The sequence below is a fragment of the Streptomyces sp. NPDC028907 genome, from assembly GCF_055564995.1.
On sequence record NZ_JBVHVE010000006.1, the window covers coordinates 252,312 to 309,544 of the forward strand.

Consider the following 57,233-nt stretch of genomic DNA (forward strand, 5'->3'; position numbering starts at 1 on the left):
AATGATCGACTGATGGTGAAGAAGGAAACCCTCCCCCCCCCCCTCCCCCCCCCTCCCCCCCCCCCCCCCCTCCCTCCCCCCCCCCCCCCCCCCCCCCCCCCCCCCCCCGCCGCGCCATGCCAGCCCAAAGGTTCGCTCCCGCAATCGGGTCTCCCTTATCCTTTCCCGTGTTGAACGTTGAACTGGGGATCTTGAGGGGGACAGGTCCATGTACAGCGTCATCGTCGTGCCGCCTGACTGCGGCAGGCTGGACGACCAGGTGCGGATCGCCGCCGGTGAGCGGCTCTCGTTCGGCAGGGCCACGCAGGACGGCGGGCTGACCATCGCGCACGACGGGGTGCCCCGGGTCGCCGGGGAGATCACGGCTCACCGGTCCTTCTGGCTGTTGAGCAACCTCAGCGAGCACCAGACCTATGTGGTGGAGAATCCGGAGGGTGCCGGAGAGCACCTGAAGATCGCGCCGGGGCGTCTTGAGGCGCCCGTGCCGTTCGAGTTCGCGCGCGTGGTCCTGCCGGCCGCGGGTGACCTGCTCACCTTCGACGTCTGGGCCCCGCGCCACGCCTTCCGCAGCGCCGACCGCCAGGGCCTGCCCGGTCCCGTCACGGCACCGGCGTTCGCCCTGGACCGCACCAGCAGGTACTTCGCGGTGCTGGCCGCCCTGTGCGAGCCCCGGCTGCGCGGCGAGCCGCACGCGCCGCTGCCCGCGGTGGAGGAGCTGGTGGAGCGGCTGCGGGGCGTCTGGCCGACGGTCAGCCGGTCCGCCGTGTACTGGAACATCGACTACCTCGCCCTCAAACTCCGGCTGCGCCCGGGCCCCGACACCGCCGAGCCCGGCCGACGCGTCAACGGCAAGAAGGAGTCCCTGGTCTCCCTCGCGCTCCGCTTCGACCTGGTCCGCGAGGACGATCTGACGGTACTGGCGGCCTCCATAGCCGAGTCGCTGCGATGACCGGCCGGTCCTGCGCCGTGGCCGTCCCGAAGCGCTACCGGGTCGGCCCGTGGGAGGTACGCGAGCCCCTCGCCTCCGGCGCCTTCGCCACCGTGTACGCGGCACGGCTCGCCGAGGAAGGGGACCCGCAGCTGCCCGCCCGGGCGGCCCTGAAGTTCCTGCCCACCGGCACCCGCACCCCGCGCCAGCTGCGCCACCTCCGCGAACTGGCCGAGCGCGAGGTGGAGTTGCTGGGCCGGCTGCGCGCGCCCCGCCTGATCCGCATGTACGACACCCTGACGGTCGACGACCCGGACCACCCGGAGCTGGACGGCGCCACCGTCATCGTCCTGGAGCAGGCCGAGGGCTCCCTGAGCGACGTACTGGAACGCGACCCGACACCGGCATCGGCCCCGGCGCTGCTGGCCCAGATCTGTGAGGGCCTGCATCAGCTGCATCACGCGGGCTGGGTGCACGGGGATCTGAAACCGGCCAACGTGCTGCTGCTGGAGGGCGGTTCGGTACGGCTGGCCGACTTCAACATGGCCGCCGAAATGGAGGGCACGCACGCCTACGCCCCCGCCTTCGCCACCCCCGACTACACCCCGCCCGAGCTGCTGTGGCCCGAGGTCGACGAGCGCGGCACGCGCATCCGCCCGACCGCCGACGTCTGGGCCTTCGGCGTCCTCGCCCATGTCGCCCTGACCGGCTCCTTCCCGCTGCCGGGCGGCAGCACGGAGGCCCGCACGGACGCGGTGACGCGGTACGCGCGCGGCACCGAGGAGCTGCGCCTGTCGCCCGGACTCCCGGAGGCCTGGCGGGAGATCGTCCGGGACTGTCTGGCCCCCACGCACGCGGCGCGCGTCGCCCGGGTCCCCGACACCGAAGCTCTTCTGCGCCGCGTGGAAGAGGCCGCGGGCTCCTCCCCCTCCGCCCGGCTGCCGAGGCTACGGCCCCGTCGGTGGCGCCGCCCGGTACTGGTCGCGGCCCTCGCGATGACGGCGGTGCTGGGGGCGACAGCGCTGACGTACACCCTCCGCGACGATCCGCCGGCCGCCTCGGCGGCACCGCCCAGCTGTGAGAAGCCGGCGGTCTACGAAGACGAGAAGTACGGCCGCGGCTACACCGCCAACTGGAGCAGCAGCTGGGACTTCACCACCAAACAGGGCGACGGCGGCAGTCAGGTCCGTGAGGTGCAGTGCCTGCTCAGGTACTTGCACGGGATCACCGAAGTGGGCGAGGTGGACGGCGTCTTCGGTCCCCTGACACACGAGGCGGTCGTCACGTTCCAGAAGCGGGTGGGGCTGGAGGCGGACGGCGTGGTGGAGACACAGACGTGGAGCGCACTGCGCAAGTCCGGGGAGGTCTGAGCACAGCGATCAGTGTGCCGAGGGCCGGGGCACAGGAGAACCTCGAACATTTCAGGTTCCCGGCCGGTCCCGGCCACCCTGAAACGTTAGAGGTTCCGTACGCCCCCACCTGCCCCCGAACATGGCACCGACCACGACGAAGCCCTACTGAACCACAGGGGGAACGATGCGCAAGACGCGCTCCACGCTCGCTGTCCTCGCCGCCGGTGCGGCGGCCGCTGCCACTCTCGTGCTGCCGGGCAGCGCCAGCGCGGCCGCGGCCGCGCCGCCGCCCTGCCCGGACAAGTACGTCTGCTTCTACACGGGCAAGGACTACACCGGAGAGATGTGCATGTGGAGCCAGTCCGACCCGGACTGGCAGAAGGGCCACATCAAGTGTTCCTGGTCCGACGACACGAAGGTGAAGTCGATCAAGAACAAGGGCACGAGTGACAACTGGAGCGGTGTGGCCTACTACCACGAGAAGGACTACGGGAACCGGAAGGGCTGCACCAAGCAGGGCAAGGGCGGAAACCTTGCCGGCACGTACACGCTGCGCTCCCACAAGTGGATCAAGGGGTCATGCGGCGCCTGACCTGGTGAACCCGTGATCCCGGGGGCACCTCACGACCGTTGACGATCGCGGCCGCGGGTGCCCCTCGGACCGTCCCGGAACGGCAGCGACGAACCGGGAAGACTGCCGGGTCCCCGCCACCGGCAAGGCCGTTTACGCCGCCGCGCAGGCGGCCTTGGACGGCACCATCGAGGACCAGCGGTACTTCCTGGTCCGTGCACGCACAACGATCCCCTTCTGTCGGTGAGCTGCTGCGATTCGCACGTCACTCTCCGGCTGCCCGGGCACCCGGTGTACCTGCAACGTTCGAGGTACCCCTGGGGTCCGCCCATGGCCACGGTGGACCCCCACCTCCGGAAGGGGACGTCACGTGGCAGACGAGATGGTCCGCAGGGCCCAGAGATTCGTGAACACCGTCTATGGCGAAGACAAGATCGGCATAAAGGTCGACGAGGACGGCAGCACGGGCTGGGACCTGATGTACGCCCTGACCCGAGCCCTCCAGTACGAGCTCGGCATCACGGCTCTGTCGAACAACTTCGGTCCGACGACGTTGTCCAGGCTGCAGTCGAAGTGGCCGAGCATCGGCCATCTCGACACCCCGGCCAACGTCACCATGATCATCCAGTCCGCGCTCTACGCCAAGGGCTACGACGGCAGCAACATCAACGGCGTCTACGACGAACGCACCGCCGCCGCGGTCACCCTCATGAAGCAGCGGATGGGCGTCGCCGGCGCCTTCCCCGGGTCGGACCTCGTCCCCAAGGTCTTCAAGGCCCTGCTGACGATGGACGCCTATGTGGTGGTGAACAACGGATCGGAGACGGTCCGCGACATTCAGCAGTGGCTCAACGGCCGCTACGTCAAGCGCCGCGACTTCTTCGTCATGCCGTGCGACGGCCACTACTCCCGTGACGTCGCCAAGTCCATGATCTACGCCGTCCAGTACGAGATGGGCATGTCCGACGGCGTCGCGGACGGCTGGTTCGGCAACGATACGGAAGCCGGGCTGCAGGAACACGTCCTGTCCGTCGGATCCACGGGAAACTGGGTACGCCTCTTCTCCGCGGCGATGCTCTTCAACCAGCGCTTCAACGCGTTCACCGCGGCCTTCGAAAGCACCCTGTCCACCGCCGTCAGCAGCTTCCAGCGGTTCGCGGCACTCCCCGTCACCGGGAAGGGAGACGTCCAGACCTGGGCGTCACTTCTGGTCTCGTACGGCGACCAGGACCGCAAGGGAGGCGCCTGCGACGGCGTCACCAGGATCACCAACGCCCGTGCCGCGACCCTCAAGTCGGAGGGCATCGGGATCGTCGGCCGCTATCTCAACCCGGGCGGGAGCGAGCTGCCGGAGAAGCAGATCCAGCCCGGCGAGCTCGGCACCATCGCCGCCAACGGCCTGCGCTGTTTCCCGATCTACCAGACGTGGAACCGCGTCGTGGACGACTTCTCCTACGGTGCGGGCGTGCACGCCGCGCTCGCGGCCATCGACTACGCGAGATTCCACGGCTTCAAGGACGGCACCACCATCTACTTCGCCGTCGACTACGACGCCGTCGACTGGGAGGTCACCGACTACATCATCCCCCACTTCAAAGGTGTCTTCCGGACCATCGGCGAGAACTCCTCCTACAACGTGGGCATTTACGGCCCCCGCAACGTGTGCCAGCGCGTCGCCAACCAGGGTTACGCCGTCACGAGCTTCGTGTCCGACATGTCGAGCGGGTTCTCCGGAAACCTCGGTTACCCCCTTCCCAGCAACTGGGCCTTCGACCAGATCGTCACCAAGTGGGTCGGCTCCGGTGACGGCAGGATCGAGATCGACGTCGACATCGTCTCCGGCCGCGACCGGGGCCAGAGCTCCTTCGACCAGGGCCTTGACCCCACCGGCCTCGACAAGGACTTCGTCGACTCCTACCACGACGCCGCCCTGAAGGACGTCCAGGACTACCTGGTGTCGATCGGAGTGCCCGAGACCGGCGGCGACAACTGGAACGACAACGACTGGGCCACCATCGGCGGTATCTCCACCACCGAGGCGTTCGACGCCGTCATCAACATGGACTGGCTGTTCACCGACCTCGCCAGGGTGCTGCGGCTGCGCAAGGCCCTGGTGCAGGCCCCCGTCCTGTGGGAACTGCGCAAGTGGAACCCGCTGGACAAGTTCGCCGACGACGCGGTCAAGGACGGTGACCGGGACGACTCCAGCACCGGCTGGGGGCAGATCTTCGCCTGGGTGGCCATCGAGGCCCGCAACTACTGCATGGACCAGGGAATCATCAACGGTTCTCGCCTCACGGACGCCGACAAGACGTCCGTGTGGAACCGCCTGCACGACGACCCGTCGTACAACATCAGCACCGCGGCCTATCTCACGATCTACAACGCGCACCAGATCGGCGTCGCGCGTCCCGGCCTCAACACGAGCGACGCCGACTCGCAGGACATCCTCGCCCGCTACAACGGCACGGGCGACGGGGCCGAGAAGTACGGGCGCGAACTGATCGGCCTGTACCAGGTCCTGGAGCAGTACAACCGGACCATCCGGACGAGCTGAAGGGCTTCGACATGAGCGCACACCCCAACCGACGTGCCGTCCTGGCCGTCGGCACCGCGGCCACGGCCGCGTATCTCCTTCCGACCGGCACGGCCACGGCTGCCGACCGCACCGCGCCGACGTCCGGACTCCGGCCGGCGAAGATCCCCCTGTCACAGAACGGCTGGGAGATCCAGAACCGGACCAACCACGCCTCTACGGTCCTGACCCGCTCGGTCTCCGGAACCGGGCTCCGCGTCGACGTCCGGATCGGCCTTCCGGAACTCCTGCTCCTGCGCATAGCGCGCCGCTTCCACTACGAGGTCCAGGAACTCCGCGCGGGCGACCTGCAAGGCTGGAGCAGAATCGGCCGCACGCCGCTGACCAGCCCCGCCTCCAACCTGTCCTCGGGCACGGCCCTGCGGATCGTCCCCGGTGCGAGGGTCTCCGGCAGTTACTTCCCCTGGCAGGTCGAGAGGATCCGGGCCATCGTGGCGGACTGCGCGGGGGCGGTCCGCTGGGGCGGTGACGACGACCCGGCGGACCTGTCGCTCTACTACCTCACGGCCGGGCCGTCTTGAGCCCATCGACGAACTGGGCCCAGGCCCCGTCCCCGAAGAGGAGGGCGGGGCCGTTGGGGTTCTTGGAGTCCCGGACGGGGACGACGGCGCCGGGGAGGTTGTCGGCGACTTCGAGGCATTCGCCGCCGGTTCCGCTGCTGTAGCTGCTCTTGCGCCACTCAACGGAGCTCAGGGCGGTCCTGCTGTTGGGATTCATTCCGGTAATCCTCTGCTGCTGCCTCGATCATGGCCAAGGAGGCCTCCGGTGACAGCGCGGTGGCCCTGAGCAGATCGTACGACTCGCGGTACTCCATCACGAGGGCTGGAAAGTCGATGACTTGGCCACTGTGGAGGCCCTCCAGCTAGGCCGACGACCAGCTCAAGTGGAGCGGCTCCGTCGTGCTGTACGACGGCAGCGGACCGTACGGCTACGTGACGTTCCACCGAGGTGACAGCTCCAAGTCGCAGGACGGCGGGGCCTACCACCTCGCGCAGGTCAAGCAGGGCGACGGTTACCGCATCCCCGAAGAGGGCAAGCGCATCTACCACCGCTCCGAGACGATCTCCTGGTACTGAGGCAGTCCCGGCGTCACCCTGAAATGTTTCAGGTACCGCCCGCCACTCCGTTCCGGCCACCATGGTCCCGTGCCGCCCCGGGGGGAGTCGGCACAACTGATGGGGGAGATCGCCGACAGGGGTGCGCGGTCGATCCTGTGCGCGGCCGCGGTGAGCGTCAGGTTCCCACGCTCTCCGCGGCCGTCGCCGTTTCCTCCCGCCGGCGCGCTGGGACGGTAGCCTCTCGTCAACTGACGTGACACGACCGCACGTTGCGCAAGAGAGAGCAAAGAGCAATCGGGGGCCCCGTGACAGACCAGCGACCCGCGTCGCCGTACGACCCGGCCGGTGCCGCCGCCACCCTGCGGCATGCGGGCGCGACCCCGCTGCAGGCCACCGAACCGGGCCGCATCGGGCCCTACCTGTCCCTCGGCCTCCTCGGCAGCGGCGGCATGGGCCGGGTGTATCTGGCCCGTCCCGCCGACGGCACCCCCGGCCTCGCCGCCGTCAAGGTGATCCGTCCCGAGTACGCCGAGGACCCCCTCTTCCGTCGGCGCTTCGAGCGGGAGGCGTCCCTGCACGCCCGGGTGCGTTCGGCGCAGGCGCCGCAGTTACTCGGTACCGGGTTCGACGACTCGCTGCTGTGGATGGCGACGCAGTATCTGCCCGGACTCAACCTGGCCAACGCCGTCCGCGAGTGCGGAACGCTGGAGTGCCAAGGGGTGTGGCGGCTGGTCGGCGATCTCGGACAGGCCCTGTCGGCGCTGGCCGTCGCCGGTGTGGTCCACCGGGATCTCAAGCCGTCCAACGTGATCTTGTCCCAACAGGGCGCGCACGTCATCGACTTCGGTATCGCGCAGGCCGCCGACAGCAGCGCGATCACCTCCACCGGCAGCCGGGTCGGTACACCGGCCTTCATGGCGCCCGAGTATCTGCGCGAGGGCCGTTGCGACACCGCCTCCGACGTCTTCTCCCTCGCCGGAAGCCTGATCTACGCCGCCACCGGCCACGCCCCCTTCGGCGACGGTACGGGCGTCGACGTGATGCACCGGGTCGCGTTCGAGGAGCCCAAGGCCGACGTCATGGCCGGACTCGCGGCACGGGACGCCGAGCTGGCCGCACTGCTGTCGGCCTGCCTCGCCAAGGACCCCGCGGGCCGCCCCACCCCGGGACAGTTGACGGAGGCGGCCGTGGCCGCCGGGCGCGGCCGCGCCCCCTCCTGGCACGAGCCCTTGGCCGGCCGGCTGCTGGCCCGGCGGCAGGCCTGCGACGTACTCGAACAGACCCCTGTCCAGCAGCTCGCGCAAGGCGGGCAGGACGGGCAGGGCGCACAGGGGACCGTCCAGTTGCGTGCGCGCACGGGGCACTCGGCGTTGCCGGACTCCGGCTCCACCCAGGCGTCCGCCCTCGGCGACGGCGGCGGACGGAAGCGACGGAAGGCGTATCTCGCCGTTACGGCCGGTCTCGTGGTGTGCGCCCTCGCCGCGGGCGCCTTCTTCCTCACCCGCCCGGCCACCGACCACACGACCCCGGCCGCGGCGACGGCGCCCGAGAGCCCCGTCCCCGAGGAGACGGCGTCCTCCCCCGCCCCCAGCTCCTCGCCCTCCGGCGACAAGGACAAGGGGAAGGGCGAGGAGGAGGGGAAGGGGAAGGGGGACGGTAAGGGCAGCGGTAAGGGCACCGGCGCGGCGGCCGAGGATTCCGCGGCCCCGGACGCGTCCTCCGGCGGTACGGGCGGCGGGACGCAGGCCACTCCCGCCGACGAGACCTCCGCCCCGTCCGACGGCAGCGGCAACGGCGGGGGCGGCAACGCCCCGGCCCCCACCCCCACCAAGACCGCCACCACAGCCGCCACCCCGCCCTGGCTCTCCGACTGCACCCACTACTCCGGTACCAAACTCACCGTCCGTGGCGACAGGGGTAAGCGCGTCCGCCAGGTCCAGTGCATGCTCACCAAGCGCGGCTACAGCGTCGGCGGGTCGGGCGTGGACGGCCAGTTCGGCGCGGACACCGAGTCGGCGGTCAGACTGTTCCAGAGCGACAAGGGGCTGGCCGTCGACGGCGAGGTCGGGCCCAACACCTGGGCGGGGCTGCGTAGTTCGACCTAGTTCGGCCCATTTCGACGTAGGCAGGGAGCCGGTTCAGTCCGGCTCGTGTTCCCAGCGGAAGGACGCGAGGCCGAGCCGTTCCTCGTCCGTATCACCCTGTGCGCCGCCATGGTCGTCGCCCCGCCGCCGGCGAGTGACATGCCCGACGGCGACCATCGCGCCGAGCAGCAGTCCGGCGAGGCAGACAAGGCCGACGAAGAGCGCGGCGATGCCGAGCAGGCCGTACCCGGCCCAGGTGACCATGATGTCGATCGGGTTCCCGCATCCGCACGCCGGCATGGTGTGATGCTGCCCGAAGGCGGCCCGGTGGTGAGGGGCCGTTCCCCAACGGTGCCCTGACGGTAGCCCTACCGCAACGCGAGCGCGGACGGGCCCGCCGGCCGACGACCGACGGGCCCGTCCGTGTCACCGCGACACGGCTCAGTGGAAGAAGTGCCGCGTCCCCGTGAAGTACATCGTGATACCGGCCTTCTGCGCCGCCTCCACGACCAGCTCGTCGCGGACCGAACCGCCGGGCTGGACCACGGCCTTGACGCCGGCCTCAGTGAGGATCTCCAGGCCGTCCGGGAACGGGAAGAAGGCGTCCGAGGCGGCGTAGGAGCCCTGCGCGCGCTCGGCGCCGGCCCGCTCGACGGCCAGCTTCGCGGAGTCGACCCGGTTGACCTGCCCCATGCCGACGCCGACCGACGCGCCGTCCTTGGCGAGCAGGATGGCGTTGGACTTGACGGCCCGGCAGGCCCGCCAGGCGAAGGCGAGCTCGGAGAGCTCCTCGGCGGAGAGCGCCTCACCGGTCGCCAGGGTCCAGTTGGCGGGGTCGTCGCCGTCGGCCTGGAGGCGGTCGGTGACCTGGAGGAGGGCGCCGCCGTCGATGGGCTTGACCTCGGCCGGGTGCGCGGGCGCGGCCGGGGCCTTCAGGACGCGGATGTTCTTCTTCTTGGCGAGCGCTTCGAGGGCGCCGTCCTCGTAGTCCGGCGCGACGATGACCTCGGTGAAGATCTCGGCGACCTGCTCCGCCATCTCCTTGCTGACCGGACGGTTGACGGCGATCACACCGCCGAACGCCGACAGCGGGTCACAGGCGTGCGCCTTGCGGTGCGCCTCGGCGACGTCCGCGCCGATCGCGATGCCGCAGGGGTTGGCGTGCTTGATGATCGCTACGGCCGGCTCGGCGTGGTCGTACGCGGCACGGCGGGCGGCATCCGTGTCCGTGTAGTTGTTGTACGACATCTCCTTGCCGTGCAGCTGCTCGGCCTCGGCGAGACCGACTCCTGTGCCGTCGACGTAGAGAGCGGCGGGCTGGTGCGGGTTCTCGCCGTAGCGCAGGGTGCTCTTGCGCTCCAGGGCGGCTGCGATGAACTCGGGGAAGGGGGACTCGTCGGCCGGGGCGTAGGCGCTCGCGAACCAGCTCGACACCGCGATGTCGTACTCGGCGGTGTGCCGGAACGCCTCGGCGGCGAGCCGCTTGCGGGTGGTGAGGTCGAAGCCGCCGTCCGCGACCGCGGCCAGGACGTCCGCGTACCGCTCGGGGCTGGTGACGACCGCGACGGAGGGGTGGTTCTTGGCGGCGGCACGCACCATGGACGGACCGCCGATGTCGATCTGCTCGACGCACTCGTCGGGCGAGGCACCGGAGGCGACGGTCTCGCGGAACGGGTACAGGTTGACGACGACCAGGTCGAACGGCTCGACGCCCAGCTCGGCCAGCTGCCGCTGGTGGTCCTCGAGCCGCAGGTCGGCGAGGATGCCGGCGTGCACGCGCGGGTGCAGGGTCTTCACGCGGCCGTCCAGGCACTCCGGGAAGCCGGTGAGCTCCTCGACCTTGGTGACGGGGACGCCGGCGGCGGCGATCCGGGAGGCGGTCGAACCGGTGGAGACGAGGTCGACCCCGGCCTCGTGCAGCCCGCGCGCCAGCTCTTCCAGACCGGTCTTGTCGTAGACGCTGACGAGCGCCCGGCGAATGGCCCGCTTGTTGCTCTCGGCGGTGGCGGTCACTGGATAACTACCTTTCGTCCCTCAATGCGATAGCCGTTACGGGCGAGCCGCCCCACGACCTCGACGAGCAGCCTTCGCTCGACTTCCTTGATGCGCTCGTGCAGAGCGCTCTCGTCGTCCTCGTCCCGGATCTCCACCACGCCCTGGGCGATGATCGGTCCGGTGTCGACGCCGTCGTCGACGAAGTGGACGGTGCAGCCGGTGACCCGGGCGCCGTACGCGAGGGCGTCGCGGACGCCGTGGGCGCCGGGAAAACTGGGCAGCAGGGCCGGGTGGGTGTTGACGAACCGGCCGCCGAAGCGCGCGAGGAACTCCTTCCCCACGATCTTCATGAACCCGGCGGAGACCACGAGGTCGGGCTCGTGCGCGGAGACGGCGTCGGCCAGCGCCGCGTCCCACTCCTCACGGCTGCCGTGGTCCTTGACCTTCCGCACGAAGGTGGGCAGTCCGGCACGCTCGGCCCGCGCGAGCCCCTCGATGTTCTCCCGGTCCGCGCCGACGGCCACGATCTCGGCGCCGTACGCCTCGGGCCCGACGGCAGCGATCTCGTCGAGCAGCGCCTGGAGGTTGGTGCCGGATCCGGAGACCAGCACGACGAGGCGCTTGGCCACGGTGGAGCCCTTTCTCGGGGTGAGCGTCTTTGTATGGTCGTACGAATGCTTCGCGCCCCCGGATACGGGGAAGTCTACGAAGCGGCCGACCGTCAGCAACGATACCGGCACTCCCGACGCCCCCCACGGGACGGGGGCGTGGCTGGAAGGTAGCGTCTGGTGGGGCCGGCTCGGGAACGCGGTTGCGGTGTGGTGCGTTCACGAGGTGACAGCCCATGTCGGATCAGTCGTTCATCATGTCGTTGGACCATGTCGTTCACCATGTCGTTCACCAAGGGGAAGACGCTCACTTGATGTCGGACCGCAGCCTGCGACTCCTCACCCTCCCGCCGCAGTCCGCGCAGGGAGGGAAGCGTGACGCCGTCCTGCTGCGCGAGCGGCCCGCCTCACCGCCCGACGCGCCCTCGGACAAGCCGTCCGGCGACGAACAGAGCACTGGCACCCAGGACGACAACAACCCCTTCGCCCCGCCGCCGGAGGGCACGCCGGACCGCCCGTGGCAGCCGCGGCGCCCGTCTGGCGAGGACGGCTCCCAGGGGTCCGACCAGAGCGGCGGCCGCTCGCCCTGGGGCAACCAGTGGAGCGACCGCCAGCCGGGCCGCTCCCCCGGCGGCTTCGGCGACCACCCCCGAGGCCCGGGCCAGGACGGCCCCGGGAAGGGCACCCCGGGCACCGGCATGCGCTGGGACCCCACCGACCCCGCCCAGCGCCGCGCGCGTTACGCCCTGCTCTCCGGCATGTGGGCCTTCTTCTTCGCCCTGTTCAGCTGGCCGTACGTGGCCCTGCTGCTGGGCGCGCTGGCCCTGTACTGGGGCATCAGCAGCCTCCGCACCAAGGCCCGCAATCCCGACCCGGACACCCCGGCCGCGCCCCGGCCCACCGGCCGCCCCCAGACGACGGCGGCGGTGAGCGGCCTGGTCACGGCGTCCCTGGCCATCGCGGTGGTCGCCGCCGGGTTCACGGCGCAGGTGGTGTACAGCGACTACTACACGTGCACGAACGACGCGCTGACCAACGAGGCCAAGCAGTCGTGCGATGAGCACCTGCCGGAGGAGTTGCGGGGGGTTCTGGGCACGGAGGACTGACCGGCCGGGTTCCACGGCTGCTCGGCGCCGTGGGCGTGGGTGGTCATGGTGAGGCCGGTGATCCAGGGGACTTCGAGGGCTCGGGACCCGCAGGACCTGCGGGGCCTGCGGGGCCCTCAGCAGCCGTCTGGGCCCCCTCGGGAGCGTCCTGAAGCTTCGAGACTTCACATGCTTCAAGGGCTCTCGGCGGCTCAGGGGCCGCTGGCGGCTCCTCTGGATCCGAGGCCTCCTTCATCGCCGCCCAGCGGGCCGCTCGCGAGTCCTCGTCGTGCCAGGGTGGCGGCTCGGCGGGCGGGAAGTCGTCCGGTTCGAAGGTCGTGTCGTGGTCGTACGCCCCGTACGGAACCTCCTGGTCTCCGGTCTCGTACGGCCCGTCCTCGTCGTACGCCGCCGCGGACCCGGCGTCCTGATCCCCGCCCTGCGGGCCGGCCTGGTCCTGCGCCAACGCCGTGAACGGCCCTTCCTCGCCGTAGACGGAGTGCCGCGAGTCCGAGTCCGAACCCGAGCCCGTCGACGCCCTCTCGCCGTCCCCCGGCTTTCCCGGCTTTCCCGGCTCCCCCACCTCCGCCGACTTCTGCGACTTCTCCGGCTCGACGCGGGGCTTGCCGATCCGGGCCTCCCGTGTCTCCGTCTTGCTCGCACGGGCCGTCCGCGGCGCCCACCCCGTCCGGCACCGCCACCCGCGTACGACCACCGCCACGGGAACCGCCACCGCCGCGACCCACGCCAGCGTCGCCGCCCCCACCTGCCACCACACCGGCCCGAACTGCGCCAGCACACCGCGGCCCAGCGGCCCGCCCGACAGCGCGGCCAGCACCGCGACCACGGCCGCGCAGAACACGGCCGCCAGCAGCGCGACCCCGGCGGTCCGCCCCGGCGCCCAGGCCACGACGGGTGCCCGCCCGGCCCGGCCCCCCGTCGTCGTGGACGTCCGCCGCTCCTCGTACCCACCGCCCCACCTCGCCGCGAACGACCCCACCACCACACCCGCCACCACCGGAACCGCCCCGACCGCCCACTGCAACGGCCCGCCCACTCCGGGCCCCGGCACCGCCTCCAGCAGCGGAAGCGGCGGCAGCAGTGGCGCGGGCGACGAGGACAGCGGGCCCACGACATGCCCCGCGCCGAGCACGAACCCGGGGCCGAGGGCGTACGACGCCGCCCAGACCGCCGCGTTCGGCACGAGCGCGGCGCACAGCAGCAGTACCGCGAACCGTCCCGACCAGCCGCCCGTCAACTCCAGGAACGACGTCCGCGCCGCCCCGCCGTGCCAGACCAGCGAGGCGCCCACCAGCACCGCCCCGCCGCCGATGAGCGCCGCCGCCCCGGCACCGGCCGCCCGGGCCGCCGCGCCGAGCCGGGCGGGCGCCTCCGCGACCGGCACCAGCCGCCGCACCTGCGTCGGCATCGCCCCCAGCACACCGTCGGCCGCCTCGGGCCGTCGTTCGCACGCCGTCCACACCCCCACGCCCGCCGCCACCATCGTGACCAGGGGCACACACAGCGCGGTCCAGAACCACGCCGGCCGCAGTTCGCCCCCGGTGGCGTAGACCGCGGCCGCCGCCCCGACGCCGAGGTACCCGAGCACGACGCCCGTCCACGCCGTACGCCCCGACACCACCGGCGCCCCGTCGCCGCCGTCCGCCGCCGCGTCGCGGGCCGCCCGGTGCACCAGCCAGACCGGGAGCATCAGCAGCAGCAACGGGGTGACTCCGACCGGGGCGGGTACGCCGGAGAGGGTGTCGGCTCGGACCAGTTCGGCCCCGTGCGCCAGGAGCCACAGCACGGCGGCGACGTGGAGCGCGCCGCCCGGCCCGCTGTCCGGGTACGGCGAGCTGATCCACAGCGCGATCACCAGTACGGCGAGCACGCCGAGCCCCAACCCGGCGGCCACGGCGCCGTTCAGCAGGCTGGCGCCGAGGCCGGGCATTCGGTAGCGGATGCGGGTGAGCAGGGACGACAGGGGCGTTCGGCGGGCGGTCATCTCGATCACGAGCGCCATGCTCCCAACGACACGCGCTTTCCCGTCGTAACAGGCGAACCTCCGATGTGTCGCTCAATATATGTTTATGTACCTTTTCGCACGAAGGGGCGTACGGTGACGCAGAGTCCTCCCACCCCGCTCCCCCCGCCCAAGGAACGCCGACGCCTGCGCGAGGCCTGTTCGTTGACGCAGGATCAGGTCGCGGAACGGGTGGGCGTCAGCCGCGAAACGGTACGCGCGTGGGAGAGCGGCCGTACGACTCCGCGCGGTCGGCGCAGGGAGGCGTACGCACAACTGCTGAGGTGGCTGGAGAAGAAGACGCGGGATCAGCAGGGGGCGCAGGGGGCGGAGGAAGAGGCGTGGGCGCGGGGGACTGTCGGGGGCCAGGAGGTGACGGGGCGTCAGCGGTCCGAGGACCGTCCCTCGGCTCCGAGCCAGGCCTCACCACCGGTTCCGGCACCGGAACCGGAACCGGCACCGGAACCCCGGCCCGAACGCCCCCTCTCCCCCGCCCAGGCCTTCGACGCGCTCTACGCCTTCTGCGCACCCGCCCTCGTACGCCAGACCTACCTGCTCACCGGGCGCCGTGAACTCGCCCGCGAATCGGTCGAGCGGGCCTTCCAGGTGGCCTGGCAGCGGTGGCCCGAGGTGGCACGCGACCGGGATCCGGCGGGCTGGGTGCGGGCGACGGCGTACGACTTCGCACTCTCCCCCTGGCACCGGTTCCGGCCCCGCTACCGGCACCCCGAACCCCCGCCCTCCGACGCGTCCGACCGTGTCCTGCTGGACGTACTCCTCGAACTGCCGCCGCCCCAGCGCCGCACGCTGCTCCTGTACGACGGGGTGGGCCTCGACCTGCCGGAGACGGCGGCGGAGACGGAGGCGACCACACCGGCGACCGCGAACCGTCTCCTGCACGCCCGCGCCGCGGTCGCAACCCGCCTTCCGGGTCTGTCCGACCCCGCCGAGCTCCACGACCGCCTGGCCGAACTGGCCTCCACGGAGCGGCTGCGCGCGCCGAAGCCGGCGACTGTGCGCGACGGCAGCGAACGCCGGGCCCGCTTCTGGACGCGGGCAGCCATCGCGTTCACGGTGGCCCTCATCGGCACGACGGCGCTCACGCTGCGGACGGCTCCGACCCAGTACGAGCCCCCTGTGCCGCCGGGGGCGACGGTGCGGGGGGTGCCGCCCAGGGTGGCCCCGGGGCCTCTGTCGTCGAAGGAGCTGAAGCTGAGGGCCAAGCTGCGGTCGGAGGCTCAGCACGGTCCGGAACGGCTGGCTCCGCAAATGGGGTGACCAGTTCCCCGAGCCCCTGGGGGTTGCGGTCACCGCGCCCGCATGGCCTGCGGGCAGTCGTGCCGCAGGGGCGACGCCCGCCGGCGCGGCTGGCGTGAACGCCGGTGGGCCCGCCCCCATCGCGGGGAACGGGCCCATCGGCGTTCAGGTGACGGCCGTTACTACGGCTCAGCCGCCCAGGATCTCGCGGGCGAGCTTGGCGGTCTCGGTCGGGGTCTTGCCGACCTTGACGCCCGCGGCCTCCAGGGCCTCCTTCTTCGCCTGGGCGGTGCCGGACGAACCGGAGACGATGGCGCCGGCGTGGCCCATGGTCTTGCCCTCGGGCGCGGTGAAGCCCGCGACGTAGCCGACGACCGGCTTGGTCACGTTCTTCGCGATGAAGTCCGCGGCCCGCTCCTCGGCGTCGCCACCGATCTCACCGATCATCACGATCAGGTCGGTGTCGGCGTCGGCCTCGAACGCGGCGAGCGCGTCGATGTGCGTCGTACCGATGATCGGGTCGCCACCGATGCCGACGGCGGTCGAGAAGCCGATGTCACGCAGCTCGTACATCATCTGGTACGTCAGCGTGCCCGACTTCGAGACCAGACCGATACGGCCCGGCTTGGTGATGTCGCCCGGGATGATGCCGACGTTCGACTGACCCGGGGTGATGATGCCGGGGCAGTTCGGGCCGATGATCCGGGTCTTGTTGCCCTTCTTGCCGGCGTACGCCCAGAACGACGCCGAGTCGTGCACGGCGATGCCCTCGGTGATCACGACGGCCAGCGGGATCTCGGCGTCGATGGCCTCGACGACCGCGTCCTTGGTGAACTTCTCCGGCACGAAGATGACGGAGACGTTGGCGCCGGTGGCCTCGATGGCCTCCTTGACCGTGCCGAAGACGGGTACCTCGGTGCCCTCGAAGTCGACCTTCTGTCCCGCCTTGCGCGGGTTCACGCCGCCCACGACGTTGGTGCCGTCGCCCAGCATGAGCTTGGTGTGCTTCATGCCCGTGGCGCCGGTCATGCCCTGGACGATGACCTTGCTGTCCTTGTTGAGCCAGATAGCCATGGTGTGTTGTGTCCTCGTCCTGAGTGCTTACTTTGCGGCGTGGGCCAGCTCGGCGGCCTTGTCGGCCGCGCCGTCCATGGTGTCGACGCGCTGCACCAGCGGGTGGTTGGCGTCGGTGAGGATCTGTCGGCCGAGCTCGGCGTTGTTGCCGTCGAGGCGGACGACCAGCGGCTTGGTGACGTTCTCGCCGCGGTCCTCCAGCAGCTTCAGGGCCTGGACGATGCCGTTGGCGACCTCGTCACAGGCGGTGATGCCACCGAAGACGTTGACGAAGACGGACTTGACGTCCGGGTCGCCGAGGATGATCTCCAGGCCGTTGGCCATGACCTGGGCGGAGGCGCCACCGCCGATGTCCAGGAAGTTGGCCGGCTTGACGTTGCCGTGGTTCTCACCGGCGTACGCGACGACGTCCAGCGTCGACATGACCAGACCGGCACCGTTACCGATGATGCCGACCTCGCCGTCGAGCTTGACGTAGTTGAGGTTCTTCTCCTTGGCGGCGGCCTCGAGCGGGTTGGCCGCGGCCTTGTCGTGCAGCTCGTCCCAGTCGTGACGGAACTCGGCGTTGTCGTCGAGCGACACCTTGCCGTCCAGGGCGATGACGTCGCCGGAGGCGACCTTCGCGAGCGGGTTGACCTCGACGAGGAGGGCGTCCGACTTGATGAAGGTGTCCCACAGCGTGACGAGGACGTTCACGACCTTGTCCGCGACCTCGGACGGGAACTTCGCGGCCTCGACGATCTCGCGGGCCTTGGCCTCGTCCACGCCGTCGATGGCGTCGATGGCGATCTTGGCGACGGCCTCGGGGCGGGTGGCCGCCACCTCCTCGATCTCCATGCCGCCCTCGACGGACGCGATGGAGAGGAAGGTGCGGTTGGCACGGTCGAGGAGGAAGGAGACGTAGTACTCCTCCAGGATCTCCGGGGCCGTCTCGGCGATCATGACCTTGTGGACCGTGTGGCCCTTGATGTCCATGCCGAGGATGTCGGTCGCCCGGGCGACTGCCTCGTCCGCGCTGGCGGCGAGCTTCACGCCGCCGGCCTTGCCGCGGCCACCGACCTTCACCTGTGCCTTGACGACGGACTTGCCACCGAGGCGCTCGGTGGCTGCGCGGGCCGCCTCAGGCGTGTCGATGACTTCACCGGCCAGCACCGGTACATCGTGCTTGGCGAAGAGGTCCCTCGCCTGGTACTCGAACAGGTCCACGCGCTTCCGTCCCTATCAGTGATCTCGCGGTTCGTTGGATGCGTGGGCGTGCCGCGAAGGGCAACGTGACGTCCGCTGTCACAAGGGAGGCGCACACGGTGTCCGAGCGCGCGGCATGTCCGTCTCGCAGGTTATCTCTGCTTGCAGGAGCCCCCTAAATCGAGGGTCACACCTGAGCGGTGATACCTGTCACATGATGCCGCGATCAGCAAAGATCTCTGGCACGGCGTGCCGACTGTGAGCAATCGGGAACCTGCCGGCTACGCGAAAGAAGGACCTCACCGGGTTGGGGTTGACCCGGTGAGGTCCCTTGAGCAGCCCGAAGGGGCACGAATGGGCCGCCCCTGTGGGCTCTGGCCGGGGTGATCCCCACCCCAATGGGGATCACCCCGGCCGGTCCGCGAGGCTCCGGTCGGACAGGCCGACGGTTTTCGGCCGTCCGGGTCCTTCCGTCCCGCGGAGTCGGTCGGTCACCTCGGGGGTGACTTGTGGGAGGGCACGCGTCAGATGCGGTACGCGCCGCCGTCGTGGAGGTCCTGCCGGAGGTCCTGCCGGAGGTCCTGCCGGAGGTCCTGCGCGTAACCCGGCGTGGCGGACCTGGCCACCTGCCGCACGCCGGTGACGGCGTTGCCCGCCAGTGGTCCGGCCGAGTCCTGGACCGTGCCGGTCAGGTCCTCGGCGAAGGGCGCGACCTGCCCGGCGACCCCGTACGCGAACGGGTTCACCTCGCCGGCCACGCCGTACGCCAGCGTCGTGGTGTTGCCGCCCACGCCCTGCACGACAGGACCGACGGTGTCCACGACGGTCTCGACGACGGGCCGCACGGCCCCGGTGACGCCGTCGGCGAAGGGCACGACCTGCCCGGCCACGCCCTGCGCGAAGGGGTCGACCTCGCCGACGACGCCGTACGCGAAGGGCCGGACGTCGCCGGCCACACCGTGGCCGAGTGCCCCCGCGTCCGCGACGGCCCGCCCTGCGACCGGCACGGCGCCGTGCACGGCGGCGTCGGCGACGGGCGGCAGGACGGTACCGGTGACATCTCCGGTGACGTGCCCGACCAGACCGGTGGCGTACGGGGGTACGTCGGTGGCGACGCCCTGCACGACCGGCTGCACGTCGGCGACCGCGCCGTGGGCGACGGGCCGGACGTCGGCGACGGTTCCGTGGGCGAGGTGCTGGGCGTCGCCGACCGCTGCGTGGGCCACCGGCTGCACGCCCTGGACGACCCCGCCGACCACCGACTGGACGCCCCCGGCAGCCTGGCCGACCACGGGCTGGACATCGGCGACGACGCCGTACGCCAGTGCCGTCGCGGCATCGACCGTGTGCCCGGCGGTCCCGGCGACCCCGGCCGCCGCACCCCCGGCGACCGGAACGACGCCGTCCACCGCCTGGCCGGCAACCGGCCGCACGCCGCTCGCCGCGCCGCCGGCCAGCGACTGGACACTGTCGACCACACTCACGGCGACCGGGGCCACCCCGGCGACGGTGTGGTCGACGGTGGGGACGACGCCCTCGACGGCGTACCCCGCGACGGGCACCACGCCGTTCACGGCCTGGCCGACGACCGGCGGGACGACCACGTCGGCGGTCTGCTCGACGACCGGGGTGGCCGTGCCGGGAACTGCCGAGACCGTTCCGACGACGCGCTGCTCGACGCCGCCGACCGTGCCGGTGACGTGGCCCGGGACGGCGGAGACGGAGGCCTCGGCGGCAGTCGTGACGGCGGTGGCCTCGCCGGTCGCGGTGGACGCGACGGCGGTCACCGCGCCCCGGGTCCTTCCGTCGACGTGAGCGACGGCGGCCTGCCCGGCGTCCTGCACGCCCGCGGCGGTGCGGCCCGCACCGGCGACGGCGTGCTGCGCCTTCGTCCGTACGACCCCCTCGACGCCCTGCACCTGCGAACGGGCCGCCGCCTGCGTGCCCTGCAACCGCGTCTGCGCCGCGGCGAGCGCCTGCTCCAGCTCGGGGGCGAAGGCGGCGAGCGGGCCGAAGAGGTAGTCGACGGTGCCGGGGAGCCTCGGGGCGTCCTGAGGCACGTCCCGGGCGTCGGAGGCAGCGGCGGAGGCGGCGGCGGCCGAGACGTGTGCCGAGACATCGGCCCCGGCCTGCGCCGCAGCCTTGTCCGCGCGGGCGGCCTTGGCGCCCTTGATGACCTGGGCGGCGCGCTTCGCCTTGGCCGCGGTGGAGGAGGTCGTGGACGTGGCGGAGGTGGTGGCCTCGGCGGCGGACGGGACCGTGACCTTGGCGTCGACGTAACGGCGGGACTGCTCGACGGCGTCAGTGGGCGCGGTCTGAGCCGTGCCGGCGGCGCCGTCGGTGATGCCCGAGACGGTGTCGGTGACGGTGCCGGTCACGTCGGAGACGACGCCGTTGACGGTGCCGGTGGCCCCGCCGAGCAGGCCGGTGGCATCGGCGTTGTCGGCGGCGTCGGCCGCGTCGGCCGCGTCGGTGGTCGTGTCCGGTACGGAGAGGGCGGCGGGCAGCTCGTCCGCGCTGGCGGCGGCCGAACCGAGCGCCCATGCGCCGGTGACACCGGCGGCTATGACGATCGAACGGCGGATGTTCTTGTTCATACTGCGTGGGATCCCTAGATCTCGGGCTCCGAAGGCCCGGGAGGATCGCAGCGGCGAAGAACTCCGGGACTTCGGACGGTTGGGGACATTCGGCGCCGCTTCCGGTCGCGGTCCGGGCAGCTGAGGAGCTGGGACCAGCGGGACCGGGTACGGCTCCGGAGGCTTCCGTCCGGGGGATGTCAGGGGACATCCGGGAACTGGGGAGTGTCCGGACGGGCGGGCAGACCTGTTTCCGCCCCCGCGCGGCAGGTCTACGGCGGGGAGGGGCCGGCCTTCGGGCCTAGGCGGGGGAAACCGGGACGTCCCGGTGCCTGTCCTGGATCTCGTCCGCTTCGACGCGCGCGGCGGCGCCGGGCACCAACCGCAACGGCGCCCTCGGGTTCAGCGACACGGCGTGCGCGTCCCCGTGCCGCGAGCTGCCGCTGTCGCCCGCCGAACGGTTGCCCGGCACACCACCCGGATGATCGACCGGCGCCTGCTGAACGGGCAGGTACCCGGCCGGCGCGACACCGTGCCCACCGTCGGCCGCCGGGACATGGGTCGCGGTGTCGTCGGCGGACACCACGAACCTGGGCCCGTAGGCCACGGCGGCTTCCTCACCGGTACGCCCCTCGCCGTCCCGTCCGTCACTCGACCCGGGCACCTGTGCCTCCGGCTGCGAAGCACCGGCGTCGGGCGCAGGCAACGTCCGCCCGGGCACGGCGGGCACACCGGGAAGCGCCGGAAGGTCGGCGCCGGGAAGCCCCGGGAACTCGGGCAGTTCCAGCCCCGGCCAACTCGGCCACGCCGGCGACTCGGGAGCCTCCGGCATCGAGGGCGGGGTAAGCAGGGAGGGCAGTGAAGGGAGGGGAGGCAGTGAAGGGAGGGAGGGGCGGGACGGCAGGGTGGGCGGCGTGGGGACAGCGGGCGTGGCGGGGACGGCGGGCGTGGCGGGGACAGCGGGCGTGGCAGGGACAGCGGGCGTGGCGGGGGGAACGGGGCGTGAGGGGGCCTCGGCCAGTTCCTCGGTCACCGACTCGACCGCGCCACCGACCTCTGTCGCGGGGGCGGGTACGGGTACGGATGCGGCGGGGCGGATGGCATGAGCCTCGCGCTCCCCCTCGCCGTGCCGGACAGCCGCAGGCTTGGAAGCCGGCGTCGACTCCTCGCGCACGCCGGGCTTGGCCGGAACGCTCACGACCCGCTCGACCCGCTCGACCTCGCTTCGCACCGGCACCCCGGTCACCGACACCCCGTCCGCCGCAGACGCCTGTCCTCCGCAGAGCAACCCGATCGCGAACAGACCACCCAGCAACAGCACCAACTCCAGCGCACGCCGCCCGGCCGCGATGCGCAGAACGCGCAGTGCGGCAGCGGTTGACATGGCTGACCAGGTCAAGACGGGGCAGTCCTCCCGGGTGGCGGAACGAAGTGCACAAGTACACGTGCCGAGCGACGAGTCAGCTGGACGCGGTACGGACGAGCGGCGCGCGGCGCACCGCTGATGAGGCGTCGATCCTTGCACGCCCCTCCCGAGGTCGCGCAAGCCCCCCGCTACCGATGGGCACTCATGTCCGTTTTGCTGGCCGAAGTCGGTAGTCACCGGGTCGACAAATCACCAGCAATTCCCCGCCATCCCTCGCCATCCCCCTCGCAGTCCCCCTCCTCACACCGCGTCCGGAACCGGAATCGGCCGCTTCTCGATGGCCGCCGCCATCACCTCCGGGAACAGGTCGGGCGTACACGCGAAGGCCGGTGCGCCCAGCGCGGCGAGCGCGGCCGCGTGGTCCCGGTCGTACGCGGGCGCCCCCTCGTCCGAGAGCGCCAACAGCGCCACGAACTGCACCCCCGACGCCTTCATCGCGGCGACCCGCTTGAGCATCTCGTCGCGTATGCCTCCCTCGTAGAGGTCGCTGATCAGCACGACGACCGTCTCCGCGGGTCGGGTGATCTGCGACTGGCAGTAGGCGAGCGCCCGGTTGATGTCGGTGCCCCCGCCGAGCTGGGTGCCGAAGAGGACGTCGACGGGGTCGTCGAGCTGGTCGGTGAGATCGACGACGGAGGTGTCGAAGACGACTAGCCGCGTGTTGATGGCCCGCATGGACGCCAGCACGGCCCCGAACACCGACGCGTACACGACCGACGCCGCCATCGACCCCGACTGGTCGATGCAGAGGACGACCTCCTTCTTCATGGACTGCGAGGCCCGCCCGTACCCGATCAGCCGCTCCGGCACGATCGTCCGGTGCTCCGGGAGGTAGTGCTTGAGGTTGGCCGCGATCGTGCGGTTCCAGTCGATGTCGTGGTGGCGTGGCCGGTTGACCCGGGCACTGCGGTCGAGCGCGCCGGTGAGGGTGGCCCGGGTGCGGGTGGCGAGCCGCTTCTCCAGGTCCTCGACTACCTTGCGCACCACGGCCCGCGCCGTCTCCTTCGTCGTCTCCGGCATCGCCCGGTTGAGCGAGAGCAGCGTGCCCACGAGATGCACGTCCGCCTCCACCGCCTCCAGCATCTCCGGCTCCAGCAGCAGCGTGGACAGCCCGAGCCGGTCGATGGCGTCCCGCTGCATGACCTGGACGACGGACGACGGGAAGTACGTCCGGATGTCCCCGAGCCACCGCGCCACCGCCGGCGCCGACGCTCCGAGCCCCGCCGAACGGTCCTTCCCCGACTGCCCCTTGTCCCCCTTTCCGTAGAGAGCGGCGAGCGCCCCGTCCATCGCCGCGTCCCGCCCGGAGAGCGCGCACCCGGTGCCGTCCGCGTTGTCCCCTCCCAGCACCATCCGCCACCGCCGCAGCCGCTCCTGGGCCGGCTCCATCGCCTCGACCGTCATCGGCACGCTCCTTCACGAGGCCGCTCCCACAGCGGGATCACCGGCACGGTCGTCGTCATCGGCCGCCCCTGCGCCACGAGCCCGCGGGACCGCCGCCCGGCGCCCACCACTCCGGTCCGCTCCCTGGACTCCCTCACTCCACCAGCCGTCATCCCGCCGCCCCCACAAGGCCGTTGTCCGCGACACCGCCTCCGGCGCCCTCTCCCACATCCGCGTGGTCCATGTCTCCCTTGTCCCTGTCCACCGGGTCCCTGTCCACCGCGTCCATGTCCGCCTGGTCCAGGCCCAACAGCAGTCGCACCACCGGCACCACCGCATCCGCCCGCTCGACGTCGAGCCCGGCCGCGAAACCGGGTATGCCGGAACCGCCACCCGCCGCACGCCCCCGCTCCCCCGGCCCACGCCGAACCAGCTCCCCCAAGGTCCGCCGCACCCCCGGCTCATACGCCGAGAAGGTCCGCCGCAACAACGGCAACACGTCCGTGAACGCCTCCGCCGACACCCCCGTCAGCCAAGCGTCGACCAGCCCGAGCAGCCGCTCGTCGTGCACGAGCAGCATCCCGCCGCCGGAACCCCCGCCGACGAACCCCTCGATCCACGCGGCCGCGTCCCCGGGCGGCGTCCCCGGCGACAGCACCAGCCCCATCAGCCGCGCCGCTTCCTCCTGCCCCAGCTCCCCGTCGTCCAGCAGCAGCCGAACGCCCCGACCTCTGATGACACCGGGCACGGTGTCCCGCACGGACAACACCCGCAGCACCGTGTGCCACCGCGCCCGAAGGTCGCCGTGCCCGGGGGCGGACGCCCTGTCCGGAGCGCCGGGGCCGGCGGGCGTGTCCTTGGCCACCGCATCACCAAGCAACCCCACCGCCCCGTGCACCGCGTCGACATGCCCCCGCATCTCGTCGGCGGCATCCGCGTCCAGCGCGGCGCACGCCGGGGGCAGGCCGACGAAGATGCGCTCGGCGAGCCCCGCGGCGACCTCTGTGAGCGCCGCGGTGTCCGTGCCGCGCACGTCGCCGTATCTCAGGGAACGGACCAGCGCGGGCAGGGCCTGGGCCAGATGGCCGACATCGGCGTCAAGGGCGGCCCGGTCGGCGAGGACCTGCATCGCGGTGGGCAGCGCGTCCGGCAGTTCGGCCAGCAGACAGCGCTCGGCGAGAGCGGTGACGTCGGCGAGAGTCTGCGCGGCCACGGCGTCCGCCTCCGCCTTGGCGGTCGCCGCGGCGAACACGGTGGTCCCCCACACCCCGGCCTCGGCGACCCGCACCGACAACTCGGGCTCCCACCGCAGCCGCCACGTCTCCCGGAAGGTCCCCGTGCTGCCCCGCGACGCGACAGGCCCACCCCACCCCACGCCGAGCAGCCGCAGCCGGTGCAGCAGCCTGCTGCGCTCGGCGTCGTTCTCCTTGCGCAGATCGAGCTCCAACTCCCGCTCCAGCGCCTCCGGTTTGAGCCGCAATCGGCGCTGGATCCGGTCGAGGTCGCGCTGCAACGGCACCGCCGGCGCCGATGGCGGCACCTCCCCCAGCACATCCCCCACGACCAGCCGGTCCCGCACCAGCGCCAACGGCACGTCCGAGCCGTCGCACATCACCGCCCGCACCGCGTCGGTGGTCTCGCTGAGCCCCGGCAGCGGACGCCCGCGCATCGCCGCGAGTGTCTCCGCGAGTCGCACCGCCTCGATGACATGCGCCGAGGACACGATGCGGTCCTCGTCCCGCAGCAGCCCGGCCACCTTGGTCATCCACCGCTCGACCGGCCGGTCCGGCGCGCCGAAGAGGTGCCCGTACCACCCCGGTGAGTCGATCCCCGCCCCGTACCCACTGGCCCGGGCCAGCCGCCGGTAGGTCCACGGCACCCAGGTCATATCGGCCTTGACCTTGGGCAGCCCCTTCAACAGGGCCTTGTCGGCGGCCACGGTGGCCTTCTGCCGCAGTGCGGGCACATGCCACGCCCCGCAGACGACGGCCACCTCGTCCCCGAACTCCCGCTGGGCAGCGCGTACTTGGAGCCGCATGTACGCCTCCCGCACGAGATCCCGCTCATGCCCTCCGCTGCCGTACGCCTCCCGCAACGCCCCCATGGCCTCCTCAAGCCCGAGAAACGGCGCGAACGCGTCCCCGTCCCGCTCCCCGTCGCCCGTCCCCCGGTGCTCGACGACGTCCTCCCACCACCGCTCGGGATCGTCGTATCCGGCGACCTCGGCGAGAACGGCGAGGGGATCGACCCGGACATCGGCCGCCTCGCCGGGGTTCGGGGCGAGGTCGGGGCCGTTCCCGTCGGCCGGGCACGACTCCCCGTCCTGCCCGGCCGCCCCCGCGTCCGCGTCCTTGCCGGCCGTCCCCCGCTCCGGGTCCTCCCCCCAGGCCAGCGTGTGGGTGGCCGGCAGGTCGATGAACCGGGCCGGGACCTGGTGGTCCAGGGCCCAGCGGATCGCGACCCACTCCGGGGAGAACTCGGCCAGTGGCCAGAAGGCCGAGCGGCCGGGCTCGTCCACGGCGTGGGCGAGGAGGGCGACCGGCGGCCGCATGGCCTCGTCGGCGGCGAGCGCGATCAGGGCGTCGGCCTCCGGCGGCCCTTCGATCAGCACGGTGCGCGGCCGGGCCGCTTCCAACGCAGCCCGCACGGCCCGCGCCGACCCCGGCCCGTGGTGCCGCACGCCTAGCAGCAGCGGCCCGCCGCCCCGGCCTTCGCTCCCGAACCTGTCCACGCCGGTCACACCGTCCCCCCTCGGTCGCCGATCGTCCGGCGGCGCCACCGCCCTTGCCCCGCGCACCGTCGCGCTTCCCTCCGCGGCCGGCGCGCCTGCTCACTCCTCATCACGGCGCACCCCTTCCTGCCTGGCCAGCGGACGCCGTCGAACGCGCCCTCTCCGCCACGGATCCGCCCTTGGTCGACCCGCCGCTCGGGCGCCCCCATCCGAGGTCGTCGTCGCTCACGCGCTCACCTCCCGGCACGCCCGGTAGAAGTCCGTCCAGCCGTCCCGCTCGCGCACGACCGCCTCCAGGTACTCCTGCCAGACGACCCGGTCGGCCGCCGGATCGCGGACGACCGAGCCGAGGAGGCCCGCGGCGACATCGCCTGGTCGGAGCACTCCGTCGCCGAAGTGGGCGGCCAGGGCGAGGCCGTTGGTGACGACGGAGATCGCCTCGGCCGTGGACAGCGTGCCGCTGGGCGACTTCAGCTTGGTGCGGCCGTCGGCGGTGATGCCGTCCCGCAGCTCGCGGAAGACGGTGACGACACGGCGGATCTCGTCGACGCCGTCGGGCGCGGCCGGCAGGTCGAGGGAGCGGCCGATCTGGTCGACGCGGCGGGAGACGATGTCCACCTCGGCCTCGACACTCTCCGGCAGCGGCAACACGACCGTGTTGAAGCGGCGGCGCAGAGCGCTGGAGAGGTCGTTGACACCCCGGTCGCGGTCGTTGGCCGTGGCGATGAGGTTGAAGCCGCGGACCGCCTGCACCTCCTGCCCCAACTCCGGTATCGGCAGCGTCTTCTCCGACAGGATCGTGATCAGTGTGTCCTGCACATCGGCCGGAATCCGGGTCAGCTCCTCGACCCGCGCCGTCATCCCCTCCGCCATGGCCCGCATGACGGGGCTCGGCACGAGGGCGTCCCGGCTCGGCCCGTGCGCGAGCAGCTGCGCGTAGTTCCAGCCGTACCGGATCGCCTCCTCCGGTGTGCCCGCCGTGCCCTGCACCAGCAGCGTCGAGTCACCGCTGACCGCCGCGGCCAGGTGCTCGGAGACCCAGGTCTTCGCGGTACCGGGGACACCGAGCAGGAGCAGGGCGCGATCCGTGGCCAGCGTGGTGACGGCGACCTCGACCAGGCGGCGCGGGCCCACGTACTTCGGTGTGATCACCGTGCCGTCCGGCAGCGTGCCGCCCAGCAGATACCTGGCCACGGCCCACGGCGACAGCTTCCAGCGGGCCGGGCGCGGACGGTCGTCCTGCGCGGCCAGCGCGGCCAGTTCATGGGCGAAGGCGTCCTCGGCATGCGGTCGCAACGCCTGGGTCGATTCCGTCTCCCCCGCTTCGACGGACGTCGGCTCAACGGACACAGTCATGGCAAAGTCCCCCTCCAGCTCGGCCGGTTCGGATCTGCCACCAACGTTGCACCACGCCACTGACAATGCGTTCCGACCTGCGAAAACGCGTCTGCGAGGCGGATCGCGAGGTGTCGGCCCCGGCCGATTGTCAGTGGTGGGATCTACCTTCGATGGCATGACTCAGCAGGGGGTGCGCTGGACCGCGGACCAGGTGTTGGCACTGGCTCCTGACGCCGCGTCACGCAAAGCGGGAAGCAAACTCGGCGCGGCAGGGCCGTGGACCGAGGCGGGGAGTTCGAGCGAGGGGACGGTGTGGGGGCTGTGCAAGGGCAGTGGCAGCAAGCCGTATCAGACGGTCATCGACATCGCGGACGCCGCCGGGCCCGCGTACAAGTGCAGTTGCCCGAGCCGGAAGTTCCCGTGCAAGCACGCCCTCGGACTGCTGCTGCTCTGGGCGGACGGAGAGGGCTCGGTGCCGCCGGCGCAGGCGCCGGACTGGGCGGAGCAGTGGATAAAGGGGAGAAGGCAGCGCGCCGAGGAGAAGCGGACGGCGAGCGCGTCCGGCTCCTCGTCGGCGGCCGGTGACCCGGAGGCGGCGCGGCGGCGGGCGGAGCGCCGTGCCGTACGGGTCACCGCGGGTGCGACCGAGCTGGAGCAGCGCCTGGCGGACCTGCTGCGCGGCGGCCTGGCCGGCGCGGAACAGGCCGGGTACGGAATGTGGGAGGAGACGGCCGCCCGCATGGTCGACGCCCAGGCTCCCGGCCTGGCCGCGCGGGTGCGGGAACTGGGGGCGATCCCGGCGTCCGGCCCCGGCTGGCCGGTGCGCCTGCTGGAGGAGTGCGCCCTCCTCCATCTCCTCGACCAGGGCTGGCTGCGTCGCGAGGCGCTGCCCGACGCCCTGTCGGACACCGTCCGCAACCGCGTCGGCCTGCCCGCCTCGGCGGACGGTCCGCCGGTGCGGGACCGCTGGCTGGTCCTCGCCCAGTACGACACCGCGGACGTGAAGCTGACGACGCGCCGGATATGGCTGTACGGCGCCGACTCGCGCCGCACCGCGCTGCTCCTCTCCTACGGGGCCGCCGGCCGCGCGCCGGAGCTGACGCTGCCGGTCGGGATGGTCCTGGACGCGGAGGTCACGGCGTACCCGGGTGCCGGGCAGCTTCGGGCGTCCCTGGGCGAGCAGTTCGCACCGCCCGCGCCCGCGCCGATACGGCCACCGGGTGTGACGACGGCCGAGGCGACGGCTCGTTACGGAGAGGCGCTCGGCGACGACCCGTGGCTGGACTCCGCCCCGGTCACCCTGGACCAGGTCGTACCGACCCCGGACGGCGACTCCTGGCAGCTGGCGGACGCCGACGCGGACACGGCCCTGCCCCTGACCCCGGCCGCTCGCGCCCGCCCGGGCCTGTGGCGGCTGGTCTCACTGTCGGGCGGCAGACCGGTCAAGGTGTTCGGCGAGTGCGGCCACCGTGGCTTCACCCCGCTGACGGCCTGGCCCAAGGGCAAGGGAGAGGCGGTACGGCTGTGCTGACCGGCGCCTCGCGGACACCAAGGCAGAGTGGAAGGCAGACAGGAATGAGCCACGAGAACAGCCCCTCCGCTCCTGTGGACTCGCCGGCACCGGACGCCTGGGAGGAACTCGTCACGGCGGCCCTCCTCGGCACGGACCGGCGTACACCCCCGGGCCGCGCGCCGGGCCGGGAAGCACCGCTCACGCTGCTGGACACGGCGGCCGTGGAGACCGTACGGCGGCGGGCCGGGCTGCGGCCGGCCCTGGCTGCGCGGCGGCCCGATCCGGCGCCCGAGGACCCCCGCCCGGTGCTGCCTCCGGCGGCGGCCCGCAGGCTGGCGATGCTGCTGTCCGACCGTCCCGGCGCGGGCGGCGGCCGCAGAGGCACGTCCCCGGACCTCATGGAGCTGCTGCCCCAGTGGCTCGCGGCAGCGAACGACCGCGGTTTCGCGCCGCCCCCGGAGACACTGCCCGCGCTTCTGGACGCGGCGCGGGGCCGCACGGATCTGCGGCCGTCGGCGCTGGCGTTCGCCGGCCCGCGGGCGGTGTGGCTGGCCCGGCTGAACCCTGACTGGCGGTTCGCCCTGCGTGCGACCCCGGGCGGAGGCGCGGCGCTGCCGCACCTCGACGACCCGGCCGAGATCCAACAGCTGTGGCAGGAGGGGCTGTTCGCCGAGCGGGTCGCCCTGCTCTGCGCGCTCCGCGCCCGTGAGCCCGCCGCCGCACGCGAGCTGCTGACCACGACGTGGCCGACGGAACGGGCCGAGGACCGGCTGATGTTCCTCGACTCGCTGCGAACCGGGCTGGGCGCGCAGGACGAGCCGTTCCTGGAGCAGGCGCTGGCCGACCGGAGCCGTAATGTCCGGGCGACGGCCGCGGAGCTGCTGTCGGCGCTGCCGGGTTCGGCGCTCGCCGCGCGGATGGCGGTACGGGCCGGGGCCTGCGTGGCACTGGACCACACCCGTGACGCGCCGACGATCATCGTGGAGGCGCCGCACGAGTGCGACGCGGGCATGGAGCGCGACGGAGTGGTGGCCAAGGCCCCGGCGGGACGTGGTGAACGGTCCTGGTGGTTCGGCCAGTTGGTGGAGGCGACCCCGCTCGGCAGCTGGCCGGGGCGGCTCGGCGGCCGTACGCCTGGCGAGATCGTGGCGCTGCCGGTGACGGACGACTGGCAGGGCGAGCTGCACGCGGCGTGGTGCCGGGCAGCGGTACGGCAGCGGGACGGCGAGTGGGCGAGGGCGCTGCTCGGGTCGCCGTCCGCCCCGGAAGCCGGCGGTCCGGGAGCGGTGTCCCTGGCCGAGCGCGCCAAGCTCCTCGGCACGCTGCACTCCGCCGAACGGGCCGAGTGGGTCGCCGGATTCATCGCGACGCACGGTCTGTCCGAGGCGTTCCAGCTGCTCGGGGTGTGCGCGGTGCCGTGGAGCGGGCCGCTCGGGCGGGCGGTGGTCGACGCGCTGAACATCGCACGTGACGCGGGGAGTTACCCCTGGAGCTTCAGTGGAGTGATGGGCCTGGCCGAGCGCTGCCTCGATCCGGCGGAGGCAAGCCGCCTCGACGGCCTGCTCGCGATACCGGACGAGCCGGAGGATGCATCGCCTGGGGCCGGCGGCTACTGGGCGGAGGCGTTCCAGCGACTGGTCACGACGCTGCGCCTGCGAGCAGCCATGATCGAGGAACTGAGCCCTACCAGCCCGTCCGGCGATACCAGCCCGTCTGGGGGTACCCGCTCTGGGGGAGTTTGAGGACGAGGCCCTTCGGGCCGAAGCGGGGGTCTGGGGGCGGCAGTCCTCAGGGACCGCCACCCCCACCCACCCGCACCAAAAGTCGGCTCACTCGCCGGAGGCCGCCGTGGCCCGCACCCAGTCCACGATCGCCTGAGTCGTCGCACCCGGCGTGAAGATCTCGGCGACACCCTTCTCCTTCAGCGGCGCGATGTCCGCCTCGGGGATGATCCCACCGCCGAAGACCAGGATGTCCTCCGCCTCGCGCTCCTTGAGGAGGTCGATCACGGCGGCGAAGAGAGTGTTGTGGGCGCCGGAGAGGATGGACAGACCGATCGCGTCGGCGTCCTCCTGGATCGCGGTGTCGACGATCTGCTCGGGCGTCTGGTGAAGCCCGGTGTAGATGACCTCCATACCGGCGTCGCGCAGCGCCCGCGCGATCACCTTGGCCCCCCGATCGTGGCCGTCGAGCCCAGGCTTGGCCACCACCACGCGGATCGGACCGGCTGCCACACCCATCACTGCCTCCATGAAGCGACTACATCCATCCGTACCGACAGGCACCGCTCATATCTGAGTTATGCCGCACTCGCCACACATGTCATACATGGGGCGCGTATCGCACTCCTCCGTCGCCCATCGCTCCGGAGGCGTCCTCACGGCACGGACGCCCCGGGCCTCATCGCCCGGGGAAGTGAACGAACGTTATCGCCAGCATCCCGCAACCGGCAGTTTCGCGGTGCAGACCGAGGGGGAAATCACACGGTGGGACACGTTCGCCGCGCACCGTTCCACATCTCTGCGGCACACGGGCCGCAGAAGTCTGCGGTGCGCGCGTCGCAGCGGGACCACGCGCAAAGGGAGCCGCAACGAGGTCGTCGCACCACCGCGCCGCCGACCGCGCGCCGTGGCGATGCGGCATCGACGGTGGCACGAAGGGCACGTAGGGCAGGTAAGGCACGACAAGCGGGGAGCTTCGTCGCCACACCGGCAGGAAGCCCCGCCTGGTCATCGGCGCGCCAGGGCCGACCCGACCGACGCACGGCACGCGCCTCGCTCACCCCACGCGCCTTCCTCATGCTCCGCCGACCACCTCCGCCGCGACTTCCACGAGGGCACACGGGGGCCGGAGCCGTCCTCCTGCGTGCCACAAGGAGGTCGGCCATGAAGGTCACCGGGGTAGCACTCCCCTTTCTTCCGCTCTGCCGACGCCTGCTCCCGAGCAGACTCACCGGCCTCTCCCTCGCCCTGCTGAAGGCGACCGCCCTGGAGATCGCGATCCTCGCCGGCCACGTACTCCTGTATCCGTCCGGCATCACCCAGGAGCGCCGTACGACCCCCATGATTCCCGCTCGGGACACCGCCCCGCTGCCGACCCCGGCCCGACCGCCCGTCGTCCTGCTGCACGGCTTCATCGACAACCGCTCGGTCTTCGTCCTGCTGCGCCGCAGCCTCGCCCAGCACGGCAGGCACCAGGTCGAGTCGCTCAACTACTCCCCGCTGACCTGTGACATCCGCGCCGCCGCCGAGCTGCTCGGCCGGCACATAGAGGGGATCTGCGAGCGCACCGGCAGCAGCCAGGTGGACGTCGTCGGGCACAGCCTCGGCGGCCTGATAGCGCGCTACTACGTGCAGTGCCTCGGCGGCGACCTCAGGGTCCGCACGCTGGTCACGCTCGGCACGCCGCACTCCGGCACCAGCGTCGTGCCACTGGCGAACGCGCACCCGATCGTGCGTCAGATGCGCCCCGGCTCACCGGTCCTCGAGGAACTGTCCCGGCCCGCGCCCGGCTGCCGCACCCACTTCGTGAGCTTCTGGAGCGACCTCGACCATCTGATGGATCCGCTGGAGACGGCCTGTATCGACCACCCGGACCTGCTGGCGCACAACGTCCGCGTGAGCGGCATCGGCCACCTCGCCCTCCCCGTGCACCCCGCCGTGGCGACCGGGATACGGCAGGCGCTCGACATCGCGCCGCCAGGAACCGAAACCACTTCGCAGGCCGACGGCCTGACCGTGGCGTAACGACCCCCGACGCGCCCCCGACTCACTCGGCCCACACCCGACACACAGCCCCGGAACAGCCGACCGACATCGAACAATCTTCGAACACAAGGCCAAACTCGCGCCCACAGTCCGCCAAAACACGGCCGAATGCCCGTTTCCTTCACGCGCGAAACCTGCCGAAGATTGTCGTGCCCGCGTACCGCCGGGTACAGTCGCCGCACTGCTCTGGCAGCCCCTGTTGTCGAGGCGAGAGAGAAGTTGGTGAACGATCGTCACCCGTCGGGGACCATGACCTCCCCGGCCACGGCTTCCGACGCCGCCTCGGCGCACTACGCGTCCTATGGCGCCCAGGAAGCCCAGTACGGTGACTCCACCACGTACGGCACCTACGACGCCACCGGATTCGGCGCCGCAGGTCACGCCACCGCCACCTTCGACGCGGACCCACTGTTCGGCAGCCTCCCCGGTGACACCACGGGCGGGTACGACGCCACGCAGTGGTCCACGGGCAACCACCACACCGTGAACTACGACGCCTACGCGGCCCAGCATCACGCCGCCTACGACACCGGCGCGTACGACACCACCGCGTGGACGGCCGAGCACGAGCGGCTGGCCTTCGTCCCGCAGCAGGCCAACGGCCATGACGCCTCCGGCCATTGGGACGCGACCGCCTGGGCCCAGCCCGACCACTCCGGCGTCCCGGCCGACCAGACCCAGCAGTGGGAATGGGGCACGCAGGCCTTCGACACCGGCGCGTACGACGCCACGCAGTGGAACTCCGACGGCGGCATCGACGGCACCACCGCACAGGCGACGGGCGAGTACCAGCAGCCAGCAGAATCCTTCGATCAGCAGGCGACCGCGCACTTCGACCAGATCGACCCCGCGGGACACATCGACCCCACGGCGTACGAGGATCCCGCCCAGCCCGACGACGAGTCGACCACCACCGGCGAACTCCCGGCCGCGGCCCCGCTCCTCGACGACCAGGAGGAGACCGCTCCGGCTCCCTCCCCGCGCGCGGCATCCCGCAGCGGCTCGCGCTCCCGCCGCCGTACGCCCCCCAAGCGCTCCGCACTGCTGACGGTCGCCGTGCCTTCCGCGTGTGTGATGGGCGTCGCCGGCATCGCCGCCGCCTCCGTCGGCACCCTGACCGACGACAAGGACGCATCCACGCTCGCCTCGGACAGCGAGGCCGTGAAGCCGTCCACCGCGAACAACAAGCTGGACACCCAACTCAAAAGCCTCTCCGCCGGCGCCGACGACTTCGCCGACCGGGCCAGCCGTACGCAGGAACGGATCGACCTCAAGGCCCAGCAGGCGGCCGAGAAGCGCAAGGCCGCCGAGGAGGCAGCCCGCAAGGAGCGGCTTCGCCCGAAGTTCGCGCTCCCTGTCGCGAACCACGGCCTCAGCGCCTATTTCGGCCAGTCCGGCATCAACTGGATGTCCGTGCACACCGGCATCGACTTCCCCGTCTCGTACGGCACGACGGTGATGGCCGCGACCGACGGCACCGTACGGACGCAGTGGAACAGCGCCTACGGCAACATGATGATCGTGACCGCGAAGGACGGCACGGAGACGTGGTACTGCCACCTCTCCAGCTACCGCGTCGCCTCCGGTACGACGGTCAAGGCCGGCGACCCGATCGCGTACTCCGGCAACTCGGGCAACTCGACCGGCCCGCACCTGCACTTCGAGGTGCGCCCGGGCGGGGGCTCGGCCATAGACCCACTGTCCTGGCTGCGCAGTCACGGGCTGGACCCGACGTAACCGACCGGCCGCCGGCAGACGAGGCCGACCACCGGACCGACCACGAGCCGAATTCCCTGTGATCCGTACGCCCCCGCCCGTCAGCGGGGGCGCGTGCTTGCCGGTCCTACAACTTCTCCACCGGCGCGTACCGCAAGAGCAACCGCTTCGGCTTGGTTTCCCCGAAGTCGATCGTCGCCTCGGCGTTCGCGCCCGTGCCCTTCACGGCCATCACGGTGCCGAGCCCGAACTGGTCGTGCGTGACCCGGTCCCCGACGGCCAGCTGGACGACGGGCTTCTCCGACGTACGGCGGGTGGCGAAACCGGACGCGCCCGAGGCGGAGGAGCGCGAGCGGGACGAGGACAGCGAGGCGGCCACGGCGGACACGGGACCGGAAGACACCGGCGAGGTCGCCCCCGTCCGCTTCCAGTCCACGTGCTGGGCGGGAATCTCCTCCAGGAACCGGGACGGCGGGTTGTACGACGGCTGTCCCCAGGCGCTGCGCATCGCCGACCGCGTGAGATACAGCCGCTCACGCGCACGCGTGATGCCGACGTACGCGAGCCGCCGCTCCTCCTCCAGCTCCTTGGCCTGACCGAGGGCGCGCATGTGGGGGAAGACGCCGTCCTCCATGCCGGTGAGGAAGACGACCGGGAACTCCAGGCCCTTGGCGGTGTGGAGGGTCATCAGGGTGATGACGCCGGAGCCGTCCTCGTCCTCGTCGGGGATCTGGTCGGAGTCGGCGACGAGCGCGACCCGCTCCAGGAACGCCGCGAGACCGCCGGAGGTCTCGCCCTCACCGGACTCCTGCTCGAACTCCAGGGCGACGGCCGCGAGTTCCTGAAGGTTCTCGATCCGGGTCTCGTCCTGAGGGTCCGTGGAAGCCTGCAGCTCGGCGAGATAGCCGGTTCGCTCCAGGACCGCCTCCAGGATGGTGGCGGGTCCCGCCCCGGACTCGACGACCGTACGGAGCTCCTCCATCAGTGTGTTGAACCGCTTGACGGCGTTGGTCGACCGCGCGGCCATGCCGTACGCCTCGTCCACGCGGCGCAGCGCCTGCGGGAAGCTGATCTTCTCCCGCTGCGAGAGGGCGTCGATCATCGCCTCGGCGCGGTCGCCGATGCCCCGCTTGGGCACGTTCAGAATCCGCCGCAGCGGTACGGAGTCCTCGGGATTGGCCAGCACACGCAGGTAGGCCAGCACATCGCGGACCTCCTTGCGCTCGTAGAACCGGACCCCGCCGACGACCTTGTAGGGCAGTCCGACGCGGATGAAGACTTCCTCGAAGACACGGGACTGGGCGTTCGTCCGGTAGAACACGGCGACGTCGCCGGCCTTCGCGTCCCCGGCGTCCGTCAGTCGGTCTATCTCGTCGGCGACGAACTGCGCCTCGTCGTGCTCGGTGTCCGCGACATAGCCGGTGATGCGCGCGCCCGCCCCCGCGTTGGTCCACAGGTTCTTGGGCCTGCGGGACTCGTTGCGCTCGATGACGGCGTTGGCGGCGCTCAGGATCGTCTGGCTGGAGCGGTAGTTCTGCTCCAGCAGGATGGTCGTCGCGTCCGGGTAGTCCTCCTCGAACTGGAGGATGTTGCGGATCGTCGCGCCCCGGAAGGCGTAGATCGACTGGTCGGCGTCACCCACGACACACAGCTCGGCGGGCGGGACGTCGAACTCGCTGGGCGGCACGTCGACGGGGTGCTCACTGGTCCCGACGAGCTCGCGCACCAGGGCGTACTGCGCGTGGTTGGTGTCCTGGTACTCGTCCACCAGCACATGGCGAAAACGCCGGCGGTAGTGCTCGGCGACGTCCGGGAAGGCCCGCAGCAGATTGACCGTCGTCATGATCAGGTCGTCGAAGTCGAGGGCGTTGGCCTCCCGCAACCGCGACTGGTACAGGGCGTACGCCTGCGCGAGCGTCTTCTCGAAACCGTCCGTGGCCTGCGCGGCGAAGTCCTCCTCGTCGATCAGCTCGTTCTTCAGATTGCTGATCTTGGCGCTGAAGGACTTGGGCGGAAACCTCTTCGGATCAAGATCCAGATCCCGGCAGACGAGCGCCATCAGCCGCTTGCTGTCGGCAGCGTCATAGATCGAGAACGACGAGGTGAACCCGAGCCTCTTGCTCTCCCTGCGCAGGATGCGCACGCACGAGCTGTGGAAGGTCATCACCCACATCGCGTTCGCCCGCGGCCCCACGAGCTGCTCGACGCGCTCCTTCATCTCGCCCGCGGCCTTGTTGGTGAAGGTGATCGCGAGGATCTGCCCCGGATGCACATTCCGCTCGGCCAGCAGGTGGGCGATGCGATGGGTGAGCACACGCGTCTTGCCGGATCCGGCGCCGGCCACGATGAGCAGCGGGCTGCCGGAGTGGACGACGGCCGCCCGCTGGTTCTCGTTCAGCCCCTCCAGCAGCGCGGCCGCGTCGAGGGCCGGGCGCGGGGCGCCGTCGCGGTAGTAGGAGTCCCGGTCCGGCGGCACGTCGAACTTCCCGCCGAACAGATCGTCCGGAACCGGTTCCGGAGCGTGATCGTCCTCGGGCGGCGGCGGGTGCTCCTCGTGGGCCCGCGGGGCCTGGAGGTCCGCCAGGAAGCTGTCGTCAAAGAGGCTGCTCATCGCTCTCCGAGTCTAGGGCGCCCCACTGACAGCCCGCTGCCACCCCGAGAACCTCGCCACCCCAATCCCGCCTCCCCCATCACCCCTCACCCTCCAGCATTCGACCGTCACCCTCAGCAACCATTCCGCCAATCACCCCATCCTCCACCAAACACCACCAAACCAACCTCCGTCCGCGATACACCTCCCCAAGGTCACGAAAATGTATCGGGCATATCGAACATCAACCTTCACAGGGGCCACACGAGTTGGCTACCGTGCCGGGCAGGCCGTACGACCCCCACCGGCGAACGTCGCCGGGCCGCGCGGCCTCCGCCGAGTCCGGTAAGCCCCATGGGCCCGGAGCCGGGGACCCACCGAACTTGGGGTGAATCGGCCGGACTTCCGAGCCGTAGGGCAACCCTTCCGAACCACCCGCCCGAACCCGACAGCTAACTCGGTAGGCGGAGCACGGAAGGAGTCGCCTCCCTTGGCGTCGCACCGCAAGTCGCGTCCCGCAGGCACGCGCGTAGCAGGCATACGGCCCCCCGCCCTCGCCACGGCGGCCCTCACCTCCGTGGCCCTGCTGTCCCAGACGGCCAACGCGAACCCGTCCACGGACGACAAGCCGAGCCTCGAAGAGGTCGAGAAGAAGGTCGACGACCTCTACCGCCAGGCGGAGTCGGCGACCGAGAAGTACAACGCGGCCAAGGAGAAGACCGCGAAGCAGCGCAAGCGCGTCGACACCCTCCTCGACGACGTCGCCAAGCGCACCCAGACCCTCAACGACGCCCGCGAGGAACTCGGCCGCAACGCCGCCGCCCAGTACCGCACCGGAGCGGCCGCTCCCGACACGGCCACCTTCCTCCTCGCGGACACCCCGCAGGACTACTTCGACCAGTCCCAGCTGATGGACCGCATGACGGGACGTCAAAAAGAGGCGGTCGACGAATACTTCACCCAGCAGTCCGCGACGATGCAGAAGCGCCAAGAGGCCACTCGGAGCCTCGAAACGCTCACGGAGTCGCAGAACGACCTCCAGGCCGCCAAGACCACCGTCCAGACGAAGCTCGCCGACGCCCGCGAACTTCTCTCGAAGCTGACGGCCGAGGAAAAGGCCCGCCTCGCCGCGATCGAGAAGCGCAAGCAGGAAGAGGCGGCCCGCAAGGCAGAGGAACTGGCCCGCCGGCAGGCAGAAGCCGAACGCCAACGCCAAGAGGCGGCACAGCAGGAGAACACCGAGTCCCCGTCCGACTCGTCCTCCTCGGACTCCGCCTCGGACTCCTCATACGCCACCAAGGCCGAAAAAGCCCTGGCCTTCGCCCGCTCCCAGATAGGCAAGCCGTACGTCTGGGGCGCCACCGGCCCCGACTCCTACGACTGCTCCGGCCTCACCCAGGGCGCCTGGAAGGCCGCCGGCGTCGACATTCCCCGCGTCACCTACGACCAGGTCAACGCCGGCACCACGGTCCCCCTCTCCAACGCCCAGCCCGGTGACCTGGTCTTCTTCTACGACGACGTCACCCACGTGGGCATCTACATCGGCAACGGCATGATGATCCACGCCCCCAAGCCCGGCGCGTACGTCCGCGAGGAGTCGATCTACTACGACGGAGAGTCATCGATCCACAGCGTCGTACGCCCGGCGTAAGAAGCCCGCACGACGCCGCGGCCGCGCACGGCGGCAAGGGGCCGCGTCGGGGGGTGTCCGCCCGCAGCGGCGGACGTCAACGCAGGGCACTTCTAGAAGCGACCGAGCCGCCCGACCGAGGACGGACCCCCCCGGCGCGGCCCCGCCCCCCAACGCACCGAACCGCGCTACGCGAACCCCCACCAAACCCCAGCGGGCCGCCGCAGGCATCCCGCCCAACCGCCGGAGGCATCCCCGCAGGCATCCCCGCCCAACCGCCGGAGGCACCCGCAGGCATCCCCGGCCAAACCGCCGGAGGCGCGGCGTGCCCCACCCCCCGGCCCCCACCCCCCTCCTAGCATCGACCCATGCCCGCCACCACCACCTCCGCATCCCCCCTCCGCACCTGGTGGTCGCAACGTCCCCCCACAGCCGGCGCCGCAGTCATGGCAACCGGCATCCTGTCGGTGACCCTGCACCAGACCGGCTACGAAACCCTCTCCCGCATCGCCCTCGCCCTGGCCTCCGCAACCTGGCTCGCCCTCGCCGGCGACTTCACCGCACGCCTCCTGTGGGACCGCAACAGATGGGTGAAGGAGGCAGCCACCCCGGCCGCCCTGACAGCCATCGCCGCGACGACCGTCCTTGGCACCCGCTTCAGCGTCCTCGGCTGGCAGACCCTCGCCAAGGCCCTCCTGGCCCTCGCGGCCATCCTCTGGCCGGGCCTCCTCGTCGCCGTCGTACGCCACTGGCACCGCGGCATGCCCGGCGCCGTGTTCCTGGGCTGCGTGGCCACCGAGGGCCTCGCCGTCCTGGGCGCGACGCTCGCCGTGACCGAGGCCTCGGCGTGGCTCGCCCACGCGGCCCTCGTACTGTTCTGGCTCGGCCTGGTGCTCTACGTCGTCGCCCTGGCCCGCTTCGACCTACGGCAGGTCGCCCACGGCACCGGCGACCACTGGGTGGCGGGCGGCGCGCTCGCCATCTCGGCGCTCGCCGGATCGAAACTCTTCGCCGCCGACAGCGCCCGCCTCCACCTCTGGAACGACGACGACACCAGCACCCTGCACACGGTGACCGTCGCCCTGCTGGTCCTCGACCTCGCCTGGTACGCCGCGCTGCTGCTGGCCGAGATCGCCTGGCCACGGCCGCGCTACGACATAAGGCGTTGGGCCACCGTGTTCCCGCTCGGCATGACGGCCGCGGCGACCCTCTCTGTCGCCACCACCCTGGACGTCCCCTGGCTCGATGGCCCCGGCGAGGCACTGATGTGGATCGCGGTGGCGGCCTGGCTGGCGGTCACGGCAGGCGCGTTCTGGGCCTACACCCACCCCGGCTATGCAACCGGAGCCGGAGCCAGGACCCCGGAGACGGACGTCACGTCCACAACACGGCGATGAAGATGTTCGCCACGGTCAGCAGCCCCACCACCCCGAACAGCCGCTTGTCCACCGTCTCCTCGTCCCGCTTCACGTACACGAGCCCGAGGATCACGACCAGCAGTGCCAGCTTCACGCCGATCTTGACGTTGTCGACGGGCTGGTCGTCCGCCTGATTGAGGCCGACGAGGATCACCCCGGTGACCAGCATGGTCAGCGCGCCGTGCAGCATCGCGGGGACGAACCGGGCGGCGCCCTGGCCCATCGCCTTCATCTGGGTGAGGAAGCCACCGAGCAGGGCGGCGATACCGATGATGTGCAGGCCGACGAAAAGGTGGATGAGTACGTCCATGACGCCGGAGCCTAGCCAGCCCCACCGACACCCCTGCCACCGCACCCCTGCCATCCTTCTCGATCATGCATATATGCGCCCATAGCATCCGACGCCCCCGCCCCGCCCCCGCTTCCGCCACATCGGTCAGCACACAGCGTGAACACGACGCCCCCAACCCGGGATCACGCTCACTTACGGTCATCCCCCGGTCTGCTCCCGGCACTTCCGCACAACGCGTTACCGGACCGACACACAGAGGTTTAGCGTCCTCCACCAGGTGACCGGCTCCCCACCGCCGCCCGGGCCAGGGGCGGCAGTCGGACACCACCGCCGAGAAAGTCCGGCGGCGGCCCGCTCCCCCTGTGCAGGCCGCCGCCGGACGCGTGACCCGCCCCCGGGCGGCCGTACGTCCGCACCCCCAGGCGCTCGTACGCCCGCCGCTCCCCCCGGGGCGGACCGCTCCCGCCGGGGACGGTCGTACGGCCACCGCCCTGGCGGACGTACGGGACGAGGCGGTCGTACGAAAGGACGTGCAAGTCCACGTGGCAGCACACCGAAAGCCCCGTCAGCGCTCGGCCGGCGGCAGTACGGCCCGCACGGCATGGACGATCGCCCTGGCGGGCGCGGCGACGGCGACGGGCTTCGACGGGACGGGACATGCCGAGCCGCAGCTGACTCCGGCGCAGGTGAAGGCGAAGGTGGACAAGCTGTACCAGGAGGCGGAGGTCGCGACCGAGAAGTACAACGGCGCGAAGGAGCAGGCGAACGCGGCCGAGCAGCGGATCAGGACACTTCAGGACGAGGCCGCCCGCAAGACGGAGAGCCTCAACTCGGCACGGGAGAGGCTCGGTTCGCTGGCCGCGGCGCAGTACCGCGACGGCGGCCTCGACCCGGCCCTCCGACTCGCCCTCTCCGGCGACCCCGACCGCTACCTCGACGGCGCGGAGTTCGCCGAACGCGCCGGCAACCGTCAGGCGGCCTCCGTCGCGAGCGTCCGCAGCCAACTGCGCGAGATCGAGCAGTTGCGCGGGGCCGCCCACATCGAACTGACCTCGCTCAAGTCCCGCCAGGCGGAACTGCAACGCCACAGCAGGACGATCAACGGCAAGCTGGACACCGCCCGCACCCTGCTCGCCCGGCTGACCGCCGAGGAGCGCGCCCGGCTCCAGACGAACGGCACGGACCGCGCCGCCCGCTCCTCGACCGGCACCCGCGACGCCCTGACGGCCCCCGGCTCGGCCACGGCCCAGGCCCCCAACGCCCGTGCGGCGGCAGCCGTTTCGTACGCATACTCCAAGCTCGGCAGCCCCTACGTCTGGGGCGCGACCGGCCCCGACGCCTTCGACTGCTCCGGCCTCACCCAGGCCGCCTACCGCTCGGCCGGTCTCTCCCTCCCCCGCACGACCTACGCGCAGATCGACGCCGGCCGCCGCGTCTCCCGCTCCGAACTGCTCCCGGGCGACCTGGTGTTCTTCTACTCAGGTATCAGCCACGTGGGCCTCTACATCGGCAACGGCCAGATGATCCACGCCCCGAACCCCTCGGCCCCGGTCCGGGTGGCCCCGCTGGACGAGATGCCGTTCGCGGGGGCCACACGGGTCGCGTGACCGAGCCGGCGCCCCGGTGCACCGGGGCGAATCTCACACCAGACGCCGCGCCGTAGCCCACCGAGTCAGCTCATGCCGATTCGACAACTGGAGCTTGCGCAGCACCGCCGACACATGCGACTCGACCGTCTTGACGGAGATGAACAACTGCTTGGCGATCTCCTTGTACGCGTACCCCCGCGCGATCAGCCGCAGCACCTCCCGCTCGCGCTGGGTGAGCCGGTCGAGGTCCTCGTCGACCGGCGGCGCGTCCGTCGAGGCGAAGGCGTCCAGGACGAACCCGGCCAGGCGAGGCGAGAACACGGCGTCGCCGTCCTGGACCCGGAAGATGGAGTCGACCAGGTCGGTGCCGGTGATCGTCTTCGTCACATAGCCGCGCGCACCACCCCGGATCACCCCGATCACGTCCTCCGCCGCGTCCGAGACGGACAGGGCGAGGAAGCGGACGGGCTGCTCGGCGTCCGCCATCAACGGGGCGCAGCGGCGCAGGACTTCGACTCCGCCGCCACCCGGGAGGTGCACATCGAGGAGGACGACCTCGGGCCGTGTCGCGGTGATGACCGTGACCGCCTGGTCGACGTCGTCGGCCTCCCCGACGACCTCGACGCCGGTCTGCTCGGTCCGGCCGATCTCGGCCTGGACTCCGGTACGGAACATGCGGTGGTCGTCGACGAGGACCACGCGCACATGCCGCTCGACCGCGCTTTCGCCGGTCGACTCCACAGGCTCGTTCGCCTCGGTCGGGTCACTCATGACGTCTTCTCCGCCCTCTCCATCTCCAGCTCGACCTCCGTACCGCCGTCGGGCACCGCCCGGAGCCGGGCGGTACCGCCGTTGCGCTCCATACGGCCGATGATCGATTCTCTGACACCCATGCGGTCGGCGGGTATCGAGTCGAGGTCGAAGCCCGGACCGCGGTCCCGGACGGACACGAAGACGGTCTTTCCCTCCACCTCGGCGTAGACCTGCACGGCGCCGCCCTCGCCACCGTACTTCGCGGCATTCACCATCGCCTCGCGCGCGGCCTGCATCTGCGCACCGATTCTCTCGTCGAGCGGGCAGTCGCCGACGACCACGACCTCTATGGGGACGCCGTGCTTGTCCTCGATCTCGGCGGCGTTGCGCCGGACGGCGTCGGCGAGGTTGGTGGGTTCGTCCTCCTCGTCCTTGCCGGTGCCCTCGGGTTTGTAGAGCCAGGTGCGCAGGTCGCGCTCCTGGGCGCGGGCGAGGCGGCGGACCTCGTTCGCGTTCTCCGCGTTGCGCTGGATCAGGGTCAGGGTGTGCAGCACCGAGTCGTGGACATGCGCGGCGACTTCGGCGCGCTCCTGGGCGCGGATGCGCATCAGTCGTTCCTCGGACAGGTCCTGCGTCATCCGGACCAGATACGGGCCCGCGAGGAGCGTTATACCGACGAGGACCGCCAGGGCCGCCTGGAGGACGGAGCCGAGGTGGGCGGCGGAGCCCTGGAGGACGAAGATGCCGGAGACCCCGGCCGTGACCAGCACGACGCCGCCCGCGGCACGCAGCAGGGTGAGGGTGCGCCGACGCCGGCCGACCTCCATCCAGCGGGCCCGCCGGGAGTTGTCCGCCTGGCGCCAGACCAGGGCGACGCCCGCGCCGACGAGCACGGCGGGCAGGAGGTAGGCCTTGGCGCCACTGCCCAGGTCCACGCTGCCGACGAAGACCATCGCCACCACGACCATGAGGAGCAGCGCGACGATCTGCCCCTTGTCCGGCTTGCGGGCGACGAGTCTGCGTCGGCCGTCGGGAGCGGTCTCGGTGGCGAAAGGGGACGGCCGCTGCGCGCCGACGCCGCCGACGCCGAGCGGCACGAAGAACCAGAACGCGGCATACAGCAGCGCACCCAGGCCGTCCGCCATGAACAGGCCGACGAAGACGAGTCGCACCCAGATCACGGGCAGGCCGAGATGCCCGGCGAGCCCCCGCGCCACGCCCCCGAGCCAGCGTCCGTCGCTGCTGCGGTAGAGCTTGCGCGGCGGCCGCGGTTCGACGAGTGGCGCTGCTGCGGCTTCCGGCATGCCATCGATGTTCACACGGTCGGAGCACCAGGGCATCAGGGTCGACCCCCGATACTCCCCTGATCTTCGACATCCGTCGCGTCGAACACTTCCCCCGCCCCCTCCTCAGGGCCGATATCAGGGTCCGACCAGGGTCATTCCGACTCCCGCAGAACCGACCCGCCCGTCACCATGGACACATGACAGATCACCAGCCCGCCGCGGACTCCGTGCCCGAGCCGGACGCCGTGCCCACCGCGGGCACCACGTCCGGCCCGGCAGCCGCGTCCGAGCAAGCGGGCGTGGCAGCGGAGGCACTCGACCCGCCGCACAAGTTCCGGCGCGACCGTCGGCACAAGATGCTGGCCGGTGTGTGCGCCGGGCTCGGGCGGCAGTGCGACATGGACCCGGTGATCTTCCGGATCATCCTCGCCGTACTCTCCGCGACCGGTGGCATAGGCCTCCTCTTCTACGGCTTCGCCTGGCTCTTCGTCCCGTACGACGACGAGGACGAGAACGAGGTGCGCAAGTTGCTGACCGGCCGCGTCGACGGCCAGGCGCTGACAGCCGTGCTGTTCGCACTGGTCGGCTGCGGCGTGTTCCTGACGCTGCTGAGGAACGGCGGTGTGCTGGCCTTCGCTGTTGTCCTCTCCCTCCTCGTGGCGGGCGCCGGCTACTGGTCCCGGCACCGCGGCACCCCCGACCCCGACCCGCTCGCCGCCCAGGCCGTCGCCGACGCCCCGCCGGAGGCCCAGGCCCCACCGGTCCCCACCGCCTACCCCTCCTGGTGGCGCGACCCCATCGTCAAGGACGGCACCCACGAGGGCGGCACCGGCTATCTCTGGGGCCCTCGCGACCCCCACGACCGCGACATCTCGGCGGCGGTCAACATCGGCCTCGGCACCTGGATCAGCCGCGGGGACATACGCACCCGACGCCCCCAGCTGAAGCCGCGCGGCCCCCGCTGGATCGGCGGCTGGGTGTTCCTGCTGGCCCTCCTGGCAGGCGCCCTCGGCACCGGCGCGACCTGGGAGGACCACGCCCTCGGCACCAGCCTCCAGACCGGCCTGGCCTGCGCGCTGCTCGTCCTCGGCCTGGGCATAGCCGTCAGCGCGTTCCTGGGCCGCACAGGAGCGGGCTCCATATTCCTGGCGATCGTCACCGCGGGCCTGCTGGCCGCCTCGGCTGCACTGCCCAAGGACATCAGCACCCACTGGGTCGAGCGGAACTGGCGACCGGCGGCCGTGGCGGACGTACAGCAGCAGTACGACCTCGGCACGGGCGTCGGCACCCTTGACCTGACCCGCCTGACCATCGCCGAGGACAGGACATTGACCACCAGAGCCGACGTAGGCGTGGGCCGGCTGAAGGTGATCGTCCCCAAGGACGTGACCGTGCAGCTGAGCATCGACGTAGGGGTGGGCGACATCCAGCTGCCGGGCGACGACCAGCAGGACGTGGACGTGGCACCGGGCAAACACAAGGAGCTGACGCTGACACCGCCCACGGGCACCGAGGAGGCGGGCACACTGGACCTCGATCTGAGCGTAGGCGTGGGACAGGCGGAGGTGAGCCGTGCTACGTCATGAGTTCCAGCCGGGCAGGCTGGTCGCCGGCACGTTCCTGACCGTCACGGGCATCGTCTACGCAGGAGACGCGGGCAGCGCCTGGGAGACACCCTGGTTCGTGGTGATCCCCCTGGTCATAGGCGGCCTCTGCCTGGCAGGCGCGGTAGGGGTGCTGACCCGAGGAATACGCAAGCGCAGCGCAGCGGATCCCCGACCCCCCGCCGACTACCGATAACCGCCGGCCCGCTGTCGTCGCCGCCCACGCAGCGCCGCATCCACGGACAACATGGGGGCGCCCGCCAGTACAAGAGGCAGCCAGGCCATGAGATAAGCCAGGTCATTGCCGTAGTAGTAAGGATCGGAGGCCCAGCTCACCGTCAACCACAGACTCAGCGAAATGAGCGCCCCACCGAGCGCCGCCAGTCGGGCGAACAGCCCGATCAACGTCCCGATACCGACGGCCAGCTCACCGAAGGCGATGGTGTAGCCAAACCCGACGGGACTTTCCAGAGCCATGTCCACCATGGCCGGAATGGCCGAGGAGTCACGAACGGCACGCATCATGTCGCCGACCGACCCCGCACCGGAGTCCTTCATGAAGGCACTGTCGGTGAGTTTGTCCAGCCCGGCATAAATGAAGGTGACGCCCAGAAAGACGCGCAACGGAAGCAACGCGTACCGGGAAGCCGTGTCCCGCCAGTTCCGGTCGCCATCGAGATAAGGGGTGCGCGTGTCCGAATGCATACCGTGAGTCATCGCCCGTAGCCGCCTCTCGCCCGCCGTGCCGTGACCCCTCAACAGACGATACGTACGCAGCGCCCGCGCCGCTCACCTGTCCCAGCCCCGTATTCTCCGACCACCCCCGCCCAAGGGAAACCCCGCGGAGGCCAATAACCGCCAGGCGAGAAGCCCCACCCGCCCGCACCCCCCGGCACGGCCCCGACCCACAACGCACGCCCAGGCGCTACGCGCACCCCGCCGAACACCAGAGGGCCGCCGCAGGCATCCCGGCCCAACCGCCGGAGGCAACCGTCACTCGGTCACATCAATCGCGTACCGATTGGTCTCCACCCCCACAGCACTGACCACCTGCACCTCCACCCGCCCCGGCTCAACATCAGCCGGCACCGGCACCGTGAGCACCGCGTCCGTCGGATTGCTGAACCCGCCGTTCACCGGCACCAGGGGCACCCGCACATGCACGGCCCCGATCCGCACCACCATCCGCGACAACCGGTCCGCCCCCTGCGCCCCCGGCGGGACGAACCCAGCCCCCCGGATCTCGATGTCGTCACCCGTACGGATGGGGGCGTCCAGGTCGCCGGCCTCCCGAGCCCGCACCACCGAGAGGATCACCGGCCGACCGCCTTCGGCGTACTTCCCGGCCAGATATGTCGCCGCGGAGACCAGCACCACCACCGCCAGCCCCCACGGCAGATCGGGCAGCTGATCCGGCCGTCGAGCCAGCCGCACCGCCGCGAACAGCAGCGCCACCCCACTGATCACGACGTACTGGATGTCCGCGAACGTGCCCCGCCCCGCGTCGTCGGTCAGCAGATCCGCCGCCCGAGGCCGATGAGCCCGTACCTTCTGGAGGCGCTGCCCGAGCACTCGCACCCCGACGACCCGCCGCACCAGCACCGCGATGGCACAGACCACGGCGAGCACGGTCACGACACCGGCACCGCGCCCGAGTTCGAGACCGGCGATCAACGCGTCACGCTCGGGGTGCCCGGACGCCGCCGCGAGCCGCCCCACCAGCACCAGCACGGCGTAGGCCACGAACAGCACCCAGGCCGCGGCCACCGCACGCGACGTGGACAGCCGGTTGTCCTCACCGATGACCGGAGCCAGCGCCCCACCGCGCGCGCGGTGGAACCACGACGCGGCCGTGAGTGCCCCGGCCGTCACCAGCGCGGCAAGCAGCCCGGCCGTACGCGCCGACGTCCACCCCGCGCCGATGGCCGTGAGCGCCTGCACCAGCAGCAGCGCGACGACGAGGCCCCAGACGACGAACGTCGTGCGCGACCACAGCCGCGCCAGCCACGCCTCCCCCTCGGCGCGCCCGCGCTCGGCGACGAGTTCCGCCGACTGTGTCAGCTCCTCGGAGACCCATTGCCGGGAGGCCGAGGCCGAGTGGGCCACCGCGGCCGGGAGTCCTTGACCGGCCGCGAATTCGTCCCGTTTCAGCAGGAATTCAGCGACCGCGCGCCGGTGCCCCGCCCGCGCCCCGTGCGGACAGCCCCCACAGGTGCAGCCACCCCCGTGCGCGCCCACCGCCGCGCTGCCCTGCCCAGCCTCCTGCACCGCCACGACCGACGCCCGCCTTCCCGGAAACCCTCATGTCCTAGTGCCCCATTGGCCTATGACCTCATGACCTCATGGCCCATGACCTCATGGCCTTATAGCCCCACAGCCCCACGATCGGCAGCCCGATCTCAGATACCGGCCACCGCCGATACCGGCCCCGGCAGTACCACCGACCACTGACACCGCCAACTCACGTACGGCAACAGCGAATTGTGCCGTAGTCCAGGCACGACCAGGCACAACCCGCCCGGCACGCCCGTCCGGCCCGGGTGATGAGCGGGCCCTCCGTGTTGACCCGGCTGCGAGAATTCCCCTATGGCCGAGATCATCCAGCGCGACGGGACCTGGGCCTTCGACGGCACGACGGTCCGGATCACGCCGGGACTCCATCGCTCCGTGCCGCTGTTCCGGCAGACCTACGGAGAGATCGCCGTGCCCCTCGAAGCCGTCGCGAGCATCGTCTTCGAGCCCGAACGCAAACGCGGACGGCTGCGGATGCGGCTGCGTGAGGGCGCCGACCCGCTGCTCCAGGCGACCGGCGGGCGGCTGCCCGACACGGCGGATCCGTACCGGCTGACGGTGGACGTCGACCGGGCCGGGGTCGCCGAGTACGTCGCCGAGGAGATCCGCCACGCGCTGCTGCTGGACCAGATCCCCAAGGATCCGACCAGGACCTATCTCCTGCCCGGCCCACCGGTCCCGGTCTCCGTCCGGTCCTCCGACGGCACGGTCTCCTTCGACGGCAGCCAGGTACGCATCGACTGGTCCGACACCTCCGACCGGGTCAAACGGGCGACGGGCCCGCGAATCATCCACGTGGGCGACCTCGCCCAGGTGGAGTGGCTGCCCAACTCCGGCCAGGAGGACGGTTTCCTGCGCTTCGTGACCCGGGAGACGGTGTTCTCCGAACTGCCGCCCGAGAAGGACCCGTACGCCCTCGACCTGTGGGGCAGCGTCCGCCGCGACCTGCTCACCGCGCTGGTGGCCACCGCGGTCACCGCCCGCCTGCCGCACCCGTCCACCCACCCCGGCATCGACTCCACCGACCGCGCCCGGCTGACGGCGTCCGTCCCGCCACGCCAGGCCGCCGACCATCACGACGTACTCCTGCGCAGGCTGCGGGAGTTGGGCGAGCTGCACCGGGACGGCGTCCTCACGGACGAGGAGTTCGCGATGACGAAGGCGGTGGTCCTGCGAGCCTTCTGACCCGGCGGGCTTCTGACTCAGACCGGGGCTTCTGACCTCACCCGCGACTTCCGGACCTCGGCCGCGGCTTCCGACCTCGGCCAGGGCTACGGCCCCCGGCCCTCCCCTCCGTCAGCTCAACAGATCCGGCTCGCTCCGGCTCACGTCCTGCCACAGCGGCTGATAGTTGATCCACGCGACCAGGTCCCCGCCCAGCTGCTCCCGCGTGGCCACGGCCTGCCGGTGTTCGATGAGCACGGGACGCCCCGCCGCCCGGGCCGTCAGCTGGACCTGGCTGGACCGTTCCATCGACAGGAACCACCAGGCCGCCGCGTCCACCGAGTCGCCGACGGTCAGCAGGCCGTGGTTGCGCAGGACGAGGGCCTTGCGGGAGCCGAGCGCGGTGGCGATCCGGCGGCCCTCCAGGGCGTCGACGGCCACGCCCGAGTAGGCGTCGTAGAGCGCGTGGTCCTCGTAGAAGGCGCAGCTCTCCTGGGTGATCGGGTCCAGCAGTTCCCCCAGCGCCGCGAGCGCCCGCCCGTGCACCGAGTGGCAGTGGGCGACGGCGACGACGTCCGGGCGGGCGGCGTGGACCTGGGAGTGCACGGTGAACGCGGCCTGGTTGACGTGGTACCGCCCCTCGATCACCTGCCCCTCGGAGTTGGCGAGGACCAGGTCGCTCACGGTGACGTGCTTGAACGGCATCCCGAACGGGTTCACCCAGAAGCAGTCGCTGAACTCGGGATCGCGCGCGGTGATGTGCCCGGAGACCCCGTCCTCGAAGCCGAGCCGCCCGAAGATCCGCAGGGCGCCCGCGAGCCGTTCCTTGCGGTGCCGGCGCTCGTCCTCGACGGAGTCGTGCATGGGCGGCATCGCGAACTGCAACCGTTCGGTCGGCAGCGGCGAGGGCGGAGTGGGCCCGAGGGGCGTCCCGTGCATGTGTCCTCCCGCACTGGGTTGCTTACGGGGCGGAAGTTACCGTCGGTCAGCGCAGGAGAACAGAGATGTTCTGTAAAGATCCCGCCCCGAGGACCGGGATCGTAGCCTCCCCCGCCCGGGAAACCAGACAGCGGATGTCGGATATCGACGCGACACTCACCGTATGACAGCGAACTGGGCCACCTTCACCGAGGCCGAACCCGATCTCGCCCGCACCGCCGAGGAACGCTTCGGCGCCTTCACCCACCACGTCCTCGCCACTCTCCGCAAGGACGGCTCGCCCCGCACCACCGGCCTGGAGGTGCGCTTCCTGAACGGCGAGCTGTGGCTCGGCATGATGCCGGACTCGCTCAAGGCCCTCGACCTGCGCCGCGACCCGCGCTTCGCGCTCCAGGCGAACCCCGGGGAGGGGCAGTCCATGGGCGGCGGTGACGTACGGATCTCCGGGCGGGCGATCGAGGTCGAGGACCCGGCGCAGAAGGCCGCGTACGGCGAAGAGGTGGAACCGCCGGAGCCGTTCCACCTCTTTCGTACCGAGCTGACGGAGGTCGTGCGGACCTACGTCGAGGACGACAAGTACCTGGTCGTCCAGGTGTGGAAGCCCGGCGAGCCGTTGCGCACGATCAAGCGCAGCTGAGCCCCTTCACAGCCAGAGCCCTTCACCGGAAGGGCTCTGAAGGGCCTACTCCCACTCGATGGTGCCCGGCGGCTTCGAGGTCACGTCGAGGACGACCCGGTTGACGTCCCGCACCTCGTTGGTGATCCGCGTCGAGATCTTCGCCAGGACGTCGTACGGCAGTCGCGACCAGTCGGCCGTCATCGCGTCCTCGGAGGAGACCGGCCGCAGGACGATCGGGTGGCCGTACGTCCGCCCGTCACCCTGTACGCCCACGCTGCGGACGTCGGCGAGCAGGACCACCGGGCACTGCCAGATGTCGCGGTCGAGGCCGGCGGCCGTGAGCTCCTCGCGGGCGATGGCGTCGGCCTCGCGGAGCAGGTCGAGCCGCTCCTTGGTCACCTCGCCGACGATGCGGATGCCGAGGCCGGGGCCCGGGAAGGGCTGGCGCTGGACGATCTCCTCCGGCAGCCCGAGCTCCTGGCCGACCATCCGGACCTCGTCCTTGAACAGCTTGCGCAGCGGCTCGATCAGCTTGAACTCGAGGTCCTCCGGCAGCCCGCCCACGTTGTGGTGGGACTTGATGTTGGCGGTGCCGGTGCCGCCACCGGACTCGACCACGTCGGGGTAGAGGGTGCCCTGGACGAGGAACTCCACGGCCGGACCCTCGTCCGCGATGATCTCGGCCTGGGCCTGCTCGAAGACCCGGATGAACTCGCGGCCGATGATCTTCCGCTTCTCCTCCGGGTCGGAGACCCCGGCGAGCGCCTTGAGGAACCGCTCCTCCGCGTCCACGACCTTCAGCTGGACGCCGGTCGCGGCCACGAAGTCCTTCTCGACCTGCTCGGTCTCGCCCTTGCGCATCAGGCCGTGGTCGACGTACACGCAGGTCAGCTGGGAGCCGATGGCCTTCTGGACCAGCGCGGCGGCCACGGCGGAGTCCACGCCGCCGGACAGACCGCAGATGGCGCGCTTGTCGCCGACCTGCTCGCGGATGGCGGCGACCTGCTCGTCGATGACGTTGCCGGTGGTCCAGTCCGGCTTCAGGCCCGCGCCGCGGTACAGGAAGTGCTCCAGCACCTGCTGGCCGTGCGTGGAGTGCATGACCTCGGGGTGGTACTGGACGCCGTAGAGCTTCTGCTCGTCGTTCTCGAAGGCGGCGACCGGGACGACGTCCGTGGAGGCCGTCACGGAGAAGCCCTCGGGGGCGGCGGAACAGGCGTCGCCGTGCGACATCCACACATGCTGCTCCGCCGGGGTGCCCTCGAAGAGGGTGGAGGACGACTTCGAGACATGGAGATCCGTACGGCCGTACTCACGCGCACCGGTGTTGTCGACCGTGCCGCCCAGGCTCTGCGCCATCAGCTGGAAGCCGTAGCACATGCCGAAGACGGGGACGCCGGCCTCGAAGAGCGCGCGGTCGATACGGGGGGCGCCCTCCTCGTACACGGACGAGGGGCCGCCGGAGAGGATGATCGCCGCCGGGTTCTTGGCGAGCATCTCGGCGACCGGCATGGTGCTCGGCACGATCTCGCTGTAGACCCGGGCCTCGCGGACGCGACGGGCGATGAGCTGGGCGTACTGCGCACCGAAGTCGACGACCAGGACGGTGTCGGTGGCGGCGGCGGGGTTCGCTGATGACACGGGTTGCCTTCCGGCGGTGAGCGAGGTGTGTGTGAGGCCGAGTCTACCGGGCTCGGCGGAGCCCCTCCGGGGCCGAAGCCCGTCTCACGATGCGAACCCTCTTGGACGCCCGTCGGCGGCACGGCATACTGACGCCATGCTCACGCACCAGACCTTCCTCTTTATCTATGGCAACCGGCCCACCGGCTGCCATGGTCGTGCTGCTTGAGCAACTGACAAGCGACTTCCCAGGCGCCCCGGGCCGACAAGGTCCGGGGCGCCTGGCGTTTTCCGGATCCTGCCGCTCCGGGGCACCGAACCCATCCAGCTAGGAGCCCCCGAGATGACCACCACCGCAGCGGAGAAGACCGGCGCGCACACCACCGAGGCCGCCGGCGTGATCACCGGCGCCCGGGAACGCATCGACGCACTCGACGACCGGATCATCGGCCTGATCCAGGAACGCATGGCCGTCTCGGCGGTGATCCAGGAGGCACGGATCACCTCGGGCGGCCGACGCGTGAACCTCTCCCGCGAGATGGAGATCCTCAACCACTACAGCGAGGCGCTGGGCAAGCCGGGCACCTCGCTGGCGATGACGCTGCTGGAACTGTGCCGCGGCCGGATCTGAATCCACGTTCCGGGGACAGACGTACGCACCCGTCTCACCCGTACGGAGCGTGACGCCTCCCCGACCCCTTCGTTGGTACCGGTGTCCGTGCCAGCCAGGGGCGGGCCCGAAAGAACCACGCGTGGCTCGCTGGGGCGATGAGGCGTACGGATCGTGTCGTACGCCGTGGGACCTCGCTCCAGGAAAGTGACCGGACGGCAGGGGACAGCAGCCCGGTCACTCAAGAGAAGGTCGGCTCCGGGGACGCCCGGGGCCGACCGGCGGGGAGGGGCGACAGGATGCGAGACCCGGGACGGAGTACAGGACAGGGTCGAGCGGTTGCGGTACCCGTATCCGTCCAGCACGATGCGTAAGAAGCTCGCCGTCCCGCAGCGCAGTGCGCAGCCGTCCACCGCGGCACTGCCAGAGGTCGGGACCACTGATGGACCAACACCAGCGGCGCACCCCCCGGCGCCGCTCTCCAGGCACCGACGCTGCCCTGACGTCGGTGCTGACGAAAGAAGGGCCCCGCGGCTCCGTCCCGCGGGGCCCTTCTCATGCCGTCGCCTCTCGGGTCAGGTGCGGGAGACGGTGCCGCATCCCTCCGCGCGGTCCGCGTCGAGGTCCCGGCTGCGGTCGTACGGGTCCGTCGTCGGGCCGGTGGGGGGTGCCCCGGTGGGTGCCGCCGAGTCGAACTGCGGATGCAGGTAACCGTCGTACACCTCGCAGGCCGAGTTGCCGATCTCCTGGTCGTAGCGCACTACGGCGATCCTCCCCGGAGTGACCTGGTACCTGGTCGGGTCGGAGAGCTCGACGTCGACGACCCGGCGGATGATGGTACGGGCCACCTCCGTCGAGCCCTCACGGACGAGCGGGTAGACGAAGGTGTAGTCGGCGTGCACCGCGACGGAGGCGCGCTCACCCGCCTTGACCGTCATGTGCCCGCGCGTCTTGACGACGTCCCCGGCGAGCAGCACCTCGTCGGGGTCGAAGCGCGTGAACATCGACAGCGGGTCGTGGTCCTTGTCCGGCTTGCGCAGCGCGGTGGTCAGCAGGTCGAGCAGTTCCGTCTGACGGGGCTCGATGACGCCGAGGGCGGTTTCCGGACGTTCGCCGCGGAGCGTGGCCGGGTCGAGGTTGGCGTCGACCAGGAGCTTTCTGGTCTGCTTCAGCGCCTGCTCCACCTGCGCCTTGGACAGGGTGGCGATCGGGGTGGCCTTGGGCAGCACGATGCCCGCCTCACCGTCGGCCCAGCGCTCGGCCGGCGAACCGGCGAACGGCCGGGCCACGGTGGGGACGGCGGGATCGGCGGCTGCGGGCGCGGCCGTCGGGGCGGCGGTCTCCGCCGGGAGCGGCGACGCGGCCACGCCCTGCGGGGACGAGGCGCTCGTGCCGAACGGGTCGCCGGGTATCAGCGAGGGCCGTATCGCCACGAGGGCGACGGCCACGGCGAGCGGCACGCCGACGATCGCCCACCGTCGACGGCGCCGGGCGGCCCGCCCGTCCATCTCCTGCCGGGCGGGCCCGGTACGCCAGCCCGGTGGCAACTCGCCCCGCGCGTCCTGCCGCCGGAGCCGCTCGGTGACCATGCGGGCTCGGGCGGAGGGTTCCTTGGGGGCGGAGGCGGATTCCCGTCCGGCGTCCTCGACGAACTTCCTCCACTCGTCGTCGGATATGGACGACGAGGACGCGCCGGCTCCCTCGTCCGAACCGGGCCTGGACCCTTCTGACGGTCTGTCGGCCATGCCTGTGCGCTCTCTCTCGATCTGTTGCAGGGCAGCTGAGCGTACGTCAGGCCTCGGACATCGCTCAGGACTGCCGGAACCGATCGGATGTGATGCAGCCCACATAAGAAATTCGTTAGTGAAGCCACAACCATTCACAGCCGTCACTGATCAAACCCTGCGAACCAAGGGCCACACCCGCGCCCCACACGCGGAGGCCTCCCCTGACACGTGCGCTGCGATGTCGTGGCGCTCCGGACTTTCGAGGTCTTCATGAAGCTTCGCCGTGCACTGGCCTCCGCGGCCACGACGGCTGTCATAGCCCCGATCGCGCTGCTGTCGGCGCCGGTCGCGTTCGCCACGGACACACCCGCCCCGACGGCGGAGAGCACGCCGACCGCGGTCGAGACGACTCCGGCCGAAGAGGAGACCACCCCGGCCGAGGAAACGCCCACCGAGGACCCGGCTCCCCCGACCGAGGAAGAGACCACCCCCGCCGAGGAAGAGACCACCCCGGCCGAAGAGGAGACGACTCCGGGCGAAGAGACCACGACCCCGTCCGCCTCCCCGTCGCCGAGCGCCAGCGAAAGCGCCCCGGCGGAAGAGGTCGACTTCTGTGAGGAGGCGGACGACGAGTCCGTCTTCCTCGACGAGAACCTGCGCAGCGGCCTGTCGGGCCTGCCCGAGACGATCGTCGCCGGCAGCGGCTGGACCAATTTCAGGTTCAACGTCTCCAACTCCGGTGACGAGGACATCAAGAACATCAAGCCGATGATCGGCGTCGCCGCGTTGGGCTGGGAGGACGCGGAGGACTACTCCGGCCAGGTCACGGTCCAGGTCTTCAGAACGGCCTCCGGCTCCTGGGAGACGCTGGCGGACGCCGCCGGTGAGGGTGCGACGTTCACCTCCTTCGCGCTCGACGCAGGCCAGTCGACCTCGTTCAAGCTGCGCCTGAAGGTCAGCGGTAAGGTGCCTGACTCCCTCGGACTCACCGGCGGCTTCGCGCAGTACTCGGACGCCGACGGCTGCTGGCTGGCCGACGACCCGAACGGCTGGGTCTACGTCTTCGACATCCTCGCCGCGGGCTCGGACGCCGGTAACCCGCCCGACGCCAAGCCGCAGACCGGTGGCAAGGAGCCGATCAAGGACGTCAAGGAGGTGGAGGTCACCGGCGAGCTCGCTTCGACCGGTTCCGACTCCAACCTGCCGGTCATCGCCACCATCGGCGGTGTCGCCATCGTCGCCGGTGCCGGCGTGATGTTCGCGATGAAGCGCCGCAAGGTGGGTGCCGAGGCCTGAGGCCTCGCCGGACAGCTCTACGCAAGACAGGGAAGGACCTGCGCTCGGAGGGGGGCGCAGGTCCTTCCCTGTTCTGTGCGGGGTGAGCGGGCTACTTCCTGGGTGGCACCGCCGGTATCCCCAGGAACGGCAGCTTCAGCGCGCCGAAGGCCTCCGCCGGGACCGCCGGGGACTTCGGTTCGACCGGCTGCAGGCGTTCGTATGCCGAGCCCTGGGCCGGGCGGGGGTCGGCCTCGCCCTTGTTGGGCCAGTAGGACATCGCGCGTTCGGCCTGTGCGGTGATCGTCAGAGACGGGTTGACGCCGAGGTTGGCCGAGACCGCCGCTCCGTCGACGACCGAGACGCCGGGGTGGCCGTACAGCCGGTGGTACGGGTCGATCACGCCGGTCTCGGGGGAGTCTCCGATGGGGCAGCCGCCGAGGAAGTGGGCGGTGAGGGGGGTGCCCATGAGTTCGCCGACGTTGGAGCCGGCGAAGCCGTTGATGTCGGCGGCGATGACCGACGCGGCCTGAGAAGCGGCCTTGATCTGCTTGGGGTTGGGGGCGCCGTGGCCCTGGCGGGCCGTCAGCAGGCCCTTGCCCACGCCGTCCTGTTTCAGGTACGTCGTCAGGGAGTTGTCCAGCGACTGCATCACCAGGCCGATGATGGTCCGCTCCGACCAGCGGCGGTTGGAGAGGGAGCGCAGGACCAACAGGGGGTGGCGGGCCGCGTTCGCCAGCCAGGATCCGACACGTGAGCGGCCCTCCGCGTACGGGACCTGAAGGATCGACAGGCCGCCCATCGAGTTGGAGCCCTTGCCGTAGCGGACCGGCTCGATGTGGGTGTTCTCGTCCGGGTGGATGGACGAGGTGATGGCGACCCCGCGCGTGAAGTCGACCTTCGGCTCACCCGTCGCCTTGCGGTAGCGCCGGTTGTCGGTCTGCGCGCCGACCAGGGCCTCGGAGTTGGTGCGGGTCAGTTCGCCCAGTTTCGGGGAGAGGTACGGCAGTTGGCCGCCCGCCTTCATCCGGTGCAGGAGGGTCTGGGTGCCGTACGTGCCCGCCGCGATCACCACTCGGCGGGCCTTGAACAGCCTGCCCTCACCGTCCTTCGTACGGTTCTTGCGGTCGGTCGGCAGGGTCGCCACCGCGTAGCCGCCCTGCGAGTCGTCGGTGATGGAGACGACCGTCGTCATCGGGTGGACCACCGCGCCCGCCTTCTCGGCGAGGTAGAGGTAGTTCTCGTTGAGGGTGTTCTTCGCGCCGTGACGGCAGCCCGTCATGCACTCACCGCACTCCGTGCACGCCCTGCGCGCCGGGCCGGCCCCGCCGAAGTACGGGTCGGCGACCTCCTGGCCGGGCTTGGCCTGTGCCTTCCCCTCGGCGTCCTTGCCGTCGCCGAAGAAGACGCCGACCGGCGCCATGTGGAAGCTGTCGCCGACGCCCATCTTCTCGGCGGCCGCCTTGAGGTGGACGTCGGACGGGGTCATCGTCGGGTTGAGCCGTACGCCGAGCATGCGCTGGGCCTGGTCGTAGTACGGCTTCAGCTCCTCCTGCCAG

General features: G+C 71.3%; 45 protein-coding genes, 2 pseudogenes and 1 riboswitch (1 of these 48 only partly in view). Of the genes and pseudogenes, 23 read left to right on the plus strand and 24 right to left on the minus strand.

Annotation, left to right across the window (positions count from 1 at the left end; translation table 11 throughout):
- The first annotated feature begins 208 nt into the window (after nucleotides 1-208).
- The 6 genes and pseudogenes from ACZ4UU_RS20205 to ACZ4UU_RS20230 all read left to right on the plus strand — a co-directional run bounded on the left by ACZ4UU_RS20205 (nucleotide 209) and on the right by ACZ4UU_RS20230 (nucleotide 5,968).
- Nucleotides 209-949 (plus strand): FHA domain-containing protein, encoded by a 741-nt coding sequence (locus ACZ4UU_RS20205; protein WP_471904771.1) that lies wholly within the window; start codon nucleotides 209-211, stop codon nucleotides 947-949.
- The gene (locus tag ACZ4UU_RS20210) at nucleotides 946-2,298 is read left to right on the plus strand and encodes a protein kinase domain-containing protein (RefSeq protein WP_471904772.1); all 1,353 of its coding nucleotides are present in this window, start codon (nucleotides 946-948) and stop codon (nucleotides 2,296-2,298) included. The genes ACZ4UU_RS20205 and ACZ4UU_RS20210 overlap by 4 nt, the downstream gene beginning before the upstream one ends.
- A 166-nt stretch (nucleotides 2,299-2,464) precedes the next feature.
- Nucleotides 2,465-2,872: a peptidase inhibitor family I36 protein gene (locus ACZ4UU_RS20215; protein ID WP_471904773.1), complete on the plus strand. Its 408-nt coding sequence runs from the start codon at nucleotides 2,465-2,467 to the stop codon at nucleotides 2,870-2,872.
- A gap of 127 nt (nucleotides 2,873-2,999) precedes the next feature.
- Nucleotides 3,000-3,098: pseudogene (locus tag ACZ4UU_RS20220) on the plus strand (hypothetical protein); the annotation flags it as partial.
- 123 nt (nucleotides 3,099-3,221) lie between these two features.
- Nucleotides 3,222-5,408: a glycoside hydrolase domain-containing protein gene (locus tag ACZ4UU_RS20225; protein WP_471904774.1), complete on the plus strand. Its 2,187-nt coding sequence runs from the start codon at nucleotides 3,222-3,224 to the stop codon at nucleotides 5,406-5,408.
- 11 nt (nucleotides 5,409-5,419) lie between these two features.
- Nucleotides 5,420-5,968, plus strand: coding sequence for a hypothetical protein (locus ACZ4UU_RS20230; protein WP_471904775.1), 549 nt, complete (start codon nucleotides 5,420-5,422; stop codon nucleotides 5,966-5,968).
- Here ACZ4UU_RS20230 and ACZ4UU_RS20235 read toward each other — a convergent pair.
- Entirely contained in the window at nucleotides 5,949-6,164 is a 216-nt protein-coding gene (locus ACZ4UU_RS20235; protein ID WP_471904776.1) for a DUF397 domain-containing protein, read from the minus strand. The two genes, ACZ4UU_RS20230 and ACZ4UU_RS20235, sit on opposite strands and share 20 nt — an antisense overlap.
- Nucleotides 6,127-6,306, minus strand: a pseudogene (locus ACZ4UU_RS20240) (XRE family transcriptional regulator); the annotation flags it as partial. The gene ACZ4UU_RS20235 and the pseudogene ACZ4UU_RS20240, both read right to left, overlap by 38 nt.
- 40 nt (nucleotides 6,307-6,346) lie before the next feature.
- On the opposite strand from ACZ4UU_RS20240, the gene ACZ4UU_RS20245 reads away from it, so the two are divergent.
- Together ACZ4UU_RS20245 and ACZ4UU_RS20250 are read left to right on the plus strand one after the other, a co-directional pair.
- Entirely contained in the window at nucleotides 6,347-6,523 is a 177-nt protein-coding gene (locus ACZ4UU_RS20245; protein ID WP_471904777.1) for a hypothetical protein, read from the plus strand.
- A 287-nt stretch (nucleotides 6,524-6,810) separates the two neighbouring features.
- On the plus strand, nucleotides 6,811-8,610 hold the full coding sequence (locus ACZ4UU_RS20250; protein WP_471904778.1) for a protein kinase domain-containing protein: 1,800 nt from the start codon (nucleotides 6,811-6,813) through the stop codon (nucleotides 8,608-8,610).
- Nucleotides 8,611-8,643: 33 nt separating this feature from the next.
- Here the strand turns inward: ACZ4UU_RS20250 and ACZ4UU_RS20255 are convergent, their stop codons facing one another.
- The 3 genes from ACZ4UU_RS20255 to purN form a co-directional block, all read right to left on the minus strand.
- The gene (locus ACZ4UU_RS20255; RefSeq protein WP_471904779.1) at nucleotides 8,644-8,889 is read right to left on the minus strand and encodes a hypothetical protein; all 246 of its coding nucleotides are present in this window, start codon (nucleotides 8,887-8,889) and stop codon (nucleotides 8,644-8,646) included.
- 141 nt (nucleotides 8,890-9,030) lie between these two features.
- Complete coding sequence (gene purH / locus ACZ4UU_RS20260) at nucleotides 9,031-10,602, minus strand: bifunctional phosphoribosylaminoimidazolecarboxamide formyltransferase/IMP cyclohydrolase (RefSeq protein WP_471904780.1); 1,572 nt, start codon at nucleotides 10,600-10,602, stop codon at nucleotides 9,031-9,033.
- The gene (gene purN, locus ACZ4UU_RS20265; protein WP_471904781.1) at nucleotides 10,599-11,213 is read right to left on the minus strand and encodes a phosphoribosylglycinamide formyltransferase; all 615 of its coding nucleotides are present in this window, start codon (nucleotides 11,211-11,213) and stop codon (nucleotides 10,599-10,601) included. The genes purH and purN overlap by 4 nt, the downstream gene beginning before the upstream one ends.
- A 293-nt stretch (nucleotides 11,214-11,506) precedes the next feature.
- Here purN and ACZ4UU_RS20270 point away from each other — a divergent pair, with 293 nt between their 5' ends.
- A complete protein-coding gene (locus tag ACZ4UU_RS20270; protein WP_471904782.1) occupies nucleotides 11,507-12,298 on the plus strand; it encodes a hypothetical protein in 792 nt (263 codons plus the stop codon).
- Between the two features lie 43 nt (nucleotides 12,299-12,341).
- Here the strand turns inward: ACZ4UU_RS20270 and ACZ4UU_RS20275 are convergent, their stop codons facing one another.
- Nucleotides 12,342-14,300 (minus strand): cell division protein PerM, encoded by a 1,959-nt coding sequence (locus ACZ4UU_RS20275; RefSeq protein ID WP_471904783.1) that lies wholly within the window; start codon nucleotides 14,298-14,300, stop codon nucleotides 12,342-12,344.
- A gap of 96 nt (nucleotides 14,301-14,396) precedes the next feature.
- Between ACZ4UU_RS20275 and ACZ4UU_RS20280 the strand changes: the two genes are divergently transcribed.
- Nucleotides 14,397-15,578, plus strand: coding sequence for a helix-turn-helix domain-containing protein (locus ACZ4UU_RS20280; RefSeq protein WP_471904784.1), 1,182 nt, complete (start codon nucleotides 14,397-14,399; stop codon nucleotides 15,576-15,578).
- 168 nt (nucleotides 15,579-15,746) lie between these two features.
- Here ACZ4UU_RS20280 and sucD read toward each other — a convergent pair whose 3' ends face one another.
- The 7 genes from sucD to ACZ4UU_RS20315 form a co-directional block, all read right to left on the minus strand.
- Nucleotides 15,747-16,631 (minus strand): succinate--CoA ligase subunit alpha, encoded by an 885-nt coding sequence (sucD, locus tag ACZ4UU_RS20285; RefSeq protein WP_471904785.1) that lies wholly within the window; start codon nucleotides 16,629-16,631, stop codon nucleotides 15,747-15,749.
- 27 nt (nucleotides 16,632-16,658) lie between these two features.
- Entirely contained in the window at nucleotides 16,659-17,837 is a 1,179-nt protein-coding gene (gene sucC, locus ACZ4UU_RS20290) for an ADP-forming succinate--CoA ligase subunit beta (protein ID WP_471904786.1), read from the minus strand.
- Between the two features lie 503 nt (nucleotides 17,838-18,340).
- Nucleotides 18,341-20,413 carry a hypothetical protein gene (locus ACZ4UU_RS20295; RefSeq protein WP_471904787.1) on the minus strand — a complete coding sequence of 691 codons (2,073 nt, stop codon included), beginning with the start codon at nucleotides 20,411-20,413 and terminating at the stop codon, nucleotides 18,341-18,343.
- A gap of 280 nt (nucleotides 20,414-20,693) precedes the next feature.
- On the minus strand, nucleotides 20,694-21,776 hold the full coding sequence (locus ACZ4UU_RS20300) for a hypothetical protein (protein ID WP_471904788.1): 1,083 nt from the start codon (nucleotides 21,774-21,776) through the stop codon (nucleotides 20,694-20,696).
- A gap of 282 nt (nucleotides 21,777-22,058) precedes the next feature.
- Nucleotides 22,059-23,222 (minus strand): VWA domain-containing protein, encoded by a 1,164-nt coding sequence (locus ACZ4UU_RS20305; RefSeq protein WP_471904789.1) that lies wholly within the window; start codon nucleotides 23,220-23,222, stop codon nucleotides 22,059-22,061.
- Between the two features lie 148 nt (nucleotides 23,223-23,370).
- Nucleotides 23,371-25,941: a DUF5682 family protein gene (locus tag ACZ4UU_RS20310; RefSeq protein WP_471904790.1), complete on the minus strand. Its 2,571-nt coding sequence runs from the start codon at nucleotides 25,939-25,941 to the stop codon at nucleotides 23,371-23,373.
- 216 nt (nucleotides 25,942-26,157) lie between these two features.
- Nucleotides 26,158-27,288, minus strand: a complete 1,131-nt coding sequence (locus tag ACZ4UU_RS20315; RefSeq protein ID WP_471904791.1) for an ATP-binding protein — start codon at nucleotides 27,286-27,288, stop codon at nucleotides 26,158-26,160.
- A 157-nt stretch (nucleotides 27,289-27,445) separates the two neighbouring features.
- On the opposite strand from ACZ4UU_RS20315, the gene ACZ4UU_RS20320 reads away from it, so the two are divergent.
- Nucleotides 27,446-28,801, plus strand: a complete 1,356-nt coding sequence (locus ACZ4UU_RS20320; protein WP_471904792.1) for an SWIM zinc finger family protein — start codon at nucleotides 27,446-27,448, stop codon at nucleotides 28,799-28,801.
- Between the two features lie 44 nt (nucleotides 28,802-28,845).
- Nucleotides 28,846-30,525, plus strand: coding sequence for a DUF5691 domain-containing protein (locus tag ACZ4UU_RS20325; protein WP_471904793.1), 1,680 nt, complete (start codon nucleotides 28,846-28,848; stop codon nucleotides 30,523-30,525).
- Nucleotides 30,526-30,612: 87 nt separating this feature from the next.
- Here ACZ4UU_RS20325 and ACZ4UU_RS20330 read toward each other — a convergent pair whose 3' ends face one another.
- Complete coding sequence (locus ACZ4UU_RS20330) at nucleotides 30,613-31,023, minus strand: cobalamin B12-binding domain-containing protein (RefSeq protein ID WP_471904794.1); 411 nt, start codon at nucleotides 31,021-31,023, stop codon at nucleotides 30,613-30,615.
- Nucleotides 31,024-31,668: 645 nt separating this feature from the next.
- On the opposite strand from ACZ4UU_RS20330, the gene ACZ4UU_RS20335 reads away from it, so the two are divergent.
- The gene (locus ACZ4UU_RS20335) at nucleotides 31,669-32,529 is read left to right on the plus strand and encodes a lipase family alpha/beta hydrolase (protein WP_471904795.1); all 861 of its coding nucleotides are present in this window, start codon (nucleotides 31,669-31,671) and stop codon (nucleotides 32,527-32,529) included.
- A 270-nt stretch (nucleotides 32,530-32,799) separates the two neighbouring features.
- Nucleotides 32,800-34,287 carry a M23 family metallopeptidase gene (locus tag ACZ4UU_RS20340; RefSeq protein WP_471905087.1) on the plus strand — a complete coding sequence of 496 codons (1,488 nt, stop codon included), beginning with the start codon at nucleotides 32,800-32,802 and terminating at the stop codon, nucleotides 34,285-34,287.
- Nucleotides 34,288-34,393: 106 nt separating this feature from the next.
- Here ACZ4UU_RS20340 and pcrA read toward each other — a convergent pair whose 3' ends face one another.
- On the minus strand, nucleotides 34,394-36,877 hold the full coding sequence (pcrA, locus tag ACZ4UU_RS20345; RefSeq protein ID WP_471904796.1) for a DNA helicase PcrA: 2,484 nt from the start codon (nucleotides 36,875-36,877) through the stop codon (nucleotides 34,394-34,396).
- Between the two features lie 303 nt (nucleotides 36,878-37,180).
- Nucleotides 37,181-37,338, plus strand: a riboswitch (cyclic di-AMP (ydaO/yuaA leader).
- A gap of 8 nt (nucleotides 37,339-37,346) precedes the next feature.
- On the opposite strand from pcrA, the gene ACZ4UU_RS20350 reads away from it, so the two are divergent.
- Both ACZ4UU_RS20350 and ACZ4UU_RS20355 read left to right on the plus strand, forming a co-directional pair.
- Nucleotides 37,347-38,507, plus strand: a complete 1,161-nt coding sequence (locus ACZ4UU_RS20350; protein WP_471904797.1) for a C40 family peptidase — start codon at nucleotides 37,347-37,349, stop codon at nucleotides 38,505-38,507.
- A 347-nt stretch (nucleotides 38,508-38,854) separates the two neighbouring features.
- Nucleotides 38,855-39,883 (plus strand): tellurite resistance/C4-dicarboxylate transporter family protein, encoded by a 1,029-nt coding sequence (locus ACZ4UU_RS20355; RefSeq protein ID WP_471904798.1) that lies wholly within the window; start codon nucleotides 38,855-38,857, stop codon nucleotides 39,881-39,883.
- Here ACZ4UU_RS20355 and ACZ4UU_RS20360 read toward each other — a convergent pair.
- Nucleotides 39,861-40,214, minus strand: a complete 354-nt coding sequence (locus ACZ4UU_RS20360; protein ID WP_471904799.1) for a hypothetical protein — start codon at nucleotides 40,212-40,214, stop codon at nucleotides 39,861-39,863. The two genes, ACZ4UU_RS20355 and ACZ4UU_RS20360, sit on opposite strands and share 23 nt — an antisense overlap.
- 524 nt (nucleotides 40,215-40,738) lie before the next feature.
- Here ACZ4UU_RS20360 and ACZ4UU_RS20365 point away from each other — a divergent pair.
- Nucleotides 40,739-41,803, plus strand: coding sequence for a C40 family peptidase (locus ACZ4UU_RS20365; RefSeq protein ID WP_471904800.1), 1,065 nt, complete (start codon nucleotides 40,739-40,741; stop codon nucleotides 41,801-41,803).
- A gap of 33 nt (nucleotides 41,804-41,836) precedes the next feature.
- Here ACZ4UU_RS20365 and ACZ4UU_RS20370 read toward each other — a convergent pair whose 3' ends face one another.
- The gene (locus ACZ4UU_RS20370; protein WP_471904801.1) at nucleotides 41,837-42,556 is read right to left on the minus strand and encodes a LuxR C-terminal-related transcriptional regulator; all 720 of its coding nucleotides are present in this window, start codon (nucleotides 42,554-42,556) and stop codon (nucleotides 41,837-41,839) included.
- On the minus strand, nucleotides 42,553-43,842 hold the full coding sequence (locus tag ACZ4UU_RS20375) for an ATP-binding protein (RefSeq protein ID WP_471904802.1): 1,290 nt from the start codon (nucleotides 43,840-43,842) through the stop codon (nucleotides 42,553-42,555). The genes ACZ4UU_RS20370 and ACZ4UU_RS20375 overlap by 4 nt, the downstream gene beginning before the upstream one ends.
- Nucleotides 43,843-44,021: 179 nt before the next feature.
- Between ACZ4UU_RS20375 and ACZ4UU_RS20380 the strand changes: the two genes are divergently transcribed.
- Together ACZ4UU_RS20380 and ACZ4UU_RS20385 are read left to right on the plus strand one after the other, a co-directional pair.
- Nucleotides 44,022-45,410: a PspC domain-containing protein gene (locus ACZ4UU_RS20380; RefSeq protein WP_471904803.1), complete on the plus strand. Its 1,389-nt coding sequence runs from the start codon at nucleotides 44,022-44,024 to the stop codon at nucleotides 45,408-45,410.
- Entirely contained in the window at nucleotides 45,397-45,624 is a 228-nt protein-coding gene (locus tag ACZ4UU_RS20385; RefSeq protein WP_471904804.1) for a hypothetical protein, read from the plus strand. The genes ACZ4UU_RS20380 and ACZ4UU_RS20385 overlap by 14 nt, the downstream gene beginning before the upstream one ends.
- On the opposite strand, the gene ACZ4UU_RS20390 is transcribed toward ACZ4UU_RS20385, so the two are convergent.
- Entirely contained in the window at nucleotides 45,615-46,145 is a 531-nt protein-coding gene (locus ACZ4UU_RS20390; protein WP_471904805.1) for a DoxX family protein, read from the minus strand. The genes ACZ4UU_RS20385 and ACZ4UU_RS20390 overlap by 10 nt on opposite strands.
- A 276-nt stretch (nucleotides 46,146-46,421) precedes the next feature.
- A complete protein-coding gene (locus ACZ4UU_RS20395) occupies nucleotides 46,422-47,702 on the minus strand; it encodes a hypothetical protein (RefSeq protein ID WP_471904806.1) in 1,281 nt (426 codons plus the stop codon).
- A gap of 312 nt (nucleotides 47,703-48,014) precedes the next feature.
- On the opposite strand from ACZ4UU_RS20395, the gene ACZ4UU_RS20400 reads away from it, so the two are divergent.
- Entirely contained in the window at nucleotides 48,015-48,905 is an 891-nt protein-coding gene (locus tag ACZ4UU_RS20400; protein ID WP_471904807.1) for a DUF4429 domain-containing protein, read from the plus strand.
- Nucleotides 48,906-49,016: 111 nt separating this feature from the next.
- Here the strand turns inward: ACZ4UU_RS20400 and ACZ4UU_RS20405 are convergent, their stop codons facing one another.
- The gene (locus ACZ4UU_RS20405; protein WP_471904808.1) at nucleotides 49,017-49,823 is read right to left on the minus strand and encodes a class II aldolase/adducin family protein; all 807 of its coding nucleotides are present in this window, start codon (nucleotides 49,821-49,823) and stop codon (nucleotides 49,017-49,019) included.
- A gap of 163 nt (nucleotides 49,824-49,986) precedes the next feature.
- On the opposite strand from ACZ4UU_RS20405, the gene ACZ4UU_RS20410 reads away from it, so the two are divergent.
- The gene (locus tag ACZ4UU_RS20410; protein ID WP_471904809.1) at nucleotides 49,987-50,460 is read left to right on the plus strand and encodes a pyridoxamine 5'-phosphate oxidase family protein; all 474 of its coding nucleotides are present in this window, start codon (nucleotides 49,987-49,989) and stop codon (nucleotides 50,458-50,460) included.
- Nucleotides 50,461-50,505: 45 nt separating this feature from the next.
- Here ACZ4UU_RS20410 and guaA read toward each other — a convergent pair whose 3' ends face one another.
- On the minus strand, nucleotides 50,506-52,083 hold the full coding sequence (gene guaA, locus ACZ4UU_RS20415; RefSeq protein ID WP_471904810.1) for a glutamine-hydrolyzing GMP synthase: 1,578 nt from the start codon (nucleotides 52,081-52,083) through the stop codon (nucleotides 50,506-50,508).
- Nucleotides 52,084-52,405: 322 nt separating this feature from the next.
- Here guaA and ACZ4UU_RS20420 point away from each other — a divergent pair, with 322 nt between their 5' ends.
- Nucleotides 52,406-52,693, plus strand: coding sequence for a chorismate mutase (locus ACZ4UU_RS20420; protein ID WP_471904811.1), 288 nt, complete (start codon nucleotides 52,406-52,408; stop codon nucleotides 52,691-52,693).
- Between the two features lie 554 nt (nucleotides 52,694-53,247).
- On the opposite strand, the gene ACZ4UU_RS20425 is transcribed toward ACZ4UU_RS20420, so the two are convergent.
- Entirely contained in the window at nucleotides 53,248-54,417 is a 1,170-nt protein-coding gene (locus tag ACZ4UU_RS20425) for a hypothetical protein (RefSeq protein WP_471904812.1), read from the minus strand.
- Nucleotides 54,418-54,669: 252 nt separating this feature from the next.
- Between ACZ4UU_RS20425 and ACZ4UU_RS20430 the strand changes: the two genes are divergently transcribed.
- Entirely contained in the window at nucleotides 54,670-55,695 is a 1,026-nt protein-coding gene (locus ACZ4UU_RS20430; protein ID WP_471904813.1) for an LPXTG cell wall anchor domain-containing protein, read from the plus strand.
- 91 nt (nucleotides 55,696-55,786) lie between these two features.
- Here ACZ4UU_RS20430 and ACZ4UU_RS20435 read toward each other — a convergent pair whose 3' ends face one another.
- Nucleotides 55,787-57,233 carry the 3' portion of a GMC oxidoreductase gene (locus tag ACZ4UU_RS20435; protein ID WP_471904814.1) on the minus strand. The gene runs 371 nt beyond the window's last position, so only the last 1,447 of its 1,818 coding nucleotides appear in the window; its start codon lies beyond the right edge, outside the window; the stop codon is at nucleotides 55,787-55,789.

What these genes read in the sequence shown, in the direction of transcription:
- ACZ4UU_RS20205 (WP_471904771.1), top strand. Translation starts at nt 209, where the DNA reads ATGTACAGCGTCATCGTCGTGCCGCCTGACTGCGGCAGGCTGGACGAC.
- ACZ4UU_RS20210 (WP_471904772.1), top strand. Translation starts at nt 946, where the DNA reads ATGACCGGCCGGTCCTGCGCCGTGGCCGTCCCGAAGCGCTACCGGGTC.
- ACZ4UU_RS20215 (WP_471904773.1), top strand. Translation starts at nt 2,465, where the DNA reads ATGCGCAAGACGCGCTCCACGCTCGCTGTCCTCGCCGCCGGTGCGGCG.
- ACZ4UU_RS20230 (WP_471904775.1), top strand. Translation starts at nt 5,420, where the DNA reads ATGAGCGCACACCCCAACCGACGTGCCGTCCTGGCCGTCGGCACCGCG.
- ACZ4UU_RS20235 (WP_471904776.1), bottom strand. Translation starts at nt 6,164, where the DNA reads ATGAATCCCAACAGCAGGACCGCCCTGAGCTCCGTTGAGTGGCGCAAG.
- ACZ4UU_RS20255 (WP_471904779.1), bottom strand. Translation starts at nt 8,889, where the DNA reads ATGCCGGCGTGCGGATGCGGGAACCCGATCGACATCATGGTCACCTGG.
- ACZ4UU_RS20270 (WP_471904782.1), top strand. Translation starts at nt 11,507, where the DNA reads ATGTCGGACCGCAGCCTGCGACTCCTCACCCTCCCGCCGCAGTCCGCG.
- ACZ4UU_RS20275 (WP_471904783.1), bottom strand. Translation starts at nt 14,300, where the DNA reads ATGGCGCTCGTGATCGAGATGACCGCCCGCCGAACGCCCCTGTCGTCC.
- sucD (WP_471904785.1), bottom strand. Translation starts at nt 16,631, where the DNA reads ATGGCTATCTGGCTCAACAAGGACAGCAAGGTCATCGTCCAGGGCATG.
- ACZ4UU_RS20295 (WP_471904787.1), bottom strand. Translation starts at nt 20,413, where the DNA reads ATGAACAAGAACATCCGCCGTTCGATCGTCATAGCCGCCGGTGTCACC.
- ACZ4UU_RS20300 (WP_471904788.1), bottom strand. Translation starts at nt 21,776, where the DNA reads ATGTCAACCGCTGCCGCACTGCGCGTTCTGCGCATCGCGGCCGGGCGG.
- ACZ4UU_RS20305 (WP_471904789.1), bottom strand. Translation starts at nt 23,222, where the DNA reads ATGACGGTCGAGGCGATGGAGCCGGCCCAGGAGCGGCTGCGGCGGTGG.
- ACZ4UU_RS20315 (WP_471904791.1), bottom strand. Translation starts at nt 27,288, where the DNA reads ATGACTGTGTCCGTTGAGCCGACGTCCGTCGAAGCGGGGGAGACGGAA.
- ACZ4UU_RS20320 (WP_471904792.1), top strand. Translation starts at nt 27,446, where the DNA reads ATGACTCAGCAGGGGGTGCGCTGGACCGCGGACCAGGTGTTGGCACTG.
- ACZ4UU_RS20325 (WP_471904793.1), top strand. Translation starts at nt 28,846, where the DNA reads ATGAGCCACGAGAACAGCCCCTCCGCTCCTGTGGACTCGCCGGCACCG.
- ACZ4UU_RS20330 (WP_471904794.1), bottom strand. Translation starts at nt 31,023, where the DNA reads ATGGGTGTGGCAGCCGGTCCGATCCGCGTGGTGGTGGCCAAGCCTGGG.
- ACZ4UU_RS20335 (WP_471904795.1), top strand. Translation starts at nt 31,669, where the DNA reads ATGAAGGTCACCGGGGTAGCACTCCCCTTTCTTCCGCTCTGCCGACGC.
- ACZ4UU_RS20340 (WP_471905087.1), top strand. Translation starts at nt 32,800, where the DNA reads ATGACCTCCCCGGCCACGGCTTCCGACGCCGCCTCGGCGCACTACGCG.
- pcrA (WP_471904796.1), bottom strand. Translation starts at nt 36,877, where the DNA reads ATGAGCAGCCTCTTTGACGACAGCTTCCTGGCGGACCTCCAGGCCCCG.
- ACZ4UU_RS20355 (WP_471904798.1), top strand. Translation starts at nt 38,855, where the DNA reads ATGCCCGCCACCACCACCTCCGCATCCCCCCTCCGCACCTGGTGGTCG.
- ACZ4UU_RS20360 (WP_471904799.1), bottom strand. Translation starts at nt 40,214, where the DNA reads ATGGACGTACTCATCCACCTTTTCGTCGGCCTGCACATCATCGGTATC.
- ACZ4UU_RS20370 (WP_471904801.1), bottom strand. Translation starts at nt 42,556, where the DNA reads ATGAGTGACCCGACCGAGGCGAACGAGCCTGTGGAGTCGACCGGCGAA.
- ACZ4UU_RS20375 (WP_471904802.1), bottom strand. Translation starts at nt 43,842, where the DNA reads ATGCCGGAAGCCGCAGCAGCGCCACTCGTCGAACCGCGGCCGCCGCGC.
- ACZ4UU_RS20380 (WP_471904803.1), top strand. Translation starts at nt 44,022, where the DNA reads ATGACAGATCACCAGCCCGCCGCGGACTCCGTGCCCGAGCCGGACGCC.
- ACZ4UU_RS20390 (WP_471904805.1), bottom strand. Translation starts at nt 46,145, where the DNA reads ATGACTCACGGTATGCATTCGGACACGCGCACCCCTTATCTCGATGGC.
- ACZ4UU_RS20400 (WP_471904807.1), top strand. Translation starts at nt 48,015, where the DNA reads ATGGCCGAGATCATCCAGCGCGACGGGACCTGGGCCTTCGACGGCACG.
- ACZ4UU_RS20405 (WP_471904808.1), bottom strand. Translation starts at nt 49,823, where the DNA reads ATGCACGGGACGCCCCTCGGGCCCACTCCGCCCTCGCCGCTGCCGACC.
- ACZ4UU_RS20410 (WP_471904809.1), top strand. Translation starts at nt 49,987, where the DNA reads ATGACAGCGAACTGGGCCACCTTCACCGAGGCCGAACCCGATCTCGCC.
- ACZ4UU_RS20420 (WP_471904811.1), top strand. Translation starts at nt 52,406, where the DNA reads ATGACCACCACCGCAGCGGAGAAGACCGGCGCGCACACCACCGAGGCC.
- ACZ4UU_RS20425 (WP_471904812.1), bottom strand. Translation starts at nt 54,417, where the DNA reads ATGGCCGACAGACCGTCAGAAGGGTCCAGGCCCGGTTCGGACGAGGGA.
- ACZ4UU_RS20430 (WP_471904813.1), top strand. Translation starts at nt 54,670, where the DNA reads ATGAAGCTTCGCCGTGCACTGGCCTCCGCGGCCACGACGGCTGTCATA.